The sequence below is a fragment of the Streptomyces sp. NPDC031265 genome (assembly GCF_055570295.1).
In genome coordinates this window covers 177,440-230,850 of sequence record NZ_JBVIHM010000008.1, presented here as the reverse complement: position 1 = coordinate 230,850, position 53,411 = coordinate 177,440, and the positions used below count along the sequence as shown (strand labels likewise).

Annotated in this window: 60 protein-coding genes and 3 pseudogenes (1 of these 63 cut by a window edge); 28 read left to right on the top strand and 35 right to left on the bottom strand. The window is 70.4% G+C overall.

Annotation, left to right across the window (positions count from 1 at the left end; translation table 11 throughout):
- The 5 genes in view from ACZ499_RS15765 to ACZ499_RS15745 are tightly spaced (each overlapping or abutting the next) and all read right to left on the bottom strand, a layout consistent with a single transcriptional unit that may run on beyond the window.
- A protein-coding gene (locus ACZ499_RS15765) for an ABC transporter permease (protein ID WP_468675415.1) crosses the window boundary here: on the bottom strand, positions 1-229 show its 5' portion. It extends 539 nt beyond the left edge of the window; 229 of the gene's 768 nt are visible here — the first part of the coding sequence; the start codon lies at positions 227-229; its stop codon lies off the left edge, out of view.
- Positions 229-1,182, bottom strand: a complete 954-nt coding sequence (locus tag ACZ499_RS15760) for an ABC transporter ATP-binding protein (RefSeq protein WP_468675413.1) — start codon at positions 1,180-1,182, stop codon at positions 229-231. The genes ACZ499_RS15765 and ACZ499_RS15760 overlap by 1 nt, the downstream gene beginning before the upstream one ends.
- A complete protein-coding gene (locus tag ACZ499_RS15755) occupies positions 1,179-2,240 on the bottom strand; it encodes a hypothetical protein (protein WP_468675411.1) in 1,062 nt (353 codons plus the stop codon). Before ACZ499_RS15755 ends, ACZ499_RS15760 begins: the two co-directional genes overlap by 4 nt.
- Entirely contained in the window at positions 2,237-3,064 is an 828-nt protein-coding gene (locus ACZ499_RS15750; protein WP_468675410.1) for a hypothetical protein, read from the bottom strand. Before ACZ499_RS15750 ends, ACZ499_RS15755 begins: the two co-directional genes overlap by 4 nt.
- The gene (locus tag ACZ499_RS15745; RefSeq protein ID WP_468675407.1) at positions 3,061-4,272 is read right to left on the bottom strand and encodes a M16 family metallopeptidase; all 1,212 of its coding nucleotides are present in this window, start codon (positions 4,270-4,272) and stop codon (positions 3,061-3,063) included. The genes ACZ499_RS15750 and ACZ499_RS15745 overlap by 4 nt, the downstream gene beginning before the upstream one ends.
- Positions 4,273-4,651: 379 nt before the next feature.
- On the opposite strand from ACZ499_RS15745, the gene ACZ499_RS15740 reads away from it, so the two are divergent.
- From ACZ499_RS15740 to ACZ499_RS15715, 6 genes are all read left to right on the top strand, one after another.
- Positions 4,652-5,461: a glucose 1-dehydrogenase gene (locus ACZ499_RS15740; protein WP_468675405.1), complete on the top strand. Its 810-nt coding sequence runs from the start codon at positions 4,652-4,654 to the stop codon at positions 5,459-5,461.
- The gene (locus ACZ499_RS15735) at positions 5,458-7,374 is read left to right on the top strand and encodes a hypothetical protein (protein ID WP_468675403.1); all 1,917 of its coding nucleotides are present in this window, start codon (positions 5,458-5,460) and stop codon (positions 7,372-7,374) included. Before ACZ499_RS15740 ends, ACZ499_RS15735 begins: the two co-directional genes overlap by 4 nt.
- 41 nt (positions 7,375-7,415) lie before the next feature.
- A complete protein-coding gene (locus ACZ499_RS15730; protein ID WP_468675401.1) occupies positions 7,416-8,180 on the top strand; it encodes a dTMP kinase in 765 nt (254 codons plus the stop codon).
- Complete coding sequence (locus tag ACZ499_RS15725; protein WP_468675399.1) at positions 8,177-9,397, top strand: hypothetical protein; 1,221 nt, start codon at positions 8,177-8,179, stop codon at positions 9,395-9,397. Before ACZ499_RS15730 ends, ACZ499_RS15725 begins: the two co-directional genes overlap by 4 nt.
- Entirely contained in the window at positions 9,394-9,795 is a 402-nt protein-coding gene (locus ACZ499_RS15720; RefSeq protein ID WP_468675398.1) for an NUDIX domain-containing protein, read from the top strand. Before ACZ499_RS15725 ends, ACZ499_RS15720 begins: the two co-directional genes overlap by 4 nt.
- A 99-nt stretch (positions 9,796-9,894) precedes the next feature.
- On the top strand, positions 9,895-12,870 hold the full coding sequence (locus tag ACZ499_RS15715; RefSeq protein ID WP_468675397.1) for an AfsR/SARP family transcriptional regulator: 2,976 nt from the start codon (positions 9,895-9,897) through the stop codon (positions 12,868-12,870).
- An 18-nt stretch (positions 12,871-12,888) separates the two neighbouring features.
- Here ACZ499_RS15715 and ACZ499_RS15710 read toward each other — a convergent pair whose 3' ends face one another.
- Positions 12,889-13,080, bottom strand: coding sequence for a hypothetical protein (locus ACZ499_RS15710; protein ID WP_468675395.1), 192 nt, complete (start codon positions 13,078-13,080; stop codon positions 12,889-12,891).
- A gap of 186 nt (positions 13,081-13,266) precedes the next feature.
- Between ACZ499_RS15710 and ACZ499_RS15705 the strand changes: the two genes are divergently transcribed.
- The 4 genes from ACZ499_RS15705 (at position 13,267) to ACZ499_RS15690 (ending at position 17,422) form a co-directional block, all read left to right on the top strand.
- Positions 13,267-13,893, top strand: a complete 627-nt coding sequence (locus ACZ499_RS15705) for a TetR/AcrR family transcriptional regulator (RefSeq protein ID WP_468675393.1) — start codon at positions 13,267-13,269, stop codon at positions 13,891-13,893.
- A 118-nt stretch (positions 13,894-14,011) separates the two neighbouring features.
- On the top strand, positions 14,012-14,962 hold the full coding sequence (locus ACZ499_RS15700) for an alpha/beta hydrolase (protein ID WP_468675391.1): 951 nt from the start codon (positions 14,012-14,014) through the stop codon (positions 14,960-14,962).
- A 128-nt stretch (positions 14,963-15,090) separates the two neighbouring features.
- Entirely contained in the window at positions 15,091-15,666 is a 576-nt protein-coding gene (locus ACZ499_RS15695; protein ID WP_468675389.1) for a PadR family transcriptional regulator, read from the top strand.
- Between the two features lie 37 nt (positions 15,667-15,703).
- Positions 15,704-17,422 carry an acyl-CoA dehydrogenase family protein gene (locus ACZ499_RS15690; protein WP_468675387.1) on the top strand — a complete coding sequence of 573 codons (1,719 nt, stop codon included), beginning with the start codon at positions 15,704-15,706 and terminating at the stop codon, positions 17,420-17,422.
- A gap of 88 nt (positions 17,423-17,510) precedes the next feature.
- On the opposite strand, the gene ACZ499_RS15685 is transcribed toward ACZ499_RS15690, so the two are convergent.
- A complete protein-coding gene (locus ACZ499_RS15685; RefSeq protein WP_468675385.1) occupies positions 17,511-17,957 on the bottom strand; it encodes a MarR family winged helix-turn-helix transcriptional regulator in 447 nt (148 codons plus the stop codon).
- Between the two features lie 98 nt (positions 17,958-18,055).
- Between ACZ499_RS15685 and ACZ499_RS15680 the strand changes: the two genes are divergently transcribed.
- Both ACZ499_RS15680 and phzG read left to right on the top strand, forming a co-directional pair.
- Entirely contained in the window at positions 18,056-18,448 is a 393-nt protein-coding gene (locus ACZ499_RS15680; RefSeq protein ID WP_468675382.1) for a nuclear transport factor 2 family protein, read from the top strand.
- Between the two features lie 61 nt (positions 18,449-18,509).
- Positions 18,510-19,211: a phenazine biosynthesis FMN-dependent oxidase PhzG gene (gene phzG / locus ACZ499_RS15675; protein ID WP_468675380.1), complete on the top strand. Its 702-nt coding sequence runs from the start codon at positions 18,510-18,512 to the stop codon at positions 19,209-19,211.
- 115 nt (positions 19,212-19,326) lie between these two features.
- Here the strand turns inward: phzG and ACZ499_RS15670 are convergent, their stop codons facing one another.
- The 4 genes from ACZ499_RS15670 to ACZ499_RS15655 all read right to left on the bottom strand — a co-directional run bounded on the left by ACZ499_RS15670 (position 19,327) and on the right by ACZ499_RS15655 (position 24,484).
- Positions 19,327-20,424: a methyltransferase gene (locus ACZ499_RS15670; RefSeq protein ID WP_468675378.1), complete on the bottom strand. Its 1,098-nt coding sequence runs from the start codon at positions 20,422-20,424 to the stop codon at positions 19,327-19,329.
- Between the two features lie 166 nt (positions 20,425-20,590).
- A complete protein-coding gene (locus ACZ499_RS15665; RefSeq protein WP_468675375.1) occupies positions 20,591-21,565 on the bottom strand; it encodes a phosphotransferase family protein in 975 nt (324 codons plus the stop codon).
- A gap of 115 nt (positions 21,566-21,680) precedes the next feature.
- Positions 21,681-23,852 carry an RNA polymerase recycling motor ATPase HelR gene (helR, locus tag ACZ499_RS15660; RefSeq protein WP_468675372.1) on the bottom strand — a complete coding sequence of 724 codons (2,172 nt, stop codon included), beginning with the start codon at positions 23,850-23,852 and terminating at the stop codon, positions 21,681-21,683.
- 395 nt (positions 23,853-24,247) lie between these two features.
- Positions 24,248-24,484 carry a hypothetical protein gene (locus tag ACZ499_RS15655; protein WP_468675369.1) on the bottom strand — a complete coding sequence of 79 codons (237 nt, stop codon included), beginning with the start codon at positions 24,482-24,484 and terminating at the stop codon, positions 24,248-24,250.
- Between the two features lie 122 nt (positions 24,485-24,606).
- Between ACZ499_RS15655 and ACZ499_RS15650 the strand changes: the two are divergent.
- Positions 24,607-24,826: pseudogene (locus tag ACZ499_RS15650) on the top strand (GNAT family N-acetyltransferase); the annotation flags it as partial.
- Here the strand turns inward: ACZ499_RS15650 and ACZ499_RS15645 are convergent.
- Positions 24,812-25,246: pseudogene (locus tag ACZ499_RS15645) on the bottom strand (class I SAM-dependent methyltransferase); the annotation flags it as partial. The pseudogenes ACZ499_RS15650 and ACZ499_RS15645 sit on opposite strands and share 15 nt — an antisense overlap.
- A gap of 166 nt (positions 25,247-25,412) precedes the next feature.
- Positions 25,413-26,327: a LysR family transcriptional regulator gene (locus ACZ499_RS15640; RefSeq protein ID WP_468675366.1), complete on the bottom strand. Its 915-nt coding sequence runs from the start codon at positions 26,325-26,327 to the stop codon at positions 25,413-25,415.
- A gap of 106 nt (positions 26,328-26,433) precedes the next feature.
- On the opposite strand from ACZ499_RS15640, the gene ACZ499_RS15635 reads away from it, so the two are divergent.
- Together ACZ499_RS15635 and ACZ499_RS15630 are read left to right on the top strand one after the other, a co-directional pair.
- Positions 26,434-27,279, top strand: a complete 846-nt coding sequence (locus ACZ499_RS15635) for an oxidoreductase (RefSeq protein WP_468675365.1) — start codon at positions 26,434-26,436, stop codon at positions 27,277-27,279.
- Between the two features lie 32 nt (positions 27,280-27,311).
- Positions 27,312-27,500 carry a hypothetical protein gene (locus ACZ499_RS15630; protein WP_468675363.1) on the top strand — a complete coding sequence of 63 codons (189 nt, stop codon included), beginning with the start codon at positions 27,312-27,314 and terminating at the stop codon, positions 27,498-27,500.
- A 29-nt stretch (positions 27,501-27,529) separates the two neighbouring features.
- On the opposite strand, the gene ACZ499_RS15625 is transcribed toward ACZ499_RS15630, so the two are convergent.
- The 3 genes from ACZ499_RS15625 to ACZ499_RS15615 all read right to left on the bottom strand — a co-directional run bounded on the left by ACZ499_RS15625 (position 27,530) and on the right by ACZ499_RS15615 (position 30,113).
- Positions 27,530-28,072: a GNAT family N-acetyltransferase gene (locus ACZ499_RS15625; RefSeq protein ID WP_468675362.1), complete on the bottom strand. Its 543-nt coding sequence runs from the start codon at positions 28,070-28,072 to the stop codon at positions 27,530-27,532.
- A 66-nt stretch (positions 28,073-28,138) separates the two neighbouring features.
- Positions 28,139-29,248, bottom strand: a complete 1,110-nt coding sequence (locus ACZ499_RS15620; protein ID WP_468675481.1) for a serine hydrolase domain-containing protein — start codon at positions 29,246-29,248, stop codon at positions 28,139-28,141.
- A gap of 391 nt (positions 29,249-29,639) precedes the next feature.
- Positions 29,640-30,113 (bottom strand): flavin reductase family protein, encoded by a 474-nt coding sequence (locus ACZ499_RS15615; RefSeq protein ID WP_468675360.1) that lies wholly within the window; start codon positions 30,111-30,113, stop codon positions 29,640-29,642.
- Between the two features lie 198 nt (positions 30,114-30,311).
- Here ACZ499_RS15615 and ACZ499_RS15610 point away from each other — a divergent pair, with 198 nt between their 5' ends.
- Complete coding sequence (locus ACZ499_RS15610) at positions 30,312-30,545, top strand: hypothetical protein (protein WP_468675359.1); 234 nt, start codon at positions 30,312-30,314, stop codon at positions 30,543-30,545.
- A 403-nt stretch (positions 30,546-30,948) separates the two neighbouring features.
- Here the strand turns inward: ACZ499_RS15610 and ACZ499_RS15605 are convergent, their stop codons facing one another.
- The 4 genes from ACZ499_RS15605 to ACZ499_RS15590 form a co-directional block, all read right to left on the bottom strand.
- Positions 30,949-31,950: an acyl-CoA desaturase gene (locus ACZ499_RS15605; protein WP_468675358.1), complete on the bottom strand. Its 1,002-nt coding sequence runs from the start codon at positions 31,948-31,950 to the stop codon at positions 30,949-30,951.
- A gap of 133 nt (positions 31,951-32,083) precedes the next feature.
- Entirely contained in the window at positions 32,084-32,944 is an 861-nt protein-coding gene (locus tag ACZ499_RS15600) for a slipin family protein (RefSeq protein WP_468675357.1), read from the bottom strand.
- Positions 32,945-33,008: 64 nt separating this feature from the next.
- Positions 33,009-33,275 (bottom strand): hypothetical protein, encoded by a 267-nt coding sequence (locus ACZ499_RS15595; RefSeq protein WP_468675354.1) that lies wholly within the window; start codon positions 33,273-33,275, stop codon positions 33,009-33,011.
- A gap of 5 nt (positions 33,276-33,280) precedes the next feature.
- Positions 33,281-33,874, bottom strand: a complete 594-nt coding sequence (locus ACZ499_RS15590; RefSeq protein ID WP_468675351.1) for a DUF5994 family protein — start codon at positions 33,872-33,874, stop codon at positions 33,281-33,283.
- A 451-nt stretch (positions 33,875-34,325) separates the two neighbouring features.
- Between ACZ499_RS15590 and ACZ499_RS15585 the strand changes: the two genes are divergently transcribed.
- On the top strand, positions 34,326-34,793 hold the full coding sequence (locus ACZ499_RS15585) for a DUF5994 family protein (RefSeq protein ID WP_468675348.1): 468 nt from the start codon (positions 34,326-34,328) through the stop codon (positions 34,791-34,793).
- Positions 34,794-35,036: 243 nt separating this feature from the next.
- Here ACZ499_RS15585 and ACZ499_RS15580 read toward each other — a convergent pair.
- A pseudogene (locus ACZ499_RS15580) lies at positions 35,037-35,192 on the bottom strand (MFS transporter); the annotation flags it as partial.
- Between the two features lie 189 nt (positions 35,193-35,381).
- Here ACZ499_RS15580 and ACZ499_RS15575 point away from each other — a divergent pair.
- Positions 35,382-36,071 carry an alpha/beta fold hydrolase gene (locus ACZ499_RS15575; RefSeq protein ID WP_468675347.1) on the top strand — a complete coding sequence of 230 codons (690 nt, stop codon included), beginning with the start codon at positions 35,382-35,384 and terminating at the stop codon, positions 36,069-36,071.
- A gap of 171 nt (positions 36,072-36,242) precedes the next feature.
- Here the strand turns inward: ACZ499_RS15575 and ACZ499_RS15570 are convergent, their stop codons facing one another.
- Positions 36,243-37,085, bottom strand: a complete 843-nt coding sequence (locus ACZ499_RS15570) for a helix-turn-helix transcriptional regulator (protein ID WP_468675345.1) — start codon at positions 37,083-37,085, stop codon at positions 36,243-36,245.
- Positions 37,086-37,230: 145 nt separating this feature from the next.
- Between ACZ499_RS15570 and ACZ499_RS15565 the strand changes: the two genes are divergently transcribed.
- Together ACZ499_RS15565 and ACZ499_RS15560 are read left to right on the top strand one after the other, a co-directional pair.
- Positions 37,231-37,965 (top strand): SDR family oxidoreductase, encoded by a 735-nt coding sequence (locus ACZ499_RS15565; protein WP_468675343.1) that lies wholly within the window; start codon positions 37,231-37,233, stop codon positions 37,963-37,965.
- Between the two features lie 353 nt (positions 37,966-38,318).
- Positions 38,319-40,145 carry an ABC transporter ATP-binding protein gene (locus tag ACZ499_RS15560; protein ID WP_468675340.1) on the top strand — a complete coding sequence of 609 codons (1,827 nt, stop codon included), beginning with the start codon at positions 38,319-38,321 and terminating at the stop codon, positions 40,143-40,145.
- A gap of 76 nt (positions 40,146-40,221) precedes the next feature.
- Here the strand turns inward: ACZ499_RS15560 and ACZ499_RS15555 are convergent, their stop codons facing one another.
- Both ACZ499_RS15555 and ACZ499_RS15550 read right to left on the bottom strand, forming a co-directional pair.
- The gene (locus ACZ499_RS15555; protein WP_468675338.1) at positions 40,222-40,440 is read right to left on the bottom strand and encodes a hypothetical protein; all 219 of its coding nucleotides are present in this window, start codon (positions 40,438-40,440) and stop codon (positions 40,222-40,224) included.
- A 141-nt stretch (positions 40,441-40,581) separates the two neighbouring features.
- Complete coding sequence (locus ACZ499_RS15550; protein WP_468675336.1) at positions 40,582-41,238, bottom strand: hemerythrin domain-containing protein; 657 nt, start codon at positions 41,236-41,238, stop codon at positions 40,582-40,584.
- Positions 41,239-41,444: 206 nt separating this feature from the next.
- On the opposite strand from ACZ499_RS15550, the gene ACZ499_RS15545 reads away from it, so the two are divergent.
- Complete coding sequence (locus tag ACZ499_RS15545) at positions 41,445-42,350, top strand: LysR family transcriptional regulator (protein ID WP_468675334.1); 906 nt, start codon at positions 41,445-41,447, stop codon at positions 42,348-42,350.
- A 76-nt stretch (positions 42,351-42,426) separates the two neighbouring features.
- Here the strand turns inward: ACZ499_RS15545 and ACZ499_RS15540 are convergent, their stop codons facing one another.
- The 4 genes from ACZ499_RS15540 to ACZ499_RS15525 form a co-directional block, all read right to left on the bottom strand.
- A complete protein-coding gene (locus ACZ499_RS15540) occupies positions 42,427-42,801 on the bottom strand; it encodes a hypothetical protein (RefSeq protein WP_468675332.1) in 375 nt (124 codons plus the stop codon).
- A 74-nt stretch (positions 42,802-42,875) separates the two neighbouring features.
- Positions 42,876-43,265 carry a roadblock/LC7 domain-containing protein gene (locus ACZ499_RS15535; RefSeq protein ID WP_468675331.1) on the bottom strand — a complete coding sequence of 130 codons (390 nt, stop codon included), beginning with the start codon at positions 43,263-43,265 and terminating at the stop codon, positions 42,876-42,878.
- A gap of 38 nt (positions 43,266-43,303) precedes the next feature.
- Positions 43,304-44,098, bottom strand: coding sequence for a transcriptional regulator (locus tag ACZ499_RS15530; RefSeq protein ID WP_468675329.1), 795 nt, complete (start codon positions 44,096-44,098; stop codon positions 43,304-43,306).
- Positions 44,095-44,487: a hypothetical protein gene (locus ACZ499_RS15525; protein ID WP_266989474.1), complete on the bottom strand. Its 393-nt coding sequence runs from the start codon at positions 44,485-44,487 to the stop codon at positions 44,095-44,097. The genes ACZ499_RS15530 and ACZ499_RS15525 overlap by 4 nt, the downstream gene beginning before the upstream one ends.
- Positions 44,488-44,714: 227 nt before the next feature.
- On the opposite strand from ACZ499_RS15525, the gene ACZ499_RS15520 reads away from it, so the two are divergent.
- Positions 44,715-45,383 (top strand): GNAT family N-acetyltransferase, encoded by a 669-nt coding sequence (locus ACZ499_RS15520; RefSeq protein ID WP_468675328.1) that lies wholly within the window; start codon positions 44,715-44,717, stop codon positions 45,381-45,383.
- Between the two features lie 109 nt (positions 45,384-45,492).
- Entirely contained in the window at positions 45,493-45,705 is a 213-nt protein-coding gene (locus ACZ499_RS15515; protein ID WP_385534734.1) for a cold-shock protein, read from the top strand.
- Between the two features lie 209 nt (positions 45,706-45,914).
- On the opposite strand, the gene ACZ499_RS15510 is transcribed toward ACZ499_RS15515, so the two are convergent.
- Entirely contained in the window at positions 45,915-46,436 is a 522-nt protein-coding gene (locus ACZ499_RS15510; RefSeq protein ID WP_468675327.1) for an amidohydrolase family protein, read from the bottom strand.
- Positions 46,437-46,808: 372 nt separating this feature from the next.
- Here ACZ499_RS15510 and ACZ499_RS15505 point away from each other — a divergent pair, with 372 nt between their 5' ends.
- Both ACZ499_RS15505 and ACZ499_RS15500 read left to right on the top strand, forming a co-directional pair.
- On the top strand, positions 46,809-47,015 hold the full coding sequence (locus ACZ499_RS15505; RefSeq protein WP_468675325.1) for a DUF5988 family protein: 207 nt from the start codon (positions 46,809-46,811) through the stop codon (positions 47,013-47,015).
- Positions 47,016-47,307: 292 nt separating this feature from the next.
- Complete coding sequence (locus tag ACZ499_RS15500; RefSeq protein WP_468675322.1) at positions 47,308-47,658, top strand: hypothetical protein; 351 nt, start codon at positions 47,308-47,310, stop codon at positions 47,656-47,658.
- A gap of 105 nt (positions 47,659-47,763) precedes the next feature.
- On the opposite strand, the gene ACZ499_RS15495 is transcribed toward ACZ499_RS15500, so the two are convergent.
- Positions 47,764-47,880 carry an AraC family transcriptional regulator gene (locus ACZ499_RS15495; RefSeq protein ID WP_468675479.1) on the bottom strand — a complete coding sequence of 39 codons (117 nt, stop codon included), beginning with the start codon at positions 47,878-47,880 and terminating at the stop codon, positions 47,764-47,766.
- Between the two features lie 278 nt (positions 47,881-48,158).
- Here ACZ499_RS15495 and ACZ499_RS15490 point away from each other — a divergent pair, with 278 nt between their 5' ends.
- A complete protein-coding gene (locus ACZ499_RS15490) occupies positions 48,159-48,848 on the top strand; it encodes an SRPBCC family protein (RefSeq protein WP_468675319.1) in 690 nt (229 codons plus the stop codon).
- 48 nt (positions 48,849-48,896) lie between these two features.
- On the opposite strand, the gene ACZ499_RS15485 is transcribed toward ACZ499_RS15490, so the two are convergent.
- Entirely contained in the window at positions 48,897-49,781 is an 885-nt protein-coding gene (locus ACZ499_RS15485; RefSeq protein ID WP_468675316.1) for an MBL fold metallo-hydrolase, read from the bottom strand.
- 131 nt (positions 49,782-49,912) lie between these two features.
- On the opposite strand from ACZ499_RS15485, the gene ACZ499_RS15480 reads away from it, so the two are divergent.
- Complete coding sequence (locus tag ACZ499_RS15480) at positions 49,913-50,341, top strand: MarR family winged helix-turn-helix transcriptional regulator (protein WP_468675314.1); 429 nt, start codon at positions 49,913-49,915, stop codon at positions 50,339-50,341.
- 116 nt (positions 50,342-50,457) lie between these two features.
- On the opposite strand, the gene ACZ499_RS15475 is transcribed toward ACZ499_RS15480, so the two are convergent.
- Positions 50,458-50,910 (bottom strand): Lrp/AsnC family transcriptional regulator, encoded by a 453-nt coding sequence (locus ACZ499_RS15475; protein WP_468675312.1) that lies wholly within the window; start codon positions 50,908-50,910, stop codon positions 50,458-50,460.
- Between the two features lie 106 nt (positions 50,911-51,016).
- Between ACZ499_RS15475 and ACZ499_RS15470 the strand changes: the two genes are divergently transcribed.
- Positions 51,017-51,976, top strand: coding sequence for an SMP-30/gluconolactonase/LRE family protein (locus ACZ499_RS15470; protein ID WP_468675310.1), 960 nt, complete (start codon positions 51,017-51,019; stop codon positions 51,974-51,976).
- Between the two features lie 107 nt (positions 51,977-52,083).
- On the opposite strand, the gene ACZ499_RS15465 is transcribed toward ACZ499_RS15470, so the two are convergent.
- The 3 genes from ACZ499_RS15465 to ACZ499_RS15455 are packed head-to-tail and all read right to left on the bottom strand — an operon-like array spanning position 52,084 to position 53,240.
- The gene (locus tag ACZ499_RS15465; protein WP_371649346.1) at positions 52,084-52,668 is read right to left on the bottom strand and encodes a TerD family protein; all 585 of its coding nucleotides are present in this window, start codon (positions 52,666-52,668) and stop codon (positions 52,084-52,086) included.
- A gap of 44 nt (positions 52,669-52,712) precedes the next feature.
- Complete coding sequence (locus tag ACZ499_RS15460; protein WP_468675478.1) at positions 52,713-52,934, bottom strand: hypothetical protein; 222 nt, start codon at positions 52,932-52,934, stop codon at positions 52,713-52,715.
- A 48-nt stretch (positions 52,935-52,982) separates the two neighbouring features.
- A complete protein-coding gene (locus tag ACZ499_RS15455) occupies positions 52,983-53,240 on the bottom strand; it encodes a hypothetical protein (protein WP_468675308.1) in 258 nt (85 codons plus the stop codon).
- Between the last annotated feature and the right edge of the window lie 171 nt (positions 53,241-53,411).

The window sequence follows — 53,411 nt, the reverse complement described above, 5'->3', positions numbered from 1 at the left end:
TGCGCTCGTCGCCGATCAGCTCGCCGGCGATGAACAGGGCCAGGGTCCACAGCGACATGAGGGTGGGGGACACGATGGCGAACGGGGCGAGGTCGGGCCGCTCCGCGTGCTCCGCGATGGCCATGAAGACCAGTGTGAACAGCGGGGCGGTGACCCAGATCTGCAAGGTGTCCGGGGAGCCCCAGGCGACCCTGAGCTGGAACCGGAAGCCGGTGAGGAAGATCCGCATCAGCCGACCGCCATCCCGCGGTCGCCGATGAGGTGGAGGTAGGCGTCCTCCAGGTTCGGCCGCTGGGTGGACAGTTCGGACACGCCCGCCTCCACCAGCAGTCGCAGTACGGTACGGGTCACCGCGGCGTTGGAGGTCTCCACCCGGAGCCGGCCGGAGGTCTCGCGCTCGACGGAGACGACGCCCGGCAGTTCGGTGAGCGCCTGCCGTGTCTCGGCCGGTACTGCGCCCGCGACCACGCGTTCGTGACGGGGCACCACCTCGCCGATGGCGGAGGGTGTGTCGGTGAGGAGCACGCGCCCCCGGTCGATCATGGTCACCAGATCGCAGACCGCCTCGGCCTCGGCCATGTCGTGCGTGGTGATCAGCACGGTCCTGCGCTCCGCGCGCATTTCGCCGACGAGTCCGCGGAAGTCGCGGGCGGCCACCGGGTCCATGCCCACGGTGGGCTCGTCCAGGAGCAGCACGCGCGGGTCGCCGACCAGCCCGCGGGCCAGGTGAAGCCGCTGTTTCATACCGCGCGAGAAGGTGTCGACGCGGTCGCCCGCGCGGTCGGCCAGGCCGAGGCGCTCCAGCAGTTCGTCGGCCCGCAGCCGCAGCGCGGCGCCGTGCAGCCCGTACATGGCGGCCCAGAAGCGCAGGTTCTGCCGGGCGCTGAGCCGTCCGTACAGACCGCGGTCGCCGCCGAAGACGATCCCGATGTGGCGGCGGACGGCCGCCGCATCCGTGGCGGCGTCGTGGCCCAGGACCTTGGCGCTGCCGGAGGTGGCCTCCAGTACGGTCGAAAGGATCTTGCACAGGGTGGTCTTGCCCGCGCCGTTGGGGCCGACCAGGCCGTGCACCTCGCCGAGTTCGATGGTCAGGTCCACGTCGCTGAGGGCCTGGGTGTGTTTGTCGCCGGCCCGGCCCACGCCGTAGTCGCGGCACAGCGCGCGTATCTCGATGGCACTCATCGTGGTCCTTCGGGCAGGTGGGGGAGGGCGGAGAGCGCCGCTTCATAGCGGTCCGGCGCGACCAGTTCGGACTCGACCAGCAGGTAGTCGCCGACCGGGGTCAGCATCAGGGTGTCGCCGCCCGCGTGGTGCTCCACCGCGCGCCGCCAGTCGGACCGGTGGGCCCGGCGCAACTCCATGCCGTAGCGGATCCGTTGGGCCGCGGTGCCCCGGGCGGTGGCCGCGCCGCGCAGCTCCCGTTCCTGTTCGGCGGCCGGCTCCAGGCGTCGGCGGAGCTCCTCGAACGGGCCGAGTGGCGCGCACCGTCCGGCGTGGGCGAGCAGTTCCGCGACCTCCGGGGCCAGCCGGAACTCGCGGACCGTCGCCTCGGCGTCCGCGACCGAGTCCGGGCCGACCTGGGAGAGGACGATCGCGTCGATCGCGTCGACGGCGTGGAAAGCGCGCTGGAAGCGTTCCTCCGCGATCGCGAGGAGGCCGGTGAGCACGTCGTCCGCCGGGGGCCGGGAGCGTACGGGCAGCACCGCGCCGTCCCCGAAGTAGGCGGCGGTGCCCACCTCGATCTTGGCATCGCGGTCGAGCAGGGGGTCCAGCGGCGCCCAGGAGAGGGTGGCCATCATGTGCCGGTGCTCGCCGTCGACCAGGGAGTAGTCGATCGCGTCGACGGTCTGGTGGTCGAGCACCACCCGGACGACGTTCCAGAGTTCCCTCTCGCCGGAGACGACCAGATCGAGGTCGCCCGTCGGCCGCAGGACGCCTTCGGGGTAGTGCTGGGCGATCGCGGGTCCCTTGAGCACGCGTACGGGGTGGACGGCCGAGACCGCGGTGTGCAGACGGCGGTAGCCGTCGGCCCGGGTCCGGGCCCGGCGCAGTTCGTCGGTGGATCCGGTGCCCAGCCGGTGACCGGCCCGCTCGGCGACCGAGAGGACCAGCTGGGCGAGCGTATCCCGGGTGGCCCTGGCCCGGCGGACCAGGAAGCGCAGGTCGTCGTCGGGGGAGAGGTCGAACAGCCGGTACAGCAGCGGCAGATCGACCGAGTCGGCGCGGGCGCGGGTACTCATGCGGAGGTCTCCTCGTCGGGGCGGGGGCGGCGCCAGAAGCGGTGGTCGAGGCACCAGCCGCGCTCCAGCAGGGACGCCACGACCCGGGTGCCGCTGTCGGGGCCGGCGCTGTCGTGCACGACGTTGCCGAACAGCGGCCGTTCCCGTTCGGCGGCGAGGGCGGCGCACGCGGCGACCAGTGCCGTGGTGCCGGGGCGTACGACGTCGCTCTCCTCGACCAGCAGGTCGAACAGGTCGACGAACTCGGTGCCGGTGACCTCGTCCTGGGCCTCGGTCAGTACGGACGCGTGACCGACCGGGCGGCCGTCACGGGTCAGCAGGAAGGAGACCCGGCCGGGGGCGTCGAGTACGTCGGTGGCCGCGGCGTCGATGAGCTCTCCGGTCCGCACGTCCTCGGGCCCGTATCCGTAGCCGTCGGCGATCGCGCGGGCCAGCCAGCCCGCGATGAGCACGTCGTGCTCCGGTCCGGCCGGGGTGACGCCGAGGCCGGCCGGCGGGCGGGGGGCCGGCGCCGCGGCGCCGGTGTGGCGCACATAGCTCAGGGACGGCCGCCAGGGTGCGGGCAGTCGGGTGTCGCCGGGCGCGCGCAGCAGCAACGCCGTGGCCTCGGGGTGGGCGGCGGCGAGCTGCCGTTCCAGCTCGGCCAGGGCGGCGGGAGTGGCCAGCAGCTCCGGGGCGGCGTACTCCACCAGACAGCCTTGTTCCTGGGTGACGGGGTCGGTCTGCGCTCCCGCCACATAGACGTGGTGGTCGATCTCGGCCCGCATCCGCTGCTCTCGGGCCCAGGCGAGGTAGGCGGGGGAGACGGTGGCGTGGGTGCTCATGACGCCTCCGGCCGTACGACGACGGTCAGTTCGCTCAGCACCTCGGCCGCCGCCGCGCGGACCTGCTCCGCGTCGACGGCGTCCAGGGCCGCCAGCTCCGTGGCCAACGACCACGCGGTGGTGCCGGCGCGGGTGCGCTGGGCGACCATGCGCAGATGGTCCAGCGGCGACTCGCTGTCCAGGATCAGCCGCATCCTGGCCTGTCGGTGGGCGGCCGCCAGGTCGTCCGGGTCCGGTCCGGCGGACGCCAGTTCGGCCAGGATCTCGCGCACGATGCCGACGACCGTCTCACCGTTGCCCGGTTCGATGCCGACCAGGACCCGCCATGCGCCCGCCTCCTGGTAGCCGCGGTCCCAGCACGCGAACGTGTAGGCCAGTCCGGCCTCGTTGCGCAGTCTGCGGTAGAGCGGGGACGAGGGGCTGTCGCCGAGGAGCTGGGCCAGGATCGCGAAGCGGCGGCGCCGCGGGTCGTCGGCCCCGGTGGAGCGGGCTCCGACGCAGACCCAGCCGTACTCGTCGGGCCAGGTCACGGCAGGGTCGGCGGGCTCGGCGAGAGGGGTCAGGGACTCGGCGGCCGGCGGGACGGCCGCGGCCGGCACGGTGCGCCCGAGGCCGTCGAGACGTGGCAGCCGGGGCCCGGTCACGACCAGCGTCATGGCGCTGGTGAGGAACCTGGTGCGGTGTCCGACCAGTACGTCGAGGAGGGTGGTCCGGCGGATCTGTTCGACGTCGCCGCCGACCGGCCGGCCCAGCGGGTGGCCGGGGAACAGCCGGGCCAGGAAGGCGTCCTGCACGACGTCGCCCGGGTCGGCCTGCGCCGCGGCGAGCTCCTGCAGGACCGCGTCGCGCTCGGTGTCGAGGACCGCTTCGGTCAACTCGGGCCGGAGTACCGCCTGGTGCAGCAGCCGCGCCACCGTATCGGCGTCGTCGGCGTGCACCTGGGCGTAGAAGAGCATGATGTCGAGCCCGGTCTCGGCGTTCGCGTGGCCGCCGAGCCGTTCCACCTGCTCGCAGAAGGAGGGACGCCCGTCCAGCGGGGCCGACATCAGCGTGTGCTCCAGCAGATGGGCGAGCCCGCCGTGCTCCGCCGGATCGTCGCGGGAGCCGTAGCGGACGGCGAGGCAGATGCTGGTCGTGCGCAGCCGCTCGTCCAGCAGCGCGATCGTCGGCAGTGCGGAAGGTACGACGACGGTGGGCGAGCTCGGCATCTCGGCCTTTCCTGGGTTTCTCGGACGGTTTGTACGGAGAGACAAAGCAGGGCGGAGCAAGTGCTCCGCCCTGCTTTTTATGAGCGGAAATTACCGCTGCTTCGTCGACGTCTTGTCCAGACGCGGACGGAGCGACACCTTGTGAGCTCGCATTTTGGTTCCCTCCCTCCATCTCTCGGTCCGTCGGGGGTGCCCCAGAAACATATGAGCATCAGAAACGCCACGTCAAGCCCGGATCGAACGACTCATTCGTTTTTCTCGCGTATAGATAATTCGTTGATGAGCCGTATATGCGCGACCGTTCCGACGTAGATCAGAGATATATGGGAGCTTGCCAGGCTGAGCGGCTCACCAGCAGATGAGAGGGGTCCGGCCAGCCATGACCGACCAGCTGCCGATGGCAGGAAAAAGCGCCCTGATAACCGGTGCGGGTTCCGGAATCGGGCGATCGATAGCCTGGGGACTGGCCCGGTCCGGCGCCCGCGTGGTGCTCAACGACCGCGACTGGAGCAGCACGGAAGGCCGCCGCCGGGAAAAGGAGACCCGGGAATATCTGGACGGTCTCGGCGCCGACTACCAGCTCATCGAGGCGGATGTCTCATCGGAAGGTGCGGTGAAGGACATGTACCAGCTCGCGCTGAGCGGCACGAACTCCCTCGACTTTCTGGTGAACAATGCCGGTGAACAGCTCTCTGCCGCCACTCATCTGCATTCCCTCGCGGATTTCTCCCGTGTTCTCGACACCAATCTGGTCGGCGCGTTCCTGTGCGCCAGAACGGCTCTCGACCACTTCGTGCGCACCGGCGTCCGTGGCGCGGTCCTGAACATCACGAGCGTCCACGAGACGGTCCCCAAGCCCGGGTTCGCCAGCTACGCGGCGAGCAAGGCGGCGCTGCGGATGCTCACCGCCACGCTTGCCCTGGAGTACGCGGGGCACGGGATCCGGGTCAACGCCATCGCCCCGGGCGCCATCGACACGGAGATGAACCAGGACTGGGTGTCCGACCAGGCAAAGAAGGCCCGGGCCGAAGCGCGCATACCGCTGGGCCGGATCGGACAGCCCGATGAGGTGGCCGGCCTCGCCCTCTTCCTGCTCTCCGACGCCGCGCGCTACATCACCGGCCAGTCGGTGCTCATCGACGGCGGCCTCAGCCTGCACACCGACTTCCAGCACGAGTGGGCCTCGTGAACAACGTCATAGCCCTCGACGGGGCCGACAACTCGGGTAAGACCACCCAGTTGAGGCTGCTGCGGCGGGCGACCGGGGACGCGGTACGGATCGGCGAGAGCGTCCACCACCACCAGCCGCGGTGGCCCCGGCTCTCCGGCGCCGAGCTGGCCCACTGGTGGTTCACCGAGTCGCGCAGCGAGGACCTCGTCACACTGCTCCTCGACGGCTACCGCAGGCGCCTGGACGCGCTCACCGGCGGCCCTGGCCGGGTGATCCTGGACCGCGGCCTGGCCACCGTCGAGGCGAGCTGCGTCGCCTCCGTCATGCTCAAGGACGACCTCTCGGCGCGGGACGCCGAGGCCATGGTCGCCGGGTTGCGCGCCGAGATCCTGGGCGACCCGGCCCCCGAGCCGTACAGCGTTCTGCTGGACCTGGGCCCGGCGGCCGAAGGGGCCGCGCTCAGCATCGGACGGGAGCGAGGCGCGGACGGCCGGTACGCCCGGTACCAGCACCTGTTGCACGCTGCCCTGGAAACCCGGCGGAGCCGGCACGCCGCGGTCATCGACGCGAACCGGGCCGACATCGTCGCCGTGCAGAACCAACTCCGGTGCCGGCTGTCCCAAGTTGACCTCCCTGTAAGGCCGTTGCTGGGCGACGTCCGGCGGGTCATCGGCCTCGGTGGTCTGTCGGAGTGCGGCAAGAGCAGCGCCGGGGAGTATCTGCGCCACCGGTTCGGCACCACCCGACTGAAGCAGGGTTACCTGATCGAGCTGGCGGCGGCCCGGCACGGCCTCGCGGATCCCTACGGCGAAGAGCCCCGGCTGCTGGCCGAGCTGGTCGTCGACGAACTGGACCGCTACGCCCACGCGCACTACTACCTGCTCGACTACACGATCGAGAGCCTGCACCGCCCCGATATCACCACGGAGCTGAAGCGCCTCCTTGGCGAGCGTCTCAGCGTCGTCTATCTGGACGCCGCCCCGCAGGTGCGCGCCCGGCGCTCGCTCGTCGACCCGGCCGCCCTGGCCCACAACGACGAGGTGAAACGGGCGCGGGGAGCCGACCGGATCGCCGCGACCTGCGACCTGCTCATCGACAACAACGGCCCCCGCCCGGATCTGGAGCGCGCGCTCGACCGCCTGATGACCGGTGCCAGCGCACGCCCGGCCGCCGCGTCCCTGCGGGTGACCGGTCCCCAGGAGCTGGCGGCGCCGACCGCGCTGCGACACGCCGCCGCCACCGCCCTGCACGGGATCCGGACCGCGCTGGGCGAGCGGCTGCTGCTGTTCGCCGTGGCCGGCAGCGTCGGGTTCGGCACCGCCGACCCCGAACTCAGCGACCTGGACGTCCTGCTGGTCGTCGAGACCGGATGCACCACCGACCTCGCCGCCGAACTGGTCAGGCTGCGGCGCGAGTTGGGTGTCAAACTCGGTGTCACCGTGCTGACCCGCCACGAGCTGCTGCTGCAGCGCTGCGACTCGCGTACGTTCAGTGCGCTGTACTCGCTCGGGCAGGGCCGGATCGGCTGCCAGTACGTCAGCGCGGACCTGGAACTGCCGGACTTCACCGGATCGCAGCGCCATCAGCACACCATCCACTACCTGGCCCAGACCCTGCACGAGATCCGGCGTCCCCTGCTCGGCGTCGAGACGAGCCGCTACCGCCTGTACAAGTCGGTGCTGAACGCCGCCAAGATGCTGCTGCGGCTCGCCGGTGTCGAGGAGACCGACCCGGCCGCCATTTCCGCCCAGTTCGAGCGGACGTTCCCCGCTCGGGGCAGGGCCCGCATCCCGGACCGGACGGAGTACCGGGAGTTGGGGCAGGACGAGATAGCGGCGGTCGCGTCGTCCGTCCTGCACTGGTTCGAGGAGTACTTGGCCACCGCCCCCACGTCGACGGCCGCCGACGTGGCAACCCTGACCGCAGTCTGATCCGTAGGAGTACCGAGCATGATCCGTAGGAGTGCCGCACTGTGAAGATCGACGACAACGTTCCCGACCCGGGCGAGGTGATCCGGCCCTACCCCCACCTGGCTCCGGTACGCAACATCGGCCCCTCGGCCGCCGAGGCGGTGCCGCCGGGCCGGCTCATCGCGCTGGAGGGGTCCGACGGCGCGGGCAAGACCACACAGATCGAGCTGCTGAAGGCGGCGCTGACCGCCGACGGCTGGGACGTGCGGGTCTGCGCGTTCATCCGGAACCCGCTCATCTGGCACTCCAAGGCGCGCGGCAAGTACGACAACTGGGATCCGTACACCATGGCGCTCATGTACGCCTCCTCGCTCGTCGACCTCGTCAACCGGGAGGTGCTCCCGCACCTCGCCTCCGGCGGTGTGGTCATCATGGACCGCTACCTCTACTCCGTCATGGGCCGCTCGGAGGCGCGTGGCTGCGACCGGCAGTGGCTGACCGCGCTGCTCGCCCCGGCCGCCCTGCCGCACCGCACCCTGCATCTGCGCACTCCCGTCGCGGAGTGCTTCGACCGCAAGGCCGCGCTGTCGACGACCTTCTCGTACTGGGAGTGCGGAGTGGACGTGCACGGCGACGACGCGCTGCGGTTCGCCGGTCCCAAGGAGGCCTACCGGGACAGCTTCATCGCCTACCAGCAGCGCGTCCAGGACATCGTCGAGGACCTGCTGAAGGACGCCGACGCACTCGGCCTGCCGGGAGCGGAGCGGGAGACGACGGCGGCCCGGGCGGCGCAGTGGGTGCGGGCCGGCCTGGCCGGGTCCCCGTGACCGCGCCCGCGGCCGCGGTCTCCCTGCGGCAGCTGCTGGCCGACCGGGCCGACGCGGACGACTGGGCCGGCGTCGAGGCGCTCAGCGGTGTCGAGGTCCTCGACCCCCTGCCGCCCGCCGGGGACCGCGCCCCCGCCTGGCGGCACGCGCTGGCGTCCCGGGGCTACCTGATCACCGACGTGAGCGAGCTGAAGAACTCGACCTGCGGCTTCGCCCAGCGGGACGGACGGCCGTACTTCTTCAAATACGTAGGCGCCCGCAGCGCCGTCGCCGAGCTCGCGGGCTATCTGGACTTCGGCGCCGCGGGCAACCGGGTGCCGGCCCTGCTGTCCCTGCTGCGCACGGACGCGGGGACGGTCATGGTGTACGAGTACCTTCCCTCGATGGGGCTGGGGCGGGGTACCCTGTTCGACCTGCTGTGCCGGGCCGAGCGGGCCGGCACCCTGCTGCCGGAGCGGGAGGTCGAGCCGCTGCTCGACCGGATCCGCGCGAACTGTGCCCGGCGCACGGTGAGTTCGGATTCGCCCATCGACGTCTTCTTCGCCCGCCGTGTCACCGAACGGCTCGTCCCGTGGTACTTCGAGCGCCACCGGCCGTGGCTGGACCAGCAGGTGGTGGTCAACTCGGTGACGCAGCCCGTGCCGATGCGGGACGCCATGGAGGGCACCGCGGCGTTCTTCCAGGGCCTCGGCGCACGCGAATGCATGCTGTCCCAGGGCGACTTCAGCGAGACCAACGTGGGCAGGGGAGCGGTCTTCGTCGACCTGAGCAACGCCGGGTACAACGATGTGCGCGGGGAGTTGGCGACCGCCTTCTGGTCGCTCTTCCTCGGCGGTGGATACCTGTTCCCCAAGTACCACCCGGCCGCCTACCGGTGGCGCGAGGCCCCCTACGCCGACGCGGCCCCGCTCTGCCGGGCGCGCCTGGACCCCCGCACCGCGACGCTGTACATCGACCTCGCGCACCGGCTCTCGCCCGCCCGGGCCGACCTGCTCAGCCGCCTGCTGGACGTCTTCGCCGACGCCTTCGGCCCCGGGCTCTTCGACCGCGGGCTGGCCCCGTACCTCGTCATGCGGGCGGTCGGCGTCCTCGACCTCGACACGCTCGACCCCGCGGACCGGGCCGCGTGCACCGCTCTGGTGCTGCACTTCTGGAACGAGCGCGACGACCTCGGTAACGTCCTGCGCACACTTGTCGATCATGGGAGGACCCGATGAAGGCCCGCGCCGTGGCGATCGTCCGGAAGGACGATGCCGTGCTGCTGATCCACCGCCGCAAAGGCGGCGTGGAGTACTACACCCTGCCGGGCGGAGGCGTCGAGGAGGGGGAGACACCCGAGCAGGCGTGCGTACGCGAACTGGCCGAGGAGACGGGGCTGCGCGCCGCCGTGGAGTCACCTCTGCACACCCTCGACAACGCGGGCCGCGCCGAGCACTACTTCGTGATGGGCCCCGCCACGGGCACGCCGCGCCTCGGCGGCCCGGAGAGCGAGCGCGACTCCGGCGACAACCAGTACCGGCTCGTATGGGTGCCCCTGGCCGGCGTGGAGTCCATCGGTCTGAAGCCGGACGCCATCACATCGCACCTGGTCGGAATCCCCAACACCGTAAGATGATCCTCCGTTTACCGGTTTGCGCCAGATCGCTGGAGACCAGCAGCCGGTGAGAGTTGTGCGCGCGCCGGGGGAACTGTGGAATTCTTCATGCTCGGATCCATGGGCATCCAGATTGGCGGGACCGTCGTGCCCGGCGGCCCGCCCCAGCAGCAGGCGACCCTGGCCGCGCTGGCACTCCGCTCCGGCCACGTCGTCCCCCTGCACGAGCTGATGAGCGCCGTATGGGGGGAGGCGGCACCGGGCTCCGCGGTGATGATCCTGCGGACCTATGTGTGGCGGCTGCGCAAGATCCTGGAGAGCGGCGGCTGCGATCCGCAGGTACTGGCTTCCGTCAACGACGGCTACCGGCTCGCGGTGCCGCCCGCTTCGGTCGACGCGTTCCGCGTCGAGCAGCTGGCCGCGGACGCGGCACGTGCCCGTGAGGCCGGACGCCACGACGAGGGAGCTGCACTGCTCGCCGAGGCTGTGGCGCTGTGGCGCGGCGAGCCGCTGGCGGGGGTTCCGGGGCCGTTCGCCGAGCAGCAGCGCTCCCGGCTGTCCGAGCTGCGCGTGCAACTGCTGGAGGAACGGTTCGCCCTGGATCTCCTGCTGGGGCGGCACACCCAGGTCATCCCGGAACTGACCGCGTTCATCGGCGAACAGCCGCTGCGCGAGCGGCCCTACGGATTCCTGATGCGCGCACTGTACGCCGCCGGGCGCCAGGGCGACGCGCTCGCCGTGTTCGGGACGGCGCGCGAGGTGCTCGCGGCGGAGCTGGGGCTGGATCCGGGGCCGGAGCTGCGCACGCTGCACCAGCGGATCCTGGCCGGGGACGCCGAACTGGTCGCACCGGCTCCGGCCCCCGCCACGTCGCCGTCCATCCGGGAGGGGGCCGCCGGGGCCGCGGGCCCGTCCTCCCCCCTGCGCCCGGCGCAACTCCCCGCGGACATCGCCGACTTCAGCGGCCGGGCCGGAACGCTCTCCGCGCTGTGCGAGGCCCTCGCCGATCGGGACCGCACCGCTTTGGCCGTGGCCACCGTGAGCGGAATGGGCGGCATCGGCAAGAGCGCGCTGGCCCTGCGGGTGGCCCATCGCGTCAAGGAGGAGTTCCCCGACGGCCAGCTCTACGCGGACCTGCGCGGCACCGGCGCGGACGCGGCCGACCCCGGCGCGGTCCTGGCCAGTTTCCTGTCCGCGCTGGGTGTGCCGCGGCAGGAGATGCCCGGCTCCGTGGAGGACCGCGCCCGGCTGTTCCGGACGGTCCTCGACGGCCGCAGGGTCCTCCTGCTGCTCGACGACGCCCGCGACACCGCGCAGGTCAAGCCGCTGCTGCCGGGCGCCGTCCACTGCGCGGTCGTGGTGACCAGCCGGGCCCACCTCTCCGGTGTGCCGTCCGGCACGCACGTCCAGCTCGCGGAGTTCAGCCCGGCCGAAGCCCTGTCCCTGCTGCGGCACATCGTCGGCGCACACCGGGTCGACCGCGAGGAGGCCGCCGCGGTCGCCCTGGTCGGCGCCTGCGCCCATCTGCCCCTGGCGGTGCGCATCGTGGCCGCCCGGCTGGCCGCCCGGCCGGGCTGGACGGTGGCGTACCTGCTGGCCCGGCTGGCGGACGAACGACGGCGGCTGAGCGAACTGCGGGCCGACGACCTGGCCGTCTCCGCCGTCTTCGAGCTCGGTTACCGCCAGTTGACCGCGAGACAGGCGATGGTGTTCCGTTCGCTGGCTCCGGTGGCCTGGCCGAGCATCGGCCTGCCCGCCGCGGCGGCGGCGCTGGGTCTTGGCGAGTCGGAGACGGAGACCCTGCTGGAAGCGCTGGTGGATGCCGCGCTGCTCGAATCACCGGAAGCGGGACGCTACCGCTACCACGAGCTCGGCCGGGACTTCGCGCTGCATCTGCCGCGGCCGGACACCGGTGCGTCGGGCGACGCGGACTTCGCGGTGGAGCGCCGACTGCTCCACCATCTGCTGCGGATGGCGGCCGAGGCGTTCCAGCGGATGGTGCCGGGGGACTCGGTGCACAGCACGATCTCCGTCGTGACCGCGGAGCCGGGAGAGAACGGGCTCGCGACCTTGGCGCAGGCGCGCGCATGGGTCATGGCGGAGTTCGACTGCGCCGTCCACGCCGTCCAGCTCCTGGTCGCGCGAGGGGACAGCGCCGAACCGGACCTGCTGACAGTGGCGGCGGACATGCTGGTGGCCCTCAGCTCGTTCGGCCAGGACATCCCGTACGGGCGGATGGCCCTCACGGCAAGGGCGCTGGCCCGGATCTCGGCACAGCACGGCAACCACCACGCTGCCGGGCGTGCCCACTTCATCTGCGGCAACGCGGCGCTCCAGGCGACCCAGCTGGCGCAGGCCCGGGCCGACTCCCAACTGGCCGCCGAGGCATGCCGCCGGGCCGGGGACCGCGCCATCCTGCAACAGGCGTACAACGACCTGGGAGTCATCGCCCAGTTCGAGCAGCGCTACGACGACGCGGCCGAGCACTTCGACCAGGCGCTCGCCCTGGCCCGGGAGCTGGGGCACCGCTCGGGCGGACTGACCACCACCCTCAACGCCGCGCTGGCCAGGATCCGCGGGGGCAGGGCCGACGAGGCGCTGCCCGCCTGCGACGAGGCGTTGAGCGCCCTGCGCGAGATGGCGGACCACCACGGCATCGCCCACGCACTGTGCGTACGCGGCCAGGCCCTGCACGAACTGGACCGTTTGCCGGAGGCACTGGCCGACTACGCGCAGTGCCTGGAGGTCTGCGAAGCCGAGAGGATTCCGGGCCAGCGGGCGCAGGCCCTGTACCGCTGTGCCGAGACCCTGCGCGTCCTGGGCCGCGTCGAGCCGGCACTGGACGCGGCCGGCCGCGCGGTGGCCTACTTCCGGACCGTGCCCGACCGTGACCGCGACCGCGGGTACGCGCTGCTGATCCACGCCCGTATCTCCGCCGACGCCGGTCACGACGAACAGGCGCTGGCCCACGCCCGGGAGGCGCTGGAGGTCTTCACCCGGGCCGGTCTGCCCGAGGCCGCACGGGCGCGGCTGCTCGTGGACGCCACCGGGGTCATGGCGGTGCAGGGCAGGGGGGTCCGCCCTACACCGGCATGACCCCGGTGGCAGCCTCCGTCACGCCTTGGTGTTGAACTCCTCGGGGTCGCCCTTCCCGTGGTGGAGGGGGCCGTCGGCCAGGGAGGTCCGTGCCGCATCACCGGAGTGGGCCGCGGACAGGACCGGTCCCGAGACGGCGAGGAGGGCAGCGACGAGCGCCGGGACGAGAACGGTCATACGGCGGGCGCCGGACTTCAGGTTGTGCTGCACGGGATTCCCTGTCTTTCGAGGAGGCCTACGGCTGCGACCTGGCCTTCGGGCTGTTCTGCGCCGAGTGTCGCAGCGGGGCATCTATGTTTCATATACGGGCGATCGCGGACGTGGCCGCGGCCGGCCGCATCCAGCGATGCCCGGGCAATCGCGGAGCGCGGGCGTTGATCGTGGAAGCATGCCCGCATGGACACTCCCGCCGACGACGGCACACCAAAGCAAGCGGGCTACCGCCGGTCGGCGGGGTCGCCGCGCGGCGAGGCCCGACGCCGTGACCTGCTCGACCGCGTCACCGACGACCTCGCCGTCAACGGCCTGGTCGACTTCTCGCTCCGGCGTGCCGCGCGCGCGGCGGGCACGACGCACAAGGTGCTCCTGTACTACTTCGACGGGGCCGACGACCTGCTCAAGCAGTCGATCTTCCAACTGCGCGAGAAGCGCATAGGACAGGCGTGGGCCGCCGCCACCGACGAAGGGTCGGCGCGTCGCACCCTGGCGGAGTGGGTGCGCACGGTGTGGCCCGGCCTCGTCGGAGCGGAGGCGCGCGTACTGGAGCAGGCCATCGGCCTGGCGATGTACGACCCGGACCGCTATGCGGAACTCGGCCGGGGGGCGTCGGAGCAGTATCTGCCCGTGCTGCTGTCCGTATGCCCGGAGCACTGGTCCGGACAGCGCAAGCACGAGGTCGCCGAGATGGTCCTCGCGACGTTGCGGGGTTTCCTGGTGGACGCGCGGACCGGCGGCGGCACGGAGGGGGTCGCGGCCGGCTTCGAGGCGCTGGCCCGCGCACTGGAGCGGGAGGAGGCCACGTGACCCCTGCCGGCCCGCTCAACTCACCTTGGGGTGCGGCCCGTTGATCCGCATGGACAGTATGTGAACCACGTGGTTCACTTTCTCCGTGGGGTGGAGACTCAACCACTCGGAGGTCGACATGAGTGCGTCCGTAGAGCGCGAGAAGGTCCGTTTCGCCAGTGGTGGCGCCGAGTGCGCCGCCTGGCACTATCCGGGTACCAGCCAGGCGTGCGTGATCATGGCCGCCGGTGGTGCGGTGACCAAGGAGCCCGGCACCGACCCGTTCGCCAGGCGGTTTCACGACGCCGGATTCTCGGTCCTCGCCTTCGACTACCGGCACTTGGGGGAGAGCGGCGGCCATCCGCGCCAGGTGGTGCCCATCGGTGAGCAACTGGCCGACTGGCAGGCCGCGATCGCCTGTGCCGCGACGCTGCCGGGAGTCGACCCGGCCAGACTCGTTATCTGGGGTTTCTCCCTGTCGGGCGGCCACGTGTTCCCCGTCGCGGCGCGCAACCCGCAGCTGGCGGCGGCGATCGCGCAGACGCCGTTCGCCGACGGGCCGGCGGCCACGCGCAGCGCGGCCCGCCACCAGAAGCCGCTCGCGGCGCTGCGCATGACCGGCCGGGCCCTGCTCGACTCCCTCGGACAACTGGTCGGCCTGCGGCCCTTGCTGGTGCCGCTCGCGGGCGAACCCGGGACCGTGGCGCTCCTCACCACACCCGACGGTATCGACGGCGACAGGGCGCTCAACCCGGGCAACGCGTACCCGGAGTGGCAGCAGACGGTCGCCGCCCGCACGGCTCTGCGCCTGATGTTCTACCGGCCCGGACGCCAGGCCTCCCGTATCGCGTGCCCCCTGCTGGTCCTCGTGTGCGACCAGGACCAGTCGGTACTCCCCGGACCCGCCGCCGACGCCGCCCGGCAAGCACCGCACGGGGAACTCGCCCGTATGCCGGGCGGCCACTACGAACCCTTCCTCGACGGCCACGAACGCGCCGCCGACACCGAGCTCGCATTCCTGTTCCGGCACCTGCCCACCGACCCGGCGCCGCATCGCGCCGCCCCCGGCACCGAGGGCGCCACGCTCTGACGTGACGCTGTCGATCGACGCCTGACCGACCCCGACGAGCCGCACCGCCCCCGCAGTCCCGGGTGATCCGGGTCTCACTCGGGCCGTGCGGCTTGGCTATGCAACGAGTTGCATAGAAGGATCGCGGTATGGCGCTCGAACACGCGATCCTCGTCTCCCTGCTGGAGAAACCGGGCTCAGGCTATGAGCTGGCCCGGCGGTTCGAGCGGTCCATCGGCTACTTCTGGACAGCGACGCACCAGCAGATCTACCGCGTCCTCAAGCGCATGGAGAGCGACGGCATGCTCGCCGTCCGCGAGGTGGCCCAGGAGGGCCGGCCGGACAAGAAGGAGTACTCCGTCGCCGGCCCCGGCCGCACCGCCCTCTCCCAGTGGCTGCACGAGCCGATCGAACCCGAGAGCCTGCGGCACGACCTCGCCGTGAAGATCCGCGGTGCGGCCTTCGACGACCCGGCCGCGGTGATCCACGAGGTCGAGCGCCACCGCCAGGTGCACAGCGACCGGCTCGCCCACTACCTCGCCGGGGAACTGCGCGACTTCACCGGCCCCGCAGCCCCCGCTCCGCTCGACACCGGTCAGGAACTGCAGCACGTCGTACTGCGGGGCGGCATCGCGTACGAGCGGATGACGATCGCCTGGCTCGACGACGTCCTCGCCACCATCCACCGGCTGTCCACCGGCGCACCGGCCACCGATGACCACTGACCCTCGACTCCGAACCCCTTTCGAAAGGCGGACCTCCATGGCCGACGCCCTGCTGTTCAACCCGCGTACCTACGACCCGGCGCACTTCGACCCCGAGACCCGCAGGCTGCTGCGCGCCACCGTCGACTGGTTCGAGGACCGCGGCAAGCGCAAGCTGATCGAGGACTACCGCTCCCGCGCCTGGCTCGCGGACTTCCTCGCCTTCTCCGCCAAGGAAGGCCTGTTCGCCACCTTCCTCACCCCGGCCTCGGTCGCCGGGAACGAGGACCAGCGCTGGGACACGGCCCGGATCGCGGCCCTCAACGAGATCTTCGGGTTCTACGGCCTCGACTACTGGTACGCCTGGCAGGTCACCATCCTCGGCCTCGGCCCCGTCTGGCAGAGCGACAACGCCGCCGCCCGTGCCCGCGCGGCCGGACTCCTCTCCCAGGGCGAGGTGTTCGCCTTCGGCCTGTCCGAGAAGACGCACGGCGCCGACATCTACTCCACCGACATGCTTCTTGAGCCCGACGGCGACGGCGGCTTCCGGGCCACCGGCTCCAAGTACTACATCGGCAATGGCAACGCCGCCGGGCTCGTGTCCGTCTTCGGCCGCCGCACCGACGTCGAGGGCCCGGACGGCTACGTCTTCTTCGCCGCCGACAGCCGCCACCCCGCGTACCACCTCGTCAAGAACGTCGTGGACTCCTCCAAGTACGTCAGCGAGTTCCGCCTGGAGGACTACCCGGTCGGCCCGGACGACGTCCTGCACACCGGCCGCGCCGCCTTCGACGCCGCCCTCAACACGGTCAACGTCGGCAAGTTCAACCTGTGCACCGCCTCGATCGGCATCTGCGAGCACGCGATGTACGAGGCCGTCACCCACGCGCACAACCGCATCCTGTACGGCCGTCCCGTCACCGCCTTCCCGCATGTACGGCGTGAGCTGACCGACGCGTACGTCCGTCTCGTCGGGATGAAGCTGTTCAGCGACCGCGCCGTCGACTACTTCCGCTCCGCCGGACCCGACGACCGCCGCTACCTCCTCTTCAACCCGATGACGAAGATGAAGGTGACCACGGAGGGCGAGAAGGTCATCGACCTGATGTGGGACGTCATCGCCGCCAAGGGCTTCGAGAAGGACAACTACTTCGCCCAGGCGGCTATCGAGATCCGCGGACTGCCCAAGCTGGAGGGCACGGTCCACGTCAACCTCGCGCTGATCCTCAAGTTCATGCGCAACCACCTGCTGGCCCCCGCCGAGTACGCGCCCGTCCCCACCCGCCTCGACGCGGCCGACGACGCGTTCCTGTTCCAGCAGGGTCCGGCCCGGGGTCTGGGCTCGGTACGCTTCCACGACTGGCGCGCGGCCTACGACGGCTACGCCGCACTCCCCAACGTCGCCCGCCTCCGCGAGCAGGCCGACGCGCTGTGCGAGTTCGTCACCACCGCGGCCCCCGGCGAGGAGCAGAGCCGCGACCTCGACCTCCTGCTCGCCGTCGGCCAGCTGTTCGCGCTCGTCGTCCACGGCCAGCTGATCCTGGAGCAGGCCCGTCTGACGGGCCTGGACGAAGACGTGCTGGACGAGCTGTTCGCCGTTCTCGTACGTGACTTCTCCGCGCACGCCGTGGAGCTGTACGGCAAGGACTCCGCCACCGGGCAGCAGCAGACCTGGGCGCTCGGCGCGGTCCGGCGTCCCGTCGTGGACGAGGCCCGCTCGGCGCGCGTCTGGGAGCGTGTCGAGGCGCTGTCCGGGGCGTACGAGATGCAGCCGTGATGCGCTGACCCCACCTGCCTTGGCCCACCGGCGCGTCAGCCGCCGGTGGGCCATTCGCGTCTCCCGACGGTGACGGGCGCCGCGCCACTCACTGGGCGAACGGGCCCTCGGCCGTGAAGCGGCGCAGCTGGTGGGCGAAGGCCTCGGCCTCACCCGGCGGCCAGGAGGACAGGCTGGCAGTGATGTGGGCGGCCAGCCGCGTACGCAGCTCTGTCACCGCGAGCCGGCCTTCCTCGGTGAGGACGAGCAGCTGTGCCCGCCGGTCGTCGGGGTCCGCCTCACGGCGGACGAGCCCGGCGGCCTCCAGCCGGGAGGCACGGCGGGTGACACCGGAGCGGTCGATTCCGACATCGGGGGCCAGCTCGGCCGCGCTGCGCGGCCCCGTCCGTGCCAGTGCGCTGAGCACCGGGTACGTCACCTCGTCCACCCCCTCGCCCATGTCGGTGGTGAGCTGTTGGTGCAGCTGCGCGCGCGTGGTGCGGCGCAGCAGAATCCCCAGCGCATCCGCGATCTCATGCCCTACTTCGTTGTCCACCTCCCAAGAATAGCGTGCGCAGCGCACGCGTTCCCTGTTACGGTGTCATCGATGCGTGCGCCGCGCACGCACTACGGGCTTGTGTGAAGGGAACCACCATGAACCGCACCGGCATCAGCGCCGCCCTCGACGACCTGCTGTTCAACCGCGACATCACCGTGGAGGCGGCGGCCGAGCGCCACTTCACCGCGCAGTACCGCCAGCGCACCGACGGGGAGTGGGCCGACCGCGCCGAGTTCATCGAGCACATCTCCCATCTGCGGACCGTCGTCGCCGACGGCCGTGTCACGGTGCACGAGGAGCTGTACGACGGCGGCAAGTACGCCGACCGGCACACCGTCGACGTCACGAAGAAGGACGGCTCGACGGTGAGCATGGAGGTGTACGTGTTCGCCGACCTCGCGCCCGACGGACGCTTCCACCGCATCGAGGAGACCACCTTGATGCTCCGGGGCTCCGACGCCGACCGGAATCTGGGCAGCGCCCGCTGAGGCACCGTCGACGCCATCGAGGTCGCGGGACATGATGTTTCGACGAGCGAAAGGATTCTTCATGCCTGACCTGTCCCAGTCGAACGGATCTCCCGTCAGCACTTCCAACAGTCGTGGGGGCGCCCGCGGTTCCGAGACGCTCACCGGCAGCATCGAGGTGGACTTCCCCGAGTTCCGCACGCCGCCCCCCGAGCCGATGGGGTTACTGGCCTTATGGCTGGAGAGCAGCATCGCGCACCGGGTGCGGGAGCCGCGCGCGCTGGCCCTGGCCACCGCCGACACCCGGGGCCGTACAACCTCCCGCATCGTGGTGCTCAGCGCGTTGACGGACGCCGGGATCGTCTTCCTCACCCACTCCGACAGCCAAAAGGGCCGGGAACTGGCGGAGAACCCTTGGGCGTCCGGCGTCCTGTACTGGAGGGAGACCAGTCAGCAGATCACGCTGGCGGGCCCGGTGAGTCGCTTGTCCGACGCCGAGGCGGACAGCATGTGGTTCGCGCGGCCCGTCTTCACGCACGCCATGAGCACCGCCTCCCGGCAGAGCCGGCCGCTGGACGACCTCGATCATGTGGAGCAACTGCGGTCCAGCGCACGGGCGCTGGGTGAACCGCAGCAGCCGCTGCCGCGCCCCGCGACCTTCACGGCCTACCGGCTCACGCCCGACTCCGTGGAGTTCTGGGCCACCGGCACCGAGCGGCTGCACGAGAGGCTGCGCTACGACCGCACCGACGGTGGCTGGAAGACGAGCAGGCTCCAGCCGTGACGGCCGTAGAACACTGACAGTCTTGCCCGACCGACGGGGACTTCGGGGCCGGGACGGGGTAGCGCTCATCGGGTACGCGCCGGCCCGGCCCGGCTCCGTCACGTCGTGTGGAGCCTCAGTCGGCCACGACCGCCTCGATCACCGACGCGTGCGGCGAGGCTTCCAGAACACGTGCGACCGCGAATCCCGCCCTGGCGAGCAGCGCCTCGTATTCCGCGCGGGTGCGGCCCTTTCCGTTCAGGACCGTCATCATCAGCACATCGATGGTCTTCCCCGGGTGCGGGTCGTTGCCCGCCGGGATCATCGCGTTGATGACAAGGAGGCGTCCGCCCGCGGGCATGGCCTCGCGGCATGTCCGCAGGATGCGGACGCACTCCTCGTCCGGCCAGCTGGCCAGCACGTGCTTGAGGAGGTAGACGTCGGCGCCGGACGGCACGGAGGCGAAGAAGTCCCCGGCCTGGGCGCTCCAGCGTCCGGCCAATTCCGGGATGTCGAGTACGTGCCCGGCCACCACGCTGTCCAGGTCGACCAGGGTGCCCGTCATGTGCGGGTTGCGACGCAGGATCGCGCGCAGCAGACCACCGCGCCCGCCGCCCACGTCGACGGCGCTCGTGGCCCCGGAGAGGTCGACGGCCTCGACGACGTCGTTGCTGAGCGTCTCGGAGAACGCCGCCATGCTGGAGTTGAAGGCCTTGCCGAGTTCCGGGTCGGCGGCGACGTGGTCGTAGAAGGGGACGCCGTACACGTTCTCGAAGGCGGTGCTGCCCGTGCGTACGGCCTCGTGGAGCTGGGCAGCCGACTGCCAGAAGACCGGCTCGCCGCGCACCATGATGTAGTCGCGCAGCGACCGCTCGGTGTCCGTGCGCAGTGGCTGCGCGAGAGGTGTGAGGTGGAAGCGGCCCTCTTCGTCCTCGCGGAAGACACCCTTGGTGGCGAGGAACCGCAGGAGCCGGTAGAGGTGGGGGCCGTCGACTTCCGCGGCCTTGGCGAGTTCGTCGGCGCTGCGCGGTCCGCCCGCCAGGTGGTCGGCGATACCGAAGCGCGCGGCGGTGTGCAGGGCCGCCGAGTACAGGTAGCCCAGGGAGAGTTCGAGTAACTCGCCCGTCACCTCGTCCGGGGCGGCGGGGGAGCCGGGGGGCTGTTCGGCTTCCGATCCGTGCGGGGTGCCGGATGTCTGCGAAGCTCCTGTGGCTTCCGGGCGAGCGCCTGCCATCGGTGAGGTCCCCTCTCTCATCCCTTGTGTGGCACAAGGGTGCATGGAATGTATGTACGATCCAGCAGCGGCGCTCCAGCCTACGTCCGGCACTTTGCGTTTCGCTCAAGTACCGCGTGAGTTGCTCCGAGTCGGCGCAGTGCGTGCGCCGGCGCCCGCGTGGCGGCTACGGGAGCCGCGAGCCCAGCCGCGTCCTGAGCCATTCGAGTGCGGCGGCGCCCTGCGCGGCCTGGAAGGCGCGCAGGGTCGGCAGTCCGGGCGGCGCGCTCCGCAGCGACTGGCGTACGAAATAGCCGGCCAGCCCGGCGAGGGTGGCGGTCACACCTTCGGGCTCGGCGTCCCGGCCCACCGGGTGTGCGGTGAAGAGCTCGTCGGGGTCGGGGCCTCCCTGGGCACGCACGCAGGGCAGCATCAGGAGCAGGTCGAACCAGGGCGCGGCCCGCACGGCGTGCGGCCAGTCCACGAAGACGACGCGGCCGTCTGCGGTCAGCAGGATGTTGTCGGCGCGCAGGTCGCCGTGGGCGAGAGTATCGCCCGAGGCGAACTCACCCCAGGGCGCGGCGAGGTCGGCGAGAGCGGCCAGGTTCCGCTGGACCCAGGGATCGAGCCGGTCCCGGCGGCTTTCGCTGTCTCCGTCCCCGTCGAGGAGTTGCTCCCACCCACGGAAGGACTCCGCCTCGCTCTCCACGACGGAACGGACGTCGAGGGGCGCGGGGGTGAGGGTGTGCGCGAGCTCGCCCACCGCGTGCAGGACGCGCGACAACTCGTCCGCCCGCCACGGCACGTGGGGCTGACGTCCGTCGACGTCCTCGAAGGCAAGAGCCACCCAGGTCGCGTCGTCGTGGGTGGCCAGCAGCCGCGGGGCGGGCACACCGAGCGGCAGGGCGGCGGAGACGCGGGCCTCGGCGCGGTGGAGCACCGGACTGCCGGGGTTGGCCTCGGCGCTCACCGCCTTCACGAAGGCGCGCCGCCCGTCCGCCAGCCGCACGCGCGCGGCCACTCCGGGCGAGAATCCGCCGCGCTGGGTCACCGCGTCGGTGACCGGCGCGCCCAGTCTTGCCTCAAGTCGGCACCGGACGTGCTCGGGGACCTGGCCCCAGTCGGTGCGGACTCCGGTGGCGGGCGGTGCGCTGATGTTCATGCCGTCATGGTCGACGAGGCGGCACGGCGAAAGCGAGAGGTTTTTGTGTGGGTGCACTCACACGACCGGTCGGCCCCCCGCCACACGTCTCAGGTGTGGCGGGGGACGTTTGCCGTCAGGCGCTCGTGAGGATGACGAGTTGCCGGGTCGCGCGGGTCATCGCGACATAGCGGTCGACGGCTCCTTCGATGCCGCTGCCGTACGTCTGCGGGTCGATGAGGACGACCAGGTCGAACTCCAGCCCCTTCGACAGTGTCGGCGTCAGCGAACGCACCCGGGACGTCTCCCGGAACCCCGGATCACCGATGACGCAGGCCACCCCCTCGTCATGTGCCGCGAGCCAGCCGTCGAGGATCGAGTCCAGCTCCGAAACCGGTCCGTGGACGACGGGGATGCCGCTGCTGCGGATCGAGGTCGGCACGTTGGCGTCCGGAAGTGCGGCCCGGATGACCGGCGCGGCTTCCGTCATGACCTCTTCCGGCGTCCGGTAGTTGACGCTCAGGGAGGCCACCTCGATCCGGTCGAGCCCGATCCGCTCCAGCCGGTCCCGCCACGACTCGGTGAACCCGTGCCGGGCCTGGGCGCGGTCGCCCACGATGGTGAAGCTCCGGGACGGGCAGCGCAGCAGCAGCATCTGCCACTCGGCGTCGGTCAGTTCCTGGGCCTCGTCCACGATGATGTGGGCGAACGGGCCGGCGAGCAGGTCCGGTTCGGCGGAGGGCAGTGCGCTCTCGTCGATCAGGGTGTCCTGCAGGTCCCGTCCGCGCAGCATCCCCAACGCGCCTTCGCTCTCGTCGATCTCGACGTTCTGCAGCAGGCTGTCCATGACGTCGGCCCGACGGGCGCGTTCTGCGGCTGCTGCTGCCGCGCGGCGATGCTTGCGCGTGGACGCCTCCGCGTCGCCGAGCCGTTGCCGTGCGGTGTCCAGGAGCGGCAGGTCGGACACCGTCCAGGCCCGGGCCTCCTCGCGCTGGAGCTTGCGTACGTCGTCGGCGCTGAGCCAGGGGGCGCACTTGCGCAGGTAGGCGGGCACCGACCACAGGTCACCGACGAGGTCGGTCGCCTCCAGCATCGGCCACGCGCGGTTCAGGGTCCCGATCAGCTCCCGGTTCTGCAGCAGCGACCTCCGGAGCAGCTGGGGCGAGACCTCGTCGTCGTCCTCGTACTCGTCGGAGTGCTTGTCCATCAGGATCGTGAGCAGCTCCTCCAGGATCTGGTCGCGCGCCTCGTTGTGCGGGGTGCCGGGCTCCACGGCTGCGAACGCAGCGGCCCAGTCGGCGGCGCTCAGCCAGACGTCGGACCAGTGGGTCGAGACCGTCATTCCCTTGGTGGGCGCCTCCTCGTACATGCCGACGGCCGGCTCGATCGCCTTCGCCATGTCCGCGGACGACTTCAGACGGGCCACGTCCGGGTCGGTCTCGGTCGCCGCTGCGGCTCCCTCGGCGACCAGGTCCCGCACCAGGCAGGTCTGCACGCCCTCCTCGCCGAGGCTGGGCAGGACGTCGGCGACGTAGTCCAGGTAGGGCCGGTGCGGGCCGACGAACAGCACGCCGCCCCGGCGGTGGCCGAGACGCGGGTCGGAGTAGAGCAGGTGGGCGGCGCGGTGCAGGGCGACGACGGTCTTGCCCGTACCCGGGCCACCGTCGACGACGAGAGCTCCGCGCGATCCCGCGCGGATGACGGCGTCCTGGTCGGACTGGATGGTGGAGAGCACGTCGCGCATCCGGGCCGACCGGTTGCCGCCCAGGCTGGCGATGAACGCGGACTGGTCGTCGAGTGCGGCGCGCCCCTCCAGCCCCTCGGGGGTGAACACCTCGTCCCAGTAGTCGTTGATCCGGCCGCGCGTCCAGCGGTACCTGCGGCGGCTCGTCAGACCCATCGGGTTGGCGTGGGTCGCCGCGAAGAACGGCTCGGCCGCAGGGGAACGCCAGTCGACGAGCAGCCGGCGGCCCGTGCTGTCGGTGAGACCGAGGCGTCCGATGTACACGGGCTCGGCGTCGTCCTTGGGAACGAAGTGCCCGAGGCACAGGTCCAGGCCGAAGCGGCGCAGGGTGCGCAGGCGGCCGGTCAACCGGTGGATCTCCATGTCCCGGTCCATCGCCTCCCGGCCGATGCCGCCGGGCGCCCTGCGCGCGGCTTCAAGGCGGTCGGACAGTTCGGCGATCGACTGCGCAAGGCTCTCCGCTATCGCCGCGAAGTGCTGCTCGTCGCCGTCGATCAGCGCCGGGTCGGCCTTGAGGGAGAGGCGCTCGGGAAGGTCGAACGCGCTGGTGGTCACGGTGTTCACGCCATCAGCTCCGATCCGAGGCCGCTGCCGCGTCGACCGACTGCGCACACACCCGCAGCCCGGTGCCGAGCGCCCGCCGACGGCAGCGTGAGCCCTCCAACCAGCTCGACGTCACCGCACGACCTGTGAACCGACAACAACACACGCACTTCGTGAGTCCCCCTTTTTTTGCTTCAGGTGCTGACCTGGATGCACGATTCTGTCCCACCCCTGGGGCCTTGCGGCAAGCCCCCCAGTGCGCTATAAGTTGAGAGTGGCAAGGAGTAGTTATACCTCCTTGCCTTTTTGTTTGCTCCGAACAGTCAAACCCTCGCTGCCGCAGCGCGCCGCGCCCGCGCTCGACGCCATGGCGGGTGCGGGCGCGGTGCGTCCCGGGGTGGGCGTTCAGATCGTGGTCACACGCCGCCTTCGCTTTCGGGAGGGTGAACCCCCCCTTTGTACCGCCAGTGGCCGGTGGAGAGGGTGCCGGTGCCGGCCTGGCCGTTGTCGGCCCGGTAGAACAGGATCGAGCTGCTCGGGGTGGTGCTGTTGCAGTACGTCGAAGCGGCGTTCGCGGGGATCGCGGGCCCGGCCAGCAGGGCGGCCGTCGCGGACGTGGCAGTGGCAAGCGCGGCCGCCAGGGATTTCCTCATGACTCTCCCTCATTTCCTCGCACTTGGACGCGTGCGGCAGGCCACCGGGGCGCGCTGGAGTTCCCCGCGCCGCCACGAGGGCGCTGACCAGGGTGAATCCCTATGGCGGTAGCGTGGCGATCATGGCGGACTGGAACATACGGGCGGCGTCGACGGCAGACGTCGAAGCGGCGGTCGAGCTGCGTGCGGTCGTGATGCGGGCGGATCTGGAACGGCTCGGGCGGTACGACGCGCAGCGGGTGCGGCAGCGGCTGCGCGACCGCTTCGACCCGGCCCACACCTGGGTGATCGAGGTGGGCGATGCGTTCGCCCGGCTGTGTGGCCCTGCGCCCGGCGGAGGAGCAGCCAGCCACCGGGTCGCAGCGCCTGGACCATCCGGCGCAGGGCCTCGGTGCGGTCGCTGACGTGTGTCAGGACCAGCCGGGCATGTACGAGGTCGAACCCACCGGGCGGCGGCGGATCGGCTGCCACGTCGTGGGACAGCACCTCGATCACGCCGTCGGCGACGCCCCGGGTCCAGGACACGTCGATGTCGGTGGCGATCACCGTGCCCGTCGGAGCGACCCGCTCGGCCAGCCCGAGGGGCACGGAGGGACCACCGGCGCCGACCTCCCAGCACCGCGTGCCGGGACCGATCCCGAGCTGGTCCACGTGCCGGAACGTCACCGGGTCGAAGAGTTCGGCGAGGGCGCCGAAGCGGACGCCCGCCTCCGACTGCTGGTTGTCCAGCAGGTAGCCGCGGTCCGTGTCGTACTCAGCCATCTGACGATCGTGGCAGACGGACGCAGGGCGATCACTGGCCGCGTCGGCTGGCCCTGGATGCCGTGGCCGCCGGTGCCGCTTGGCCGACGGTGGTGCTTGGACATGTCGTAGTGGCCGCCAGTGGGAGGGGGACCGACGAGGTCCGTGGCGCGCTCCCGGTGCCGGGTCAAGAGGCTGCGGCCCCGACCTCCCGCGCAGCAGCCAGATAGGCGAGAACCAGGGGCCGTCTGTCGTCCTGGCGGGCGGCCACCGCCAGTTGGGACGGGGAGATGCCCCGGACCGGCACGGCGATCACCTCGTCCCGGGCGACCAGCGGGGCATTGCCCGCGGCCAGCAGTGCCACCCCCTGGCCGCTCGCGACCGCCTCGTGGGTCTCCTCGGCGCTGGCCACCACCGCGCCGATGAGGGGCTGGCGACCGGCGCGGGCGTCGAGGGCGAGCCAGTAGTCCCGCAGCGGGCCGGCCTGCGGCGGCAGAGCGAGGAAGGGCTCGTCCAGCAGGTCGGTGAAGTCCACTTTCCCCCCGGGGTCGGCCGCGGCGCGTGCCGCCAGCGGGTGCCCGTGCGGCAGTGCGACCAGCCGGGGCTCGCGGGCCACCACCGCATGCTGGTAGCGGTCCCCGTCCGGCAGCGGCAGCCAGACGAAGGCCACATCACTGGATCCATCCGCCAATCCGGCGCTGGGGTCAGCCCAGTTGACCTGACGCAGGACGGGCCGTGCGTCCGGGTGCCGGGAGACGAGGCGGGTCCGCAGGGCGGGGAGGAGCCCACGGCCCGGGCTGGTGGACATGCCGATCACCAGGGCACACCGCTCGGCGGTCTTCGCCTCCTCCACCGCTTCCTCCGCGCTCTGCCAGACGGCCAGCACCTGGCGGGCGTGCGGCAGCAGGGCCTGCCCCACCGCGGTCAACCGCACGGTGCGCCGGTCCCGTTGGAACAGTTCCGCTCCGAGCTGCTTCTCCAGCATCCGTATCTGTTTGCTCAGCGCGGGCTGGGAGACGAACAGTCTCTCGGCGGCCCGGGTGAAGCTCAGTTCCTCGGCGACGGCGGTGAAGTAGCGAAGATCGCGCCCATGCACATCCATAACTCATGGCTATCACAACAGGTCTTGGACGCGTCCCCGGTTCCGGGCGAAGGATGGAGCCTGTCGACGGGGGAGCCCCGAACGGCAGTTGACGAGGGAGCAGAAGATGAGCAGTAACGCCAAGGTCTGGCTGGTCACCGGCGCGAGCAGCGGTTTCGGGCGGGCCATCACCGAGGCCGCGGTCGCCGCCGGCGACACGGTGATCGGCACGGCCCGGCGGACGGAGGCGCTGGACGACCTGGTCGCCGCGTACCCCGACCGCGTGGAAGCGATCAGCCTGGACCTCACCGACGGCGAGCGGATCGACGCCGTGGCCGCCGACATCCTGGCCCGCTACGGCAGGGTGGACGTGCTGGTGAACAACGCCGGCCGCACCCAGGTCGGGGCGTTCGAGGAGACCACCGACCGGGAGCTGCGCGACCTCTTTGAGCTGCACGTGTTCGGCCCGGCCCGGCTGACCCGGGTGCTGCTGCCGCAGATGAGGGAGCGGGGCAGCGGATCGATCGTGAACATCAGCAGCTTCGGCGGGCAGCTGTCCTTCGCCGGGTTCTCCGCGTACAGCGCGACCAAAGCGGCGCTGGAGCAGTTGTCGGAGGCCTTGGCCGACGAGGTGACGCCGTTCGGCATCAAGGTGCTGATCGTGGAGCCCGGCGCGTTCCGCACCAACCTGTTCGGCAAGGGCGCGGCGTACTTCTCCGAGGAGAACCCGGCGTACGCGGAGAAGGTCGGCGTGACCCGGCAGATGGTGCGGGGCAGCGGCGGCGACCAGCCCGGCGATCCGGCGAAGGCCGCGGCGGCCATCCGGCTGGCCCTGGACGCCGAGAAGACCCCGCTCCGCCTCGCCCTCGGCGGCGACGCGGTCGACTTCCTGACGGCACACCTGGACTCCGTGCGGGCCGAACTCGCCGAGTGGGAGAAGGTTTCCAGGGGGACGGACTTCGACACGGAGTGACGGTCGGGGGGACCCCTCCGGGGTGCTTCGGCGTGCTGTACGGGAACCGCCACCGGCCGGGCACCAGCGCCGGCGCTACCGGGGACGCGTCGGGGATCCACCTGACCACCAGCGCCGCAGGGGCCCACTCGGTGTCCTTCCGGCACACGTTGGAGAAGGCGGCCGGGGGCATCCCGGTGGTGCTCGAACAGGGCGAGCCCGCCACCGACATGACCGGCTGAAGCCTTCCCCCCCCGTACGCCTCGTCGGATCAGAGCGGTGTCAGGACCATCATGACTTCGTCGCGGTCGTCCCCCGGGGCGAGGCGAAGGGCGCCCGGCCAACGGCCGATCTCCTTCCAGCCGAGGCGGCCGTAGAAGTCCTCCAGGCCGGCACTGCCGCGTGCGGCCAAGTGGAGTTGTTCCAGGCCCATCTCCTCGCGGGCGATCTCACGCACGTGGTTCATGAGAGCACCCCCGATGCCACGGCCCCGCAGGCCCGTCCGTGTCTGGACGTGGTGGAGCGTCCCCCAGTGGGCGACGAGCTGAAAGGGATCACGGCGTATGTTCAGCCACCCGGCGAGGTCGCCGTCGATGGATGCGACCACGAGGCGGCTCGTCTCCGGGGCAAGTCCCGCGACGAGGGCGTCTACCGCGGGGGCGGCCTGGGGCGCGTCGATGGGCGGGAAGGGGAATCCCGCTGCCCCGCCCGCGTTGGTCACCTCGATCCAGCAGTCGATGAGTGCTTGCCTCAGCTCCGGAGTGACGGCACCGGGGGCTGTGACCTGCCGTAGGTCGAGGGGTCCGCTGTTCATACGGGGATTTTGGCACCCGGCACTGACAGCAGCGGCCAGCGCCGGGTCCGCGCGGACAGGGGGTGGTCAGCGGCAGAGGGCCGCGTCCACGACACCCTCCACGTGCTTCATGGGCGTCTTGTCGTCCTGCTGGACGGTCACCGCGACGTTGGCGGCGCGGCCTTTCTCGTTGACTCCGCCCCGGGTCTCGTATCCGGGGAAGCTACCGCCGTGACCCCAGTAGACACCGCCGCACGACAGTGGGGTGCTCACGAGCCCCAGTCCGTAGCGGGCGCCGGAGGCGAAGGGGGCTCCGGCGCGGACGGTGGTGCGCATCTGGGCCAGCTGGGCCTCCGGGAGGAGACTGCCGTCGAGGAGCGCGGTGAAGAACCGGTTCAGGTCGGAGTTGGTGGAGATGATCTGGCCTGCCGCCCAGGCCCAGGAGGGGTCCATCTCCGTGACGTCTTGCAGAGGCTGGTCTGCTGAACCCCGGTAGTAGCCATGGGGATGGGGTTCCCGGATGGTCGCGTCACGGGGAGCGGGGAAGTAGGTGTGGCGCAGCCCGAGGGGCTTGATGACGCGCCGGTCCACCTCTTCGGCGAGGGGGTGCTTGGTGACCTTCTCGACGAGCAGGCCCGCCAGCACATAGTTCGTGTTGCTGTACTTCCATCCCTCCCCGGGGTCGAAGTCCGCCTTGTGCTGGAGGGCGAGGTCGAGGAGCTTGCGGGGTTCGTAGTACCGGACGTCTTCGTCGAGGTATTTGAGGTAGTCGGGAAGCCCGCTGGTCTGTTGCAGGATCTGGCGGACCTTGATCCGGCGTCCGTCGATGCCGTCCCCGCGTACGAGGCCCGGCAGATAGGTGTCGACCGGGGCGTCGAGGCGGATCCTCCCTTCAGCGACCAGTTGCAGCACGACCACCGCGGTGAACGTCTTGGTGTTGCTGCCGATCCGCACCTGACCGTCCTCGGGCACCTTCGCCCCGGTGGCCACGTCGCCGACCCCTGCGGTGTACGTACGGTTGTGGCCGTCGCGGTCCTTGACGCTGGCCAGAGCGGCGGGCAGGCCATCGGAGTGCACCAGTGCGTTGAGGCCCTGCTGGACGGTGTCCGGCCTGGCGGCAGCGGATGCCGGGGGCGGCGTCAGGGCACCCATCGCCATGACACCCATGGCCACCGCGATCGCGGTCGGCACGGCCATGGGCCGGCCGCTCTGCTGCCGCCCGGAAGAACGGAACCTCTGCCATGCTTGCTCGCGCACGAGTCGACTCCTGGAGAATCGTTGGGATGCGGCGGTATGTGCCGGCCCCAGCTTCTCCGGATGCGACCACCCCGGGCGATCCTGCTACCCGCCCGGCTCCAGGTGGGGCTAACCCCCGGTGGCTCGGCCATCGAGCCCACCGGGGGTTCGTCCACTAGGGCGTGTTTCGAAAGTAGCGTCGTCCGCCCGAAGGGCGGGCCCGGCGGCGTCTGGTGCGTGCGATCGCAAGGCGGAGGGTCGCCCCGATACTGGTTGTATCGGGGTGATCCCGACAACGCGGCGAGCGTGCGTGCCAGACGCCGCCGGGCAGACGGGACTTTCGAAACACGCCCTAGGCGGGATGCCCGGCGGTGATGTCGAGTGTCTGGTGCAGGGACAGCGGCCTGCCGTCTTTCGCCTTGACGACGGTCAGGGGCTCCAGGAGGAACCCCACGTGGTCGCCTCCGTCGAACCGCTCAAGGATCCGCCCGGTGAACCGGGCCACGGCATCGGTCAACAGGGGGGTCCCGTGCGGGTCTTCGGTCCAGTCCAGGCCGTCGAACTTGTCCACTTCGGCCCCGCACAGGGCGCCGAACCGCGCGGCCAGGCCGTGGTCCTGCGGCAGCAGATGCACCGCCAGGACCGTTGCCCGCTCAGCCACCAGGTAGGTGTGGTTGGCCTTGGAGAGCCACACGATGAACCGCTCGGGTTCCAAGGAGCACTGCCCGGCGAAACCGACCAGGCACCCGGCCCGCTGCCCGCCTGCCGACGCGGTCACCACGTACACGGGAGAGTCCACCAGCGCGGTGAAGTCGTCGAAACTCACCTGAAGCCTCCTCGAATCCGGCGGTCGTACGAGGATACGGGCGCGGTGCCGTCCCCTGGCGATGACAGGACCGGGGTGCTGGTCGGACAGTTCGGGAACGCCGACATCTCGTCACTCCGACAAGCAGAGCGGCGCGCCCTGCCCCGCACGGCTCGTCCGAGCAAGCAGAATGGCCCCACACCGAACGCGGAGGTTGTCATGCCGGGATTCCTCGACCGGGCCAAGGAACAGGCCCAGTCCGCCCTCAACCAGGGGAAGCAGAAGGTGGACGAGGTCCAACAGCAACGAGCCGGAAACGACCTGCTGAAGCAGCTCGGGGCGGCCTACTACGCGGAGCGGCGCGGTTCAGGCACCCCCGACGCGACGCAGCAGGCACTGAGCGCCCTGGAAGCCCACGTCGCCGCGCATGGAGACGGCTTCCTGCGCGGATAGCGGAGCGGGCAGGGGTAGGGGTACCGGTACCCCTACCGCCGCCGAGACGGGCCCGCCTCAATCGGCCCGCACTGCACCTGAAGTGCGCTGCCCTGGCGCGGCCTTGATGTGCAGGTGTCCGTCGAGCGGGTAGGCGGGCGGCCATGACGGCAGAATGCGGTCGAACGCGTACCCGCACTTCTCCGCGACGCGGCACGATGCCGCATTGTCCACCTGATGAAGGAGTTCGAGGCACTCCAGACCATCGGCTAGTCGTCCCCGTCGCCGCCTACGTCCTGATCCCGCTGCTGATGAAGGCCGATTCCGCGCCGGCCCGCCGCTGACCGCGCCACCGACTCGCACCCCTGTGGGCCCGCCCAGATGACGGATCGCGTACGGCTGGCGGACCCGCCTCAGTGACACCTCATGCGCGGCGGGCCGCGATGCGGTCAGGGGCGGGCCAGCGCACCTCGCGTACCCAGCCGAGGTGTTCGAGAAGGCGGATGACGGCGGCGGAGGGGTCGATCTGGCCGCGGTCGACGCCGTGGCGGGCGCTGGTCGGGTCGGCGTGGTGGAGGTTGTGCCAGCTTTCGCCGAACGAGAGCAGGGCCAGCGGCCAGAAGTTGGTGGCCCGGTCGTGGCGCCGGGTGCGGAACGGCCGCTCGCCGATCAGATGACACAGGGAGTTGACGCTCCAGGTCACGTGCTGGAGCAGGGCGATCCGGGCGAATCCGGCCCACAGCAGAGCGGTCACCGCGTACCGCCAGGTGCCTCCGATGGCCCAGCCCGCGCCGAACGGCAGGGCCAGCGTGAGCACGCACAGCGCGGGGAAGGCCCGGGAGATCGCGCGGATGTCGCCGTCCGCCAGCAGATCCGGTGCATAACGCGAGGCCGGTGTCTGCTCGTCGCGGAACAGCCAGCCGATGTGGGCGTGGACGAGACCGCGCAGCTGTCCGCGCAGATGGGTTCCGTAGCGGTACGGGGAGTGCGGGTCGCCCGGGCGGTCGGTGAAGGCGTGATGGCGCCGGTGGGTGGCGACCCAGCCGATGGGATCGCCCTGGAAGCTCATCGAGCCCGCCACGGCGAGCGCGATGCGCACGGGACGGGCGGCGGTGTAACTGCCGTGGGTGAGTCCGCGGTGGAAGCCCACGGTCACCCCCAGCCCTGTGACCGTGTAGAGGCCGAGGGCCAGCAGGACGTCCGCGGGATGGATGAGGCTGCCCCAGAGCAGCCAGCCGCCGAGGCCGAGGGCGAGGAACGGGATGACCACGATCGCGCCGGTCACGGCCGCGTACAGCCGTCGGCCGCCGGTGCGCGCGGGCTGCGCGTCATCGACGGGGAAGGGGGTGCTCCCGTCGTACTCCTGCGACGACGGGCTCACCACCGGCGGTCCGACGGGTGGCGGGGAGGTGGAACTGACAGACATACAGGGCTCCTTGACCTCGGTGGGGGTGTGCGGGCGGTGCCGGCCGGGGTCTGGGGCTCTGGGTGTGGGGCGTCGGTGGTGCGGGCTGGAACGGTTGCGGCTCGGACCAGTTGCGGGTCAGCCCGGTTGCGGGTCAGACCGGCTGCTGGATCGCGCCGTTTGCCTTCGGTCCCTGCGCGTGGCCGGCCTTGGCGAGGTCGACCGGCTCGGGTGCCGGTGCGGCGGCTGCGGACTCCCTGCTGAGGAAGGCGCCCAGTTCGCCGATGGTGCTCATCAGCGGGGCGGGGAAGACGACAGTGGTGTTCTTGTCGACACCGATCTCCACGAGGCTCTGCAGGTTGCGGAGTTGGAGGGCCAGGGGGTGGGCCATCATGGTGTCCGAGGCGTCCCCGAGTGCCGCCGCGGCGAGCGATTCGCCTTCCGCGTTGATGATTTTGGCGCGCTTCTCCCGCTCGGCCTCGGCCTGCCGGGCCATGGCGCGTTTCATGCTCTCGGGCAGCTGGATGTCCTTGAGCTCGACCAGGGTGACTTCCACGCCCCACTCGGCGGTGGCGACGTCGAGGATCTCCCGGATGCCCAGGTTGATGCGGTCGGTCTCCGACAGCGTCTCGTCCAGGGTGTGCTGGCCGACGACCTTGCGCAGGGTGGTCTGGGCGATCTGGTTGGTCGCGGCGTGCACGTTCTCGATGGCGATGACCGACTTCACGGCGTCCACGACACGGAAGTACGCCACGGCCGACACGTCGACGCTGACGTTGTCGCGGGTGATGATGCCCTGCGACTGGATCGGCATCGTCACGATGCGCAGCGACACCCGGTGCAGGACGTCGACGATCGGGATGATGGTCCGCAGGCCGGGAGGCCGGGTGCCGGCCAGGCGTCCGAGCCGGAAGAGGACCCCTTGCTCGTACTGCTTGACGATCTTGAGGGTCATGGCCAGCGCCAGCAGCGCGAGGAGGCCGACGACGACGATGAGGATGATCAGAAGCTGCATGTGCCGCTCCTTTCGATGAGGACCCTTGCGGATCCCGAGCGGATTCCGGGCCGTGTGCTCCGGATCAGTGCCCGTGCCGGATCCGGCGCGGGGGGCGCAGACGTCCTCGGCCCCCGTCCCGTTGGTCGCGGCGGGCGGGGGCGGCGAGCGGCTCGGAGTTCCCGGATGCCGACCGTGCGGTCGTGCGGCGGTTGCCCCGGCGGCCGGGTGCGAACCGGCTGTAGCGGTGCAGGACGATCCGCTCGGCGTGCTGGGCGTTGAGCCGGTGGATCAGGCCTGCCGCGCCGATGATCAGGAAGACCATGACGAGGATGGTCAGGGCCGTGGCCATGACGGTCACATCCCGACCAGGAGGCGGCTGGGCCGGGTCGGCGCGCCGACCCGGAGCGACGGGGCGCCGCCCTCGTACTCCCATGCCTCTTCCGGCGCGTCGGCGTCCCGCGACCGACCGGCGGCCGGGGTTCCGCGCAGGCCTTCCTCGGCCGCGATGAGCGCGCTCGCGGTCAGTGGCGGTCCGGTGCCGGCGGTCGCGGCGGCCATCAGCCGTGCGGCGGCGGCCGCAACGGTCTGCGGCGGGATCACCAGCAGATCCCAGCGGCCGACGCTGTAGGACAGCAGGAGCAGCTTGTGTGGATCCAGCTCGGGCGTGAACCAGCCGGCCTTCACCACATGCCCGTGTACGGGGATCTTGCGCGGGATGGCGGGCCAGTACTGGGGATTGACGGCGATACGGGTGATCCGGGCCCACGTGGGGTCCAGCACGTCGATGAGAGCGGGAAGTTCGCTCAGCAGATCGCGGGAGCGGGGCCACCAGGCTCCGTCCAGAAGTCCACGGGCAGCGCCCGTGGCTTTCAGCGCGACGCGGGCGATCGGTGCCGAGTCTGCGGGGCTCTCGCGCCGCGGCCCAGGAAGGTCAATGGTCGCGGACATCACGCGAACCCGTCCCCAGGTCGCTGCCCGTGGACAGCGGCCCGGTGTCTTTGCTCGCCGAGAACGACGCCGACACGGGGGCCAGCGTACGAAATGCTCCCAGTACCTTCAAGGTACTCCTCGGTGAGGCCGAACCGGCGAGTGCAGGGGAGGGAGAATCGCTGTCGAACGCTGCGGGCATCGAGGTCGGACGGCTGTCGAACGCTGCGGGAATCGAGGTCGGACGAAGGCTCGCGGCGGCACGCGGACCCGCCCGGCACCTATGGGCCAGGCGGATTCCGATTCCGGCCGGCGGTTCGACCGCCGCGCTGCGACCTGCGGTGGCGAGCGGCGCCGCAGCCATCGGGAGTACCGTGAAACAACGGCGTCATTTCGCCACTCAACACCCATAGCGATGTCCGTACCGGCGCAGGGGCGATGTATCGGCACACCTGCAGGTAGGTGAACCATCATGGCGGAATCCGACACCCCCACCCCGACGAGACTCCTTCCGGACGCCATTCACCAAGCGGTGAAGCCCGGAACGGCGCTCCTCCGGTTGGAGACGACCCGGTCCCGTGAAGGGGTTCTCGACGGCGCGTGGTGGCCGCGGTCCCGTGACGTCGCGGAAGAACTGCCCGCGCTGATCACCGCGCTCACCGGGCACCTCGGCCCCATCACACGGGTCGGCCTCGATGCCACCGCTTGGCGGGGCATCCCGACACGCCTGGTGATCGACGACCGCGTGGTGCACCTCGACTCCTTCCCGGTCGGCGACGACACCATCCTCATCACCCGCGGCGACAACGACCATTTCTCGCTGCTCGTGGTCCCTCCGGACACGACCGCCGACGCCGCGCGCACCGCGATGGCCCGAGCCGTTGACGCCGGCAACAGCACTCAGGCCGCACAGATCCTCATAGCGACCGTCCCCGAATAGCGACCGTCCCCGACTGAGGCCGTTCCGACCGGTGCGGCCTGCGGAGCGGCGACCCGGCTCAGGTCCGGCGGCGCAGGAGCCGTGCGAGGGCCGGGTGCCCGATCCCGTACACCACGCGGGCCGTTCGTGAGTGAGGGGCAGGGCCGGGGTGAGGGCAGTGCCCCAGCCCCCGGCAGCGTGCCGATCCGCTCCGAGGAGGCCCGGGGTCGGGGAAGGCGGCATAGAAACCGCATTCGCGCAGACCGCGGCGCTGACGAGTCCCACCTCCGTGGCGGACGCGCTCAACGTCACCGCGGTGAGGATCTGCAGGGCGAGCCCGGTCACCTGCGAACCGAAGGCCGATACAGCCGAGGCGGTCCAGAAGCGCATGTATCCAGGGACGTCGACCAGGCGCGGCATGCTTTGGACCGTATCAACGGACGATCCCCCGCAGACAGGTGTCCCTGGCCCGCCCCTTGGGAAACCGCGTTGCCCACGCCCCGTGCCGTTGCTCGTCCGTGTCGACCGGGTGGCCCTCACCGATGAGTTCCGGGAGGACCGACAGTCACATGGGGGAGAGGACGACGTCCCGGCGCGGAGGGTGCACCCATGACTACGTACGTGTTGATTCCCGGAGCCGGCGGCTCCTCCTGGTACTGGCATGGCGTCGCGGACGAACTGAGCCGCCGGGGCCGGGACGTGGTGTCCGTGGACCTGCCCGGCGCCGATGCCGCAGCCGGGCTGCCGGAGTACGTGGACACGGTCGTCGACGCGGTCGGTGAGCGCGTGGATCTGGTGGTGGTGGGACAGTCTCTCGGCGCGTTCACCGCGCCCCTGGTGTGCGCGCGGCTGCCCGTGTCACTCCTCGTACTGGTCAACGGGATGATCCCGCGCCCCGGCGAGACACCGGGGGAGTGGTGGGCCCACACCGGTCAGGAGCCGGCACGCCGCGCGCACGACGTGCACGAGGGCCGTGACCCGGACGCTCCCTTCGACCTGGCGACGTACTTCCTGCACGACCTGCCGCAGGAGGAGATCGACGCCTCGGGGGAGCACGCGGAGGAAGAGTCCGACGCGGTCTTCGCCACGCCGTTCACCCTCGACGCGTGGCCGCAGGTACCGACCCGGGTGGTGGCCGCCCGTGACGACCGGTTCTTCCCCGCCGCCTTCCAGCGCCAAGTGGCACAGGAGCGCCTCGGCATCACCCCCGACGAGGTGCCGGGCGGACACCTGGCGGCGCTGAGCCACCCCAGGGAGCTCGCCGACCAACTGGAGGCGTACGTCCACGCGAGCGCCTGAGACGCGCGGGCGACCTCGGAGTCCGCAGCGCCGGAACGTCGTGGCTCAGGGGCCGGTTGCGACGGCCCCGCTGACATTCCTCGGTGAAGGAGTGCTTGACCTGGCGACGTATCTGAGGTGCGGGCATTGGATCTTCCTGAACACCGGCACCTGAAGTCCGCCGATCAAGGGTCATGTGGTGCCGGACCGTGCTCGTCGGCGTGTGGCGGCCAGCGTGCCGAGCAGGGTGAGAGCGCCCGCGCTGGGGCTTCCCGGCTCCGCGTGATAGATCAGCAGTTGCTGGCCGGGCGCGCCGCGTACGTCGAAACTCTGGTACGTCAGTGACAGCGGGCCCACCTCGGGATGGGTGAGTTCCTTCGCGCTGTGCGTCTTTCCGTAGACGGTCTGGGCGCACCACAGGGAGGTGAACTCCTCGCTGGCGGCGGTCATGGCGGCGACGACCGCGCGCAGGCGCGGATAGTGCGGGGTGAGGCCGGTGGCCTGGCGCAGGCCGGCGACGGTAGCCTCGGCCGCCCGGTGCCAGTGGACGAAGAAACGTCGCGCGGCCGGGTCGCAGAAGGTCATGCGAGCGAGGTTGTCGGCGCGTTGGAAGGGGGAGAACAGCGCGTCGGCGAGGGAGTTGGCGGCCAGGAGGTCCATGGCCGGGTCGATCACGAACGCCGGAGTGTCGGGAAGGGCGTCAAGGAGCTGGCGCAGCACGGGACTTGCGCTCTCGCGCGGCTGTGGACCGCCACCGTCCGGCACGCAGCCCGCGAGCCGGTAGAGGTGATCGCGTGCGTCGTCGTCCAGGTGGAGCGCCCGGCAGAGCGAGTCGAGGATCTGCGCGGAGGGGCGGCGCTCGCGGCCCTGTTCCAGGCGGGCGTAGTAGTCGGCGTTCATGCCGGCGAGTACGGCCACCTCCTCCCGACGCAGCCCGGCCACCCGGCGCTGCCCGTACGAGACCAGGCTCACGTCGTCAGGGTGCAGCCTGGCTCGGTGGGCCCGTAGGAAACTTCCCAGCTCACTGCTCGTCACCGCGCCAGCCTACGGCGGCCCCCGTCGGGGTGCCTGGGTGTGCCGTACCCAGGCAGAAGCCGTCCTGGCCTCGGCGTGCCGCGTCGCTGACAGTTTCTCTCAGCCACTCGTGCACCAAGCCGAGTTGATGGAGAAGGAGCGCAGGATGACGAGGATCGCCAAGGCGGTGCTGATCACCGGGGCCAGCAGCGGTATCGGTGAGGCGGCCGCGCGTCGGCTGGCGGCGGACGGCCACCGGGTCTATCTCGGGGCGCGCCGCACCGATCGCCTGGAGACGCTGGCCCGCGAGATCGCCGCGGCGGGTGGCAGTGCGGCGTTTCGCCGCCTGGACGTGACGGACGTGGCCGACGTACACGCCTTCGCCGAGGCCGCTCGGACCGAACTCGGCCGCATCGACGTCCTGGTGAACAACGCGGGCGTGATGCCGCTGTCCCGCCTCGACGCCGCGCGGACCGACGAGTGGGACCGCATGATCGATGTGAACCTGCGCGGTGTGCTCCACGGCATCGCCGCGACCCTGCCCGTCATGCGGGCGCAGGGCGGCGGCCAGATAGTGAACATCGCCTCCGTCGGTGCGTACGAGGTGTCGCCGACCGCAGTCGTGTACTGCGCCACGAAGTACGCGGTGCGGGCGATCTCCGAGGGACTGCGGCAGGAGTCGGACGGCACCATCCGCGTCACCGTCGTCTCCCCGGGCGTCACCGAATCGGAGCTGGTCGACCATCTCGCGGACGCCGAGGCGCGCCGGATCATGGAGACGTATCGTGCCGTCGCCCTGCCCGCCGAGGCGATCGCCGACGCCATTGCGTACGCCGTCGCCCAGCCGCCGGAGGTCGATGTGAACGAGATCGTGGTACGCCCGGCCGCCAGTGCCCAGTGATGTGCTCTGCGGCGACTTACAACCGTGCACCTGCGGGACGTGCCCACGGGACTTGCGTATGCCACCTTGACCGGGCACACCAGCGCGCTGACGAGAGTCCTGTCTGCACAGCCGTCGGCCGCGACCTCACCAAGGCGGAGCAGACGGCTTGCACCGCCGGTCGGTCCATCAGGTCCCATTGGGGAGAGTGGTGACGTATCCGGTGAGGGTCGCAGGGGCAGAACGGGCCTGGCGCACATGTGAGCCAGCCGATATCCGTGCGATTGGTGGGCGGCCGAAAACCCGTGGACCGTGCGGGTGCTGACGCGGGACACTCGTGTGCTCACCCGCCGGTTCGAGAGCACAGGGTTGGGATGGGATCACCTGAATCGCGTGAATCGAGCGAGGGCTTACCGAGCAAGGGCTCGGTGCGCCTCGCACTTCGTTACTACGGGCGCGAACTGGCCCGGCTGCGGCGGCTGACCGCGCCCGCGATGCTGCTGCCGGCACTCGGCAACATCGGTATCCAGTACATCGCGCCACTGATCGTCGCCAAGCTCGTCGCCCGGATCGCCGGGGACGGCGGAACCGTCGCCATCGGCCCGGCGCTGCCGTACGTGCTCGGCTTCGCCGGCGTCCTGCTGCTGGCGGAGGCGTTGTGGCGCATCGGGCTGCACTGTCTGAACCGCCTCGATGCCCGCGGTATCGAGCACTTGTATGTGATCGGTATGGACGAGCTGTTCGCCAAGGACGCCGCGTTCTTCCACGACAACTTCGCCGGGTCGCTCACCAAGCGGGTCCTGAGCTTCGCCACCCGTTTCGAGGACTGCGTCGACACGCTGACGTTCAACGTCGTGGGCAGCTTCGTGCCGCTGGTGTTCGCGTCGGTGGTGCTGTGGCAGTACGACCCGCTGCTCGTGGTGGGGCTGCTGGTGCTGATCGTGCTCACGGCGCTGTGCGTCGCGCCCCTGATCCGGCGCCGTCAGGCGCTGGTCGCCCAGCGCGAGCAGGCGATCGCCCGGGTGTCGGGCCATGTCGCCGACAGCCTGATGAACATGGACACGGTCCGGTCGTTCGCCGCCGAGGAACGCGAGGCCGCCGAACACCGGTCCCGCGTCGCCGAGTCGCGGCGGCTCACGCTGAGTTCGTGGGACTACGGCAACCTGCGCATCGACACGCTGGTCGCACCCATGTCCGTACTGACCAATGTGCTGGGCCTGCTGCTCGCCATCGGGCTCGGCGGGGGAGAGCACGGCGTCGAAGCGGTCGTCGTCGCCTTCACCTATTACGCCAACGCGACGCGGATCATGTTCGAGTTCAACCAGATCTACCGCCGGCTGGAAAGCTCGATGACGGAGGCCTCGCAGTTCACCGAGCTGCTCCTCGAACCGCCGACCGTGCTCGACCCGGCGTCCCCGGAACCGCTGCCGGCCCGGGCGGGCGAGGTGCGCTTCGAAGGGGTGACCTTCGCCCACGCGGGCGCGGAGCCGCTCTTCGAGGGCCTCGACCTGGCGGTCCCCAACGGGACGAAGATCGGTCTCGTCGGCCGGTCGGGCGGAGGCAAGACCACGCTGACGCGACTCCTGCTGCGGATGACGGACATCGACGGCGGGCGGATCCTGATCGGGGGGCGGGACATCAGCAGGCTGCGGCAGGGCGAACTGCGCAGCCTGATCGCCTACGTGCCGCAGGACCCGGCGATGTTCCACCGGACGCTGCGGGACAACATCGCGTTCGCCCGGCCGACCGCCACCGGCGAGGAGATCCGTCGCGCGGCCGAGGCGGCGCACGTCACGGAGTTCGCCGATGCGCTTCCCGACGGCTTCGACACCATGGTGGGCGAGCGCGGGGTGAAGCTGTCCGGAGGCCAGCGCCAGCGGGTCGCCCTCGCCAGGGCGATCCTGCGCGACGCACCGATCCTGCTGCTCGACGAGGCGACCAGTGCGCTGGACTCCGAGAGCGAGATCCTCGTCCAGGACGCACTGTGGCGGCTGATGGACGGGCGGACGGCGCTCGTGGTGGCACACCGGCTGAGCACGGTCGCCACCATGGATCAGCTGGTCGTCCTCGACCGCGGACGGATCGTCGAACAGGGTACGCACCACAAGCTGCTCGCCACGGGTGGCGCCTACGCGAAGCTGTGGCAGCACCAGTCGGGCGGCTTCCTCGACGACACCCCCGCGCGGGCGGACCGGCACTGAACCAGGATCCGGCGGGCTGCACCGCGTCTTTGGGGACGCAGCGGCGCCGTGGCCGAGGCGACCAGCCCCGGCACTGTCACATCGGGCCCGCGGTCCCCTCGCAGACGTCGAACGCGCCGCCGATGGGGGTGAGCAGGCCCATCGGCAGTTGTTCGGCGGTCACCGTGGAGAACGTGCCGACGGCCACGGCCACCAGGGCGAGCCACCGCCGTCGCGATACTGATGCCGACGGTTGGGGGTCCGGTCTGGGTCTGAGGCCGTAGCCGGTTTCCTGGACGGGCTCGACGGTGGTCATGACGACTCCTGGAGCGGCTGCTGCCCGCGGCCGTGAACGCGGCGGCCGTGGGCAGCGGACGGAGAGAGGCGGGAATCAGGTGACGCGGCGATTGCGGCTCGGCGCCCAGGGTTCGTTCCACGGGCGATCGGACGGCGTCGGTCAAGACCTCGCGGCCGTCATGACGGCCTGGGCGCTCCACCGGTCCAACACCGCGTACGCGGGCTGCCATTGATACGTGTACGCGCGGCGTACGTGTGTCGGCAGCTGAGCCAGTACGAGAGTGGTCGTGTGCTCGTCGGCGCCGTCCAGGAGCCAGGGCAGGAGTTGCGCCGCGTGGGGAGCGAACCGCTGGGCGTGGGCCCGTCCGAAGTGCTCCCACTGCTGCTCGTTCACGACGGCCTGGACCAGCGGGAGTACGGCGTCCTCCTCATGGCCGAGATGCCCGGCGAGGCCGGTGACCAGCGAGTTGACGAGCTCACTGAGGAGGGTCGACCCGGTGCCGGGGTCGGCCAGAGCCTCGTCGACGGCCCCGACGAGGCGGGCGATCACGGCGTGCTCGGCTTCGATCGCCTCCAGCCGCGTGAGATCGTACGGCCGGCCGGCAAGGGCCTGGCGCAGCGCGGGCCACAGGGCGTCGTCCTCGGCACCGTGGTGCGCGCGCAGGGCTCGCCTGAACATCTCCCAGCCGGCGGCGCCACGCAGGATGTGCCGGGTGTCGGGGTCGTATCGGGCGGTGATCCGGGCGATGTGCCGCAACTCCCGGCGCAGTGCGTTGTGCATCGCGTACATCACGGTCATGTCGAGTCTGTCTTTCACGTACGTCTGTCTCCTCTTGCGGCAAGTCGGCAAGTCGGCTGAGTTATCGGGAGGAAGGCGGCCGGTCAGGGGACGGCCGTGGAGGTCGCCCCCTCATGGGGAGCGTTTCCCGGGTGTCTCCACCTTCCAGCGGCGCCGCGGCAGGATCAACGTAGACTTCGCGCGGTGATCGATAACTCTGCGGTTATCGCGGTGCGGGGGCGGCGATGGAACTACGTGACATAGAGATCTTCCTGGCCTTGGCGGAGGAACTGCATTTCGGCCGGACCGCCGAACGGCTCCGGATCTCCCAGGCGCGGGTGAGCCAGGCGATAAAGAAGCAGGAACGGCGCATCGGCGCCCCCCTGTTCGACCGCACCAGCCGCTCCGTGACCCTGACCCCGGTCGGCAGGGTGCTGCGCGTCGAGCTCCAGCAGGCGTACGACCTGATCCAGGGCGGCCTCGCCCGCGCGAGCGAGGCCGCCCTGGGTGTGCGGGGGACGATCAGGCTGGGTGTACTGGGTGTGATGGCCCACGAACTGCGGCCCCTGACCGACGCGTTCCGGGTCCAGTACCCCGACTGCGACGTCGACCTCGTCGAGTTCCACTTCAGCGACCCGTTCACGCCACTGCGCACCGGCCAGACCGACGTACAGCTGATGTGGCGGCCCGTCCACGAACCCGACCTCAGCGTCGGCCCCACGGTGCTCACCGAGGGCCGCGTCCTCGCGGTCACCACGGCCTCACCCCTGGCCGAGCGGGAGTCGGTGTCCCTGGAGGACCTCGGTGGCCTGCGCCTCCTCGATCCCGGACCCGAGGCGCCCGCGTACTGGTTCGAGGCCATGGTTCCCACGTACACGCCGGCCGGACGCCGGATAGCGCGCGGGCCGGTCGCCCGGACGTTTCACGAGCTGCTGGCTCTCGTCGCGGGTGGGCACCTCGCCTGCCCCGTCAACGCCCACGTCCGGCGGTACTACACACCTCCCGGCATCGCCTTCCTGCCGGTCCACGACGCTCCGCTCACGGAGTGGGCGCTCGTGTGGCCCACCGTGGGCGAGAGTGCCCCGCTACGGGCCTTCGTCCAGACAGCGCAGGACATCGGCACGTGTCACATCAGCGACGACGTGTCCTGAGCGCCCTTTGGGAGTGTGCGGGGAGGTGCCGGGTCCGGCCCTGGACCCGGCACTTCCTGCCCGTACGGAAGGGGCCTCACACTTCCAGCATGTCCTCCACCCGCCGCAGTTGGTGGCGGGCCATCGCCAGGTTCGCCCGGCTCTTGTCGAGGGCCAGGTAGAGGAACAACCCGGTGTGGCCGCGGCTCCTCAGGAGACGGATCAGGTGGTACTGGCTGCCGAGGGTGATGAGGATGTCCTCGATCTCGTCCTTGAGACCCAGCAGTTCCATGGTCCGCACCTTTGCGCGGACCACGTCGGTGTTTCCGGCGGCGGCCACCGACAGGTCCAGTTCCTTGCCGCCGCCCAGAGTGCCGAGGGCCATACCGCTGCTGTAGTCGACGAGTGCCACGCCGATCGTGCCCTCGATGGAGGTCATCGCTTCCTTGAGCGCGGTTTCGGTGTTGCCCATGGGGTTCGCACTTCCTTTCCGGTGGGTGCTGCCTGTCGTGTTCCGGGGCCGAGCGGCCCGGGGTCCGGCGCTGGTCATGAGGTCTCCAGCCGTTCGAGCGCGCCGTCGACCAGTTCGCCGATCCGGACTCCGGCCCGGCGGGCTTCCAGATGCAGACGGCCGACGTTGGTGCGCGGCAGGGCGAGCAGGGTGAGTACCGCGGCGGAGCCCGCCGCGTAGGTGGCGGCGTAGCCGTCCTCGCCTTGGACGAGAAGCTCGCGGAAGTCGCCGCGGCCCGTGGTGTGCGTGAGCCGCTGCGCGACGCCGAGGGCGGCTGCGGTCAGCGCGGCGACGGACTCGGCGTCGTCGACGGCGTCCTGGGCGAGGACGAGGCCGTCGACGCTGGCGGTCAGGGCGCCGGTGACCTGCGGCAGGCGTGTTCGCAGTCGGCGCAGTTCAGCGAGGATCTCCGCCTCGGCCGTCATCAGCTGTCTCCTTTCGGCGCGCTGGCGCAGGGCGCGGATCACGGCATGGCCTCCAGGGCGTCCCGCAGTCTGCGGAGCAGGGCTTCGTCCGAGGGATGGGCCGCCTCCGCGGACGCGCGCGCGAGCCAGCCGGGTACGGTCTCCGGCGGGGCGGGCGCGAGGGGTGTCTCGACCGCGCCGACCGCCGCGAGCCTGCGCACGTCGACCATGGTGTGAAAGGCGGGACGGCCCAGCACACGAGCGATGGTGCCCGGAGTGCGGACGCCGTCCACGGCCGCGAGCAGGGCGCGCTGGCGGACGGTGATCGGCAGACCCGGACGGTCCGGTACCGCCACGACGGGCGCCGTGTCGACCTCGGGGTGCGGCCAGATCCGGTCGAGCAACTCCCTGCGGCGCGTGGCCTCCCTGGCCAGCGCGTGGGCGGCGACGGGTCGCACCGAGCCGATCCAGTGCACGGCCCCGTACCTGAACCGGGTGGGGCCCTTGCCGGGTGCGAGCGCGAAGAACGCGGCGTCGTGGAGCGCGCCGAGATGACACAACTCCAGCTCGCCACCGGCGACTTGGCCGCTCTCGACGAGGAAGCGCCCGACCGTGCCGCGCGCGCCCGCCTGGTCCACGGCCCGCTGCCAGCCCTCGGGGCGCACCCGGCCACTCGCCGTGAGGAGCACCTCCAGTCCGGGCGCGGCAGGGCTCTCGGCGTGGACCACCTGCCCGTCGACGAGATAGAGCGTGCCGGTGTCGCGCAGCAGTGCGCCGGTGGCACGCTCGGCCACGAGCCGTACCAGCATGGGCGAGACGAGTACCGGGTCGCAGGCGTCGTCGGTGGGTGTCATCCGAGGACCAGCCTTTGTGCCAGGTCGCGCAGGCGCAGCCGGGCCATGGCGAGGTTGCCCTGCTCGCGGTCGAGCCACAGATAGAGAAAGAGGCTGCTGTCGAAGGTCGTCTCGACGAAACGCAGCAGGTGGTAGCCGGTGCGGGCGGTGACGAGTACGTCCTCGACCGGCAGGAGCCCCGCCGGGTCCACCTCGTCCGCTACGAAGGCGGGATGCTCGGCCGCCGTCCGGGCGAATTCAGCGGCCTCCGCGGCCGTCGTCTCGTGGTCGCCGCAGGGTGAGTCGCCGATGGTTCCCAGCGCCAACCCGCTGGTCCAGTCGACCACCGCGGCGCCGCGCACGCCGGGCAACCCCATGCTTTCCAGCAGACACTCATCGATACCAAGCACGCGCGACTGCCTCCCTGGGGCCGCCATGGACCGGCTCCGCGCGTGGTGCTCGAACGCGGCTGAGGTGACGAGAGGTTACGCAGCGTGTCGCCCACTAGGGGAAGTTCTGGCATTTTCCAGCGGAACATGCGCGGGGTTGACTAAGGTGCGCGCGGCGATCGGGGGTCGGCCCGGCACGATGGCACTTGTTGCTGTACCTCACGTGCTGGGGCGTGATCGAATAGGGGATGACATCGTTCTGGAGCGGCAGACGGATACGCCTGCGCGGTATCGAACCTGACGACTGGACCGCGTTCATGCGCTTCGCCGTGGACGAGGAGCGGTTGGGCGACCTGCTGAACCCGCCCCGTTCCGCCGAGAGTTTCCGTAACTGGGCGAATGAACAGGCCGCTGCCAAGTCCGACGGCGACTGCTTCGGGTTGGCGATCGAGGCCGTCGACACGGGAGAAACAGTCGGTGCTGTCGGGTCACACCAGGCTGACCCGCGTGGGGGTTGGTTCGAGTACGGCGTCACGGTCGGCGCCGATCATCGTGGCAAAGGCTATGCGGCGGAAGCTGTGGTGATGCTCCTGCGATTCATGTTCGCTGAGCGGCGCTATCACAAGTGCGAAGCGCGGATCTTCGCCCATAACGAGGCATCGCTGGCATTGCACCGTCGGCTCGGTTTCGTCGAGGAGGGGCGCCTCCGCGATCACGTGTTTTTTGCCGGTCGGCACCATGATCTCGTCATGATGGGCATGCTCGCCGAAGAGTTCGCCCAGCTGAACTCGATGAGCGAGCCCGGTTGTTCCACAGCAGGTCCCGAGGGTCAGCCGCCCCGCCCGTGCACCATGAAGCGCCTGCCTGCCCCGTCCCGATCCGGACCGTCAGCAGAGGGCCGGCCCATAGCCCCGTGACGATGCATGGCGGACGTAGCTCTTGGGCAAGGTCCTGAGCGCGACCTGGCGTTGGCTTGCCAGGATCGGCTGGCGGCGCTGGGCCGCCACAACAACGTCTGGGGTGGGCATGTCCAACCGGCAAGTCGGTACGGTGAAGTGGTTCAACGATGAGAAGGGGTTCGGCTTCATCACTCCGCAAGGGGGTGGCGACGACCTCTTCGTACACTTCAAGGCCATCGAGTCCGATGGTTTCAAGTCCTTGAAGGAAGGCCAGACCGTTTCGTTTGTCGCTGAGCGCGGGCAGAAGGGCATGCAGGCGGCGCAGGTCCGCCCGGAGTAAACGGCTTGCCGACTGAGCGCCGCAGCCGGCGGATCTCGCCGACTGCGGCGCTCAGCCACAGCCATGGACCCTGTCCGCTGCCACCCGAGGGTATGTCCTACGACCGAGTCAGTTGGCGGGCCGCCTTGTCACGTCACGTTGCCCTGCGTACCTGCGGCGCGCTCTCCTTGAGATTGAGCAGCCGGTAGTAGTTCTCCCTCAGGGCGATGTCACGGAAGGCACGGTCGTCCAACGCCTTGTTGATGCGGCTGGTGACTTCGAGTCCTCGCGCGTAGACGTGGTAATCCTTGTCGCGCGAGGCCACGAAGTCGGTGCCGGGAATGGCCCTGGTCGGATAACCGGTCGAAGAACGTGGCGTACTTCTGCCGTACTCCCGGCTTGCTGAAGTAGTCGTCTTCCAGGACCCGCCAGCTGAGGTCCAGCGTAAGATAAGGATGCTTGCCCAGCAGCCTCTTCATAATCCCGATGTGACGGTCGGGATCCATGGCGGTGAGCTCCTTGGACAGGCCCATGTGTGCCCACACGATCTTGTTCTCGGGATACAGGCGAAGGGTCTGCTCCATCAGATGGGGGTGCTTCGTCTGCTCCGCATTGTTCCCGAGGTCCGAGTGGATGGTGAGGGGGATCCCGCGGTCCCGCAGCACCTTCATGAAGGGCGCCCCGTTCTTGATGTTCTCGCTGGTCGCGGCCGTGTGCTGGTTGGGGAACAGTGCCTGTTTGACCAGGTTCACCTCGTCAGTACCGCACCGGCCATACCGAGGCGCCTGCTGATGTGTGACATGCCGATGAAGACCTCCGGTTGACATGGTCGTCTGCCACGAACTGGGCATACGGCGGCCAATCTGGTGCGGCTGCACGGGCCTTGGGAATGTGCCCAGGGAATAGGCTCGCAGCCTTGCCGCGAGCGTCGCAGGGGCGGCGGGAAACTGTTCGACACATCACCCGGACGCCAGTGCGCCGCTCTGGCCGCCCGAGCGGCCAGAGAGACATGATGAAGGACTTCCAAGGCCTCGCTGACCGGGGTGGGGAGTTTCCGGGCAGGGGTTCCATGCAGGACCGGATGGAGAATCGGTCCGCCATGAAAAATCCATAAGGAGCTGGCTGTGTCAAATGCTGTGAGGGCTGTGCTTGAAGGCGGGCCGAAAGGTCTGCCGGACCGCATCGTCACGGTCACCCCGCCGGGCGCCCAGGTGAAGGTTCCGTTCATGGGCGGCTACGAACACTTCGAGGCCACGCAGCGGCTGCAAGACACCGAGGAGGGACCGCTGCGGGTCTACCAATGGACGTACCGCACTGCGATTGCTGAGTAGCCCGCGGACCGTGTCCCCGTACAGCCGGTGTCAGACTGTCAACGTCGAGGCCCTCGGGTCGGCGCGGGGCAAAGTAAATGAGAACGCAACGGATTCACTGAGGGATGACCCGATGTCAGCCACCCCCGCGCTCTGCGGGCACACCTAGGAATCCATCTCCGCCAAGATCTGCTGGCTGATACGTCACCCGAGGCGCAAGTCGCGCTGGCGGTTGTGGAGTACCGCCTGACAGAGTGCGCTACAGGCCGTCGTGCCTGTAGTCACCGAGAGAGAAGAAGGAGGAGGGTACGCCATGAAGGCAGCCCGCCTATTAGGTTCTATCGGTATCGCCACCATGTCCGTGGCCGGTCTCAGCCTCAGCGCTGCGACTCCTGCCGCCCCTGCCACCGCAACGCCGCACGTAGCATGCCTGATCGGCCGAGGTGGTTCCTTCACTACGGTCGGCATCCACTGCAACCGACAACTTCCCTCGGACAAGGCCAGCACGGTCACCCTGCTGGATCGCTACACGCTCGAAACCTGGCGGTGCCTGAACGACCCGCCGGTCTACTTCTTCGTCAGCCCCGCCAGCAACCTCGCCCGTGAGCTGGGGGTCGAAGAGGGACACACCTACGTCGGCAACTACTGCACGCAGCTGCGCTAGACGTCGCCCCGGTCCCTCGTCGCGCCGGCCCGAGGTCCCAAGCGCACCCCCGCCCACAGCCGGGTAGCCGCCCCGGCTCGGCAGCGGCATACTCTCCCCTCAGGATCAGCCCCGGCCCCCGGCTGCGCCTCGCTGGAACTCGGCGGGTGTCTGGCCGTACTGGCTCTTGAAGGCCCGGATGAAGTGGCTGCTGTCCGCGAAGTCTTTCGCCGCTTGGGCCAGGGCCGAGCTCAGATGGGGCTCGATACCGTCCGCGGGCAGCGCTGGTGGTCAACCTCGGCGCCGTCTACTGCACCAGCCGATCTACTGCACCAGCCGACCCGCGCTCCCGCACCCGCGCTCCCGCACCCGCGTGGCACGCAGGGCTCCACCGGTGGGGTCAGCCCCGCCGTCACCGTCTCCGTACGCCGGGGAGCCCGTGCCCGCCAACACCCTTGCGCCGGGCGGGGCGCGTAGCAGTGCCACGACCGCCCGACCAGCACTGAACAAGGTGGAGATCCATGCCCAACACGCTCAACCCGCAGGTCCGACCCGCCACTTCCCGCATCGCCCGCCGCGTGCGCGCCGCCCTGCTGGCGGTCCCGCTGGCGGCCTTCGGCGTCCTGGGCGCCGCCACACCGGGCCAGGCCGCCGCGCCCGATCACGCCGGCCCCACAGGCGCTTCGCTGACCTGCCGGGGCAACGGCGTCGATCCCGCCGCCAAGATCCGGTACCGGACCGCCACCGTCATCCACGCGCCCCTGCACACCATCTGGAACCTGCAGACCGACGTGGAGCGCTGGCCGTCGTGGCAACCGCCGGTGACCAGTGTGAAGCGCCTGGACGCCGGTCCGCTGTGGAGCGGATCGCGGTTCCGGTGGACCACCCCGGTGCCCGCCACCACCACGACGCCCGCCACCACCCTGACCATCACCTCGACCGTCCGGCAGCTCACGCACGGCACGTGCATCCGCTGGACCGGACCCGCGATCGGCAAGGGTCTGCGCATCGACAAGGGTGTTCACGTCTGGACGTTTACCAAGGTCCGGGGCGGTGTCCTCGTACAGACCGAGGAGACCTGGACGGGTGCCCAGGTCGAGGCGGACGTGCCCACGTCCGGCAAGTACCTCGGGGGAGGTCTTGAGGAGTGGCTGAAGGAGTTGACGGCCACGGCCGAGGCCCGTTCCCGCCACCGCTCGGGGAAGGGCTGACAAACCCCCCCCATCGGGGCGGTACCGACGCCGTCCGGCTCCAGCCGGTCAGGTGTCCAGAGGCCGCCAAGCCGGGCCGTCCCCGTCCTGCCGGACGTGTCCGAACACCACGTCGGCGAAGTGGACGCCGAAGCCGATCGTGCCGGGCTCCGCCAGCTCGGCGACCAGGCGGCGGCGATGGTCGGCGGTCAGGGCGGGGTCGTGGTCGAATCCCGAGGACCAGTCGGGGTGGTCGACCTGGATCGGCGAGTGCATGGCGTCACCGAAGGCGATCAGACGCCGTCCGCCCCCGGTGATGACGTACTCGGCGTGCCCCACGGTGTGGCCGGGGGTGATCCGTACGCGTACACCGGGGAAGATCTCCCGCCCGTCCGTGATCGTCCGTACGCGCGGTGCGAGGGCCGCGACCTGCTCGGTCATGCCCTGGGCCTCCAGGAGGTCGCGCCGGTCCCACTCCGGCTCGGAGATCAGGTGGTCGGCGTGGGCGAACACGAGCCGGTCACCGCCGGGGGCGGGGTGGCAGGCCCAGCCGAGGTGGTCGGCGTGGAGGTGGGTGAAGGCCACCGCTTCGATGTCCTCGGGGCGGCGGCCGAGTTCGGCCAGGCTGCCCGGGAGCGCACCTCCGTGGATCATGGCGAGGGGGCCGTCCGGAGCCTCCAGCGTCTGCGGGCCGACGCCCGCGTCTATCAGCAGCGCGCGGTCGCCGTGCTCGACCAGCAGACCGCCGACGCTCCCCACGAGGTGACCCGTGGCGTCCAGGTACTCCGGATGTGCGGCCCACACCTCGTCGGTGGTGTCTTTGAGCAGGTGCAGCGGCCGGAGCCGTACATCGCCGTCCGGAACGTACGACACCTTCGTGTCGCCCAGCCGTATCGAGCGGATTCCCGCCGGTCGGCGCAGTCGTACGTCCTGATTCACCGTCAAGTCGGCCATGGGTTCTCTCCCGTGAGTCATCATCAGATCGTCGTCGCGTCTCCTGCGGCGGCGATGCCAACCATAAGCATCAAGTTCGAATCATTCAAGCTGTAAATATTTCGTCTTGATGGATTTGCTAGAGTGGTGGCATGACAACGTCTCCCGAGCGCCAGGCCATCGCCGAGCGACAGCTGTGCGGCCTGGTGAACGGACTGGCCCAGCGGATCGCCGAGCATGTACGGGAGCGCGCCGCCACCCTGGGCCTCACCGCGTCCCAGGCGACCGCGCTGCGGGAGATGAGCGGGCCGATGACCATGCGGGAGCTCGCCGAACGCATGAGCTGTGAGCCCTCCAACACCACCTTCGTCGTCGACAAGCTGGAGAAGCAGAGCCTGGTCGAGCGTCACCCGCACCCCACGGACCGCCGCGCCAAGCACCTGGTCCTCACCGCCGAAGGCACCGCACTGCGCGGACGTCTCCTCGAACTCCTCGCTGTGGACTCCCCGCTGTCCGGCCTCACTCCCGAGGAGCAGCGCGTCCTGCACGGCCTGCTGGAGCGGGCCATCACTTCTGCGTGAGCCGGTCGGGCCGGGCGGCGGGACAGCAAGAGCCCATGGTTGTCCCGCAATCCGGCGGCGATTGCGCGATCACCGCGATGTGCCCGGTGCCCGCTGGCGCTCGCTGAGGTTTGCCCTCAGGTCTGGTCGGTGGGCTGCGGGGAGAGTGGCCGCTCGAAGAAGGTTTCGAGCACCACCGTGGCCTGGGTTCCGCTGACGCCCTCGATGGCGTAGATCCGGCGGAGTACGTCTTGGAGTTGCTCGGTGGTCGCGGTCCTGACCTTCACCAGTACCGAGGCGGTGCCGGCGATGACGTGCGCCTCCAGGACTTCGGGGAGCGCGGCGAAGTCGTTCGCCGAATCACCCATCCAAGAGGTCGAGTCGACCAGGACGTAGGCCAGGACGGAGCTGCCCACCGCGGCCGGGTCCACCTCGATGGTGGTGCGCCGGATGACGCCGCGTTCCCGCAGCTTGCGCACGCGCTCATGAGCGGCACCGGCCGACAAGCCGACGGCCTGGGCCAGCGTGGCGTAGGGCTGGGTGGCGTCCTGCTGGAGCTGCGCCAGTAGGGCACGATCGATGTGATCCACAACTCTCCATTCGGAATGTCCTTGTGGGGACCATACTTCATCCTGCAACCTGCGTAGTAGGCCGAATCAACTTCGGCATGTGACGTCTGTAGGAGGGGAAGGCCCCATGACCAGCGAGCGCCCTGGACTGTACGAGATGCTCGACGACCGGTTCCGCACCGGACGCTGCATGAACGGAGACGACGCGCTGGAGGTCCTGTACACCGGATGCCGCTGGGCCGAGGGGCCGATCTACCTGCCCGCCTGGCGACAGGTGATCTGGAGCGACATCCCCAACGACCGGATGCTGCGCTGGGACGAGGAGACCGGTGCCGTCAGCGTCTTCCGCCGCTCCGCCGGGCACACCAACGGCAACACCCTCGACCGCGAGGGCCGGTTGATCACCTGCGAGCAGGGCAACCGCCGCGTGACACGCACCGAACACAACGGCACCGTCACCGTGCTGGCGGACCGTTGGCAGGGCAAGCGCCTGAACAGCCCGAACGACGCGGCCGTCAAGTCCGATGGTTCGATCTGGTTCTCCGACCCGGACTTCGGCATCACCAGCGACTACGAGGGATATCGCGCGCAGAGCGAGATCGGGGCCAACAACCTCTACCGCATCGATCCTGCCACCGGCGAAGTGCGGCTGGTCGCCGACTGCTTCGAAGCGCCGAACGGGCTGGTCTTCTCGAACGACGAGCGGCAGCTGTTCGTCTCCGACACCCGCGCAGGCCGCATCCGGGTCTTCGACGTACGCGATGACGGCACGCTGTCCGACGGCAAGGTCTTCGCCGAGGCGCAGGGCCGGAAGGACGCTCGCTTCGACAACCTCCGCTTCGACGACGGCGGCCGGCTCTGGGCCGCCGCGATGAATGACGGGGTGCACTGCTACGACCCCGACGGCACCCTCATCGGGCGGCTCAACGTCCCCGAGGCGGTCGCCAACATCTCCTGGGGCGGTGCCAAGCGCAACCGCCTCTTCATCACCGCGGAGACCAGCCTCTACTCGTTGGTCATGGGCGTTTCCGGTACACACCCGACGGGACCGGGCCGCCGTCCGTGGCTGGACGCGAAGTCCCTCTGACCGGGGGAGCCCTCGGCTGTCGCTGATGCCGTGCATCGGCGACAGCCAGAGGCGCGTGCCATATCCCGCAGACCCGGTCGCCGCTCGACTGCCGAGTCGAGGGCGGGCTACTTGCTGATGGCGAAGCGCATCAGGGCGTGCTCGTCGCCCTGCTTTATCTTCCCCGTCACGTTGATCACTTCGAGCTTCCAGGAGCCGCCGGACCGTACGGCCTTGGCCACGGCGCAGCCGTTGTCCTGCGTGAGCAGACTGGGCCAGATGTCGGCGACCTGCTGGGAGCTGCCACCGGTCGAGTCGTAGACCTTGAAGCTGATGTTGCGGGCCTTCTGGAAAGAACTGCCCTTCTTGAACGCGGCCGCGACGAACACGACCGACGTGATGTGGGCCGGGATACGCGCGAACTCGACCGTGACGGTCTCGTCGTCGCCGTCCCCGCGCCCGGTCTGGTTGTCACCGCTGTGCACCAAGGAGCCGTTGCCCATGGGGTCCAGCGAGTCAAGACCCGCAAGGCGCACCGGGTCCCCGCCCTGCATCGCGACGGCGATCAGGTCGAGATCGGTGCCGCTCTTGCGGCGGAGCAGACCGACGACCCCACCGCTGCTGCCGGCCGTGGGGTCCCAGGACACACCGATGGACAGATGGGTCACTCCGTCCAGGTCTGCCGGGCCGGATTCCTTCGTAAGCGTGATCATGCGTGGCTCATCCTCGTGGTCGTGGTCTTGATCTCGGTGGGGGACTACAACACACAAAGTGTGCCTAACGCCTTGGCGGTTCCACATGGTGGGTCCGGATGAGAGCACCAGGACCATTTGGGCAACGCCAGGAGCGCGTCGGCCCGGTGGATACGTCGGTACAGGACGCGGTGTTTGATCCGGGTCTTGGTGACTAGGCCGGCGCGGTGCAGGATGCCCAGGTGGTAGGAGACGGCGCTGGGGGCGGGGCAGTGCCGTTCGGCCAGTTCGTCGGTGGCTCGGGGCAGGCCCAGGCCGGACAGGCCGGGCTCGCATCACCCCGAGGAGTTCGTGGACGGGGGAGCGGGCGCGGTGCTGTCCGGTACGGGCAGAGCCGGGTAGGCGACGATGGGCTGGCGTTTGTCCTGGCCCGGAACGGGGTCGAGGGTGAAGTGCACGTCGCTCGCGAACACCGAAGGTGTCAGGATCAGCGACGTGGCATTGGGGACCCGGCCCTGACAGCGGTTCACGAGTAACAGGTGATCGTCGCTCCACGCGATCCGGGGGTGGAGGTCGGCCAGCATCGTCGCCATGCCGTGGCGTGTGGCGGTCTGCGCGCGGGGCGACGTCGTTCTCGAGGCTGGTCGCGGGGGGGGGAACGCGACCGGCACTCCCCCACTTCACGCGAGGGTCTGGTGCTCCGGTGCCATACTGTCACCGACCGGACGAGCACACGCCCGACCCCCAAACACCTAACCACAGAC

Bases quoted from the DNA above. Each gene is read 5' to 3' on its own strand.
- ACZ499_RS15760 (WP_468675413.1), bottom strand. From the start codon at position 1,182: ATGAGTGCCATCGAGATACGCGCGCTGTGCCGCGACTACGGCGTGGGC.
- ACZ499_RS15755 (WP_468675411.1), bottom strand. From the start codon at position 2,240: ATGAGTACCCGCGCCCGCGCCGACTCGGTCGATCTGCCGCTGCTGTAC.
- ACZ499_RS15750 (WP_468675410.1), bottom strand. From the start codon at position 3,064: ATGAGCACCCACGCCACCGTCTCCCCCGCCTACCTCGCCTGGGCCCGA.
- ACZ499_RS15745 (WP_468675407.1), bottom strand. From the start codon at position 4,272: ATGCCGAGCTCGCCCACCGTCGTCGTACCTTCCGCACTGCCGACGATC.
- ACZ499_RS15740 (WP_468675405.1), top strand. From the start codon at position 4,652: ATGACCGACCAGCTGCCGATGGCAGGAAAAAGCGCCCTGATAACCGGT.
- ACZ499_RS15720 (WP_468675398.1), top strand. From the start codon at position 9,394: ATGAAGGCCCGCGCCGTGGCGATCGTCCGGAAGGACGATGCCGTGCTG.
- ACZ499_RS15715 (WP_468675397.1), top strand. From the start codon at position 9,895: ATGGGCATCCAGATTGGCGGGACCGTCGTGCCCGGCGGCCCGCCCCAG.
- ACZ499_RS15705 (WP_468675393.1), top strand. From the start codon at position 13,267: ATGGACACTCCCGCCGACGACGGCACACCAAAGCAAGCGGGCTACCGC.
- ACZ499_RS15700 (WP_468675391.1), top strand. From the start codon at position 14,012: ATGAGTGCGTCCGTAGAGCGCGAGAAGGTCCGTTTCGCCAGTGGTGGC.
- ACZ499_RS15695 (WP_468675389.1), top strand. From the start codon at position 15,091: ATGGCGCTCGAACACGCGATCCTCGTCTCCCTGCTGGAGAAACCGGGC.
- ACZ499_RS15690 (WP_468675387.1), top strand. From the start codon at position 15,704: ATGGCCGACGCCCTGCTGTTCAACCCGCGTACCTACGACCCGGCGCAC.
- ACZ499_RS15680 (WP_468675382.1), top strand. From the start codon at position 18,056: ATGAACCGCACCGGCATCAGCGCCGCCCTCGACGACCTGCTGTTCAAC.
- phzG (WP_468675380.1), top strand. From the start codon at position 18,510: ATGCCTGACCTGTCCCAGTCGAACGGATCTCCCGTCAGCACTTCCAAC.
- ACZ499_RS15670 (WP_468675378.1), bottom strand. From the start codon at position 20,424: ATGGCAGGCGCTCGCCCGGAAGCCACAGGAGCTTCGCAGACATCCGGC.
- ACZ499_RS15665 (WP_468675375.1), bottom strand. From the start codon at position 21,565: ATGAACATCAGCGCACCGCCCGCCACCGGAGTCCGCACCGACTGGGGC.
- ACZ499_RS15655 (WP_468675369.1), bottom strand. From the start codon at position 24,484: ATGAGGAAATCCCTGGCGGCCGCGCTTGCCACTGCCACGTCCGCGACG.
- ACZ499_RS15640 (WP_468675366.1), bottom strand. From the start codon at position 26,327: ATGGATGTGCATGGGCGCGATCTTCGCTACTTCACCGCCGTCGCCGAG.
- ACZ499_RS15635 (WP_468675365.1), top strand. From the start codon at position 26,434: ATGAGCAGTAACGCCAAGGTCTGGCTGGTCACCGGCGCGAGCAGCGGT.
- ACZ499_RS15625 (WP_468675362.1), bottom strand. From the start codon at position 28,072: ATGAACAGCGGACCCCTCGACCTACGGCAGGTCACAGCCCCCGGTGCC.
- ACZ499_RS15620 (WP_468675481.1), bottom strand. From the start codon at position 29,248: ATGGCCGTGCCGACCGCGATCGCGGTGGCCATGGGTGTCATGGCGATG.
- ACZ499_RS15610 (WP_468675359.1), top strand. From the start codon at position 30,312: ATGCCGGGATTCCTCGACCGGGCCAAGGAACAGGCCCAGTCCGCCCTC.
- ACZ499_RS15605 (WP_468675358.1), bottom strand. From the start codon at position 31,950: ATGTCTGTCAGTTCCACCTCCCCGCCACCCGTCGGACCGCCGGTGGTG.
- ACZ499_RS15600 (WP_468675357.1), bottom strand. From the start codon at position 32,944: ATGCAGCTTCTGATCATCCTCATCGTCGTCGTCGGCCTCCTCGCGCTG.
- ACZ499_RS15595 (WP_468675354.1), bottom strand. From the start codon at position 33,275: ATGGCCACGGCCCTGACCATCCTCGTCATGGTCTTCCTGATCATCGGC.
- ACZ499_RS15590 (WP_468675351.1), bottom strand. From the start codon at position 33,874: ATGTCCGCGACCATTGACCTTCCTGGGCCGCGGCGCGAGAGCCCCGCA.
- ACZ499_RS15585 (WP_468675348.1), top strand. From the start codon at position 34,326: ATGGCGGAATCCGACACCCCCACCCCGACGAGACTCCTTCCGGACGCC.
- ACZ499_RS15575 (WP_468675347.1), top strand. From the start codon at position 35,382: ATGACTACGTACGTGTTGATTCCCGGAGCCGGCGGCTCCTCCTGGTAC.
- ACZ499_RS15565 (WP_468675343.1), top strand. From the start codon at position 37,231: ATGACGAGGATCGCCAAGGCGGTGCTGATCACCGGGGCCAGCAGCGGT.
- ACZ499_RS15560 (WP_468675340.1), top strand. From the start codon at position 38,319: ATGGGATCACCTGAATCGCGTGAATCGAGCGAGGGCTTACCGAGCAAG.
- ACZ499_RS15555 (WP_468675338.1), bottom strand. From the start codon at position 40,440: ATGACCACCGTCGAGCCCGTCCAGGAAACCGGCTACGGCCTCAGACCC.
- ACZ499_RS15545 (WP_468675334.1), top strand. From the start codon at position 41,445: ATGGAACTACGTGACATAGAGATCTTCCTGGCCTTGGCGGAGGAACTG.
- ACZ499_RS15540 (WP_468675332.1), bottom strand. From the start codon at position 42,801: ATGGGCAACACCGAAACCGCGCTCAAGGAAGCGATGACCTCCATCGAG.
- ACZ499_RS15535 (WP_468675331.1), bottom strand. From the start codon at position 43,265: ATGACGGCCGAGGCGGAGATCCTCGCTGAACTGCGCCGACTGCGAACA.
- ACZ499_RS15530 (WP_468675329.1), bottom strand. From the start codon at position 44,098: ATGACACCCACCGACGACGCCTGCGACCCGGTACTCGTCTCGCCCATG.
- ACZ499_RS15520 (WP_468675328.1), top strand. From the start codon at position 44,715: ATGACATCGTTCTGGAGCGGCAGACGGATACGCCTGCGCGGTATCGAA.
- ACZ499_RS15515 (WP_385534734.1), top strand. From the start codon at position 45,493: ATGTCCAACCGGCAAGTCGGTACGGTGAAGTGGTTCAACGATGAGAAG.
- ACZ499_RS15500 (WP_468675322.1), top strand. From the start codon at position 47,308: ATGAAGGCAGCCCGCCTATTAGGTTCTATCGGTATCGCCACCATGTCC.
- ACZ499_RS15490 (WP_468675319.1), top strand. From the start codon at position 48,159: ATGCCCAACACGCTCAACCCGCAGGTCCGACCCGCCACTTCCCGCATC.
- ACZ499_RS15485 (WP_468675316.1), bottom strand. From the start codon at position 49,781: ATGGCCGACTTGACGGTGAATCAGGACGTACGACTGCGCCGACCGGCG.
- ACZ499_RS15480 (WP_468675314.1), top strand. From the start codon at position 49,913: ATGACAACGTCTCCCGAGCGCCAGGCCATCGCCGAGCGACAGCTGTGC.
- ACZ499_RS15470 (WP_468675310.1), top strand. From the start codon at position 51,017: ATGACCAGCGAGCGCCCTGGACTGTACGAGATGCTCGACGACCGGTTC.
- ACZ499_RS15465 (WP_371649346.1), bottom strand. From the start codon at position 52,668: ATGATCACGCTTACGAAGGAATCCGGCCCGGCAGACCTGGACGGAGTG.
- ACZ499_RS15455 (WP_468675308.1), bottom strand. From the start codon at position 53,240: ATGGCGACGATGCTGGCCGACCTCCACCCCCGGATCGCGTGGAGCGAC.